The sequence below is a fragment of the Olsenella profusa DSM 13989 genome, from assembly GCF_030811115.1.
GTDB classification, from domain to species: Bacteria; Actinomycetota; Coriobacteriia; order Coriobacteriales; family Atopobiaceae; genus Olsenella_F; species Olsenella_F profusa.
In genome coordinates, this window is record NZ_JAUSQK010000001.1 from 917399 (window position 1) to 974694 (window position 57296).

At 72.0% G+C, this 57296-nt stretch carries 57 protein-coding genes (2 of these 57 running past the window's edge); 55 read left to right on the forward strand and 2 right to left on the reverse strand.

The window, feature by feature from the left end; translation table 11 throughout:
• The 21 genes from J2S71_RS04185 to J2S71_RS04285 form a co-directional block, all read left to right on the forward strand.
• Positions 1 to 2843, forward strand: the 3' portion of a protein-coding gene (locus J2S71_RS04185; protein WP_307388963.1) for a hypothetical protein. The gene continues 1000 nt to the left of window position 1, outside the view; the window shows 2843 of its 3843 coding nt (coding positions 1001-3843); its start codon lies off the left edge, out of view; it ends in the stop codon at positions 2841 to 2843.
• Positions 2844 to 2921: 78 nt separating this feature from the next.
• The gene (locus tag J2S71_RS04190; RefSeq protein WP_021725634.1) at positions 2922 to 3215 is read left to right on the forward strand and encodes a WXG100 family type VII secretion target; all 294 of its coding nucleotides are present in this window, start codon (positions 2922 to 2924) and stop codon (positions 3213 to 3215) included.
• Positions 3216 to 3312: 97 nt separating this feature from the next.
• Positions 3313 to 3756 carry a hypothetical protein gene (locus J2S71_RS04195; protein WP_307388965.1) on the forward strand — a complete coding sequence of 148 codons (444 nt, stop codon included), beginning with the start codon at positions 3313 to 3315 and terminating at the stop codon, positions 3754 to 3756.
• Between the two features lie 13 nt (positions 3757 to 3769).
• Positions 3770 to 4048, forward strand: coding sequence for a hypothetical protein (locus J2S71_RS04200; RefSeq protein WP_307388966.1), 279 nt, complete (start codon positions 3770 to 3772; stop codon positions 4046 to 4048).
• An 11-nt stretch (positions 4049 to 4059) separates the two neighbouring features.
• Positions 4060 to 4437, forward strand: coding sequence for a hypothetical protein (locus J2S71_RS04205; RefSeq protein ID WP_307388968.1), 378 nt, complete (start codon positions 4060 to 4062; stop codon positions 4435 to 4437).
• Entirely contained in the window at positions 4424 to 5314 is an 891-nt protein-coding gene (locus tag J2S71_RS04210; protein WP_307388969.1) for a hypothetical protein, read from the forward strand. Before J2S71_RS04205 ends, J2S71_RS04210 begins: the two co-directional genes overlap by 14 nt.
• Before the next feature lie 63 nt (positions 5315 to 5377).
• Positions 5378 to 7039 (forward strand): Mbeg1-like protein, encoded by a 1662-nt coding sequence (locus J2S71_RS04215; RefSeq protein WP_307388970.1) that lies wholly within the window; start codon positions 5378 to 5380, stop codon positions 7037 to 7039.
• Between the two features lie 2 nt (positions 7040 to 7041).
• On the forward strand, positions 7042 to 11589 hold the full coding sequence (locus tag J2S71_RS04220) for a type VII secretion EssC family protein (RefSeq protein ID WP_307388971.1): 4548 nt from the start codon (positions 7042 to 7044) through the stop codon (positions 11587 to 11589).
• Between the two features lie 79 nt (positions 11590 to 11668).
• Positions 11669 to 11926 carry a hypothetical protein gene (locus J2S71_RS04225; protein ID WP_021725369.1) on the forward strand — a complete coding sequence of 86 codons (258 nt, stop codon included), beginning with the start codon at positions 11669 to 11671 and terminating at the stop codon, positions 11924 to 11926.
• The gene (locus tag J2S71_RS04230) at positions 11926 to 12297 is read left to right on the forward strand and encodes a hypothetical protein (RefSeq protein WP_307388974.1); all 372 of its coding nucleotides are present in this window, start codon (positions 11926 to 11928) and stop codon (positions 12295 to 12297) included. Before J2S71_RS04225 ends, J2S71_RS04230 begins: the two co-directional genes overlap by 1 nt.
• A 10-nt stretch (positions 12298 to 12307) precedes the next feature.
• Positions 12308 to 17164, forward strand: coding sequence for an RHS repeat-associated core domain-containing protein (locus tag J2S71_RS04235; RefSeq protein ID WP_307388976.1), 4857 nt, complete (start codon positions 12308 to 12310; stop codon positions 17162 to 17164).
• A gap of 1 nt (position 17165) precedes the next feature.
• Entirely contained in the window at positions 17166 to 17891 is a 726-nt protein-coding gene (locus tag J2S71_RS04240) for a hypothetical protein (RefSeq protein ID WP_307388978.1), read from the forward strand.
• Between the two features lie 129 nt (positions 17892 to 18020).
• A complete protein-coding gene (locus tag J2S71_RS04245; protein WP_307388980.1) occupies positions 18021 to 18380 on the forward strand; it encodes a hypothetical protein in 360 nt (119 codons plus the stop codon).
• A 42-nt stretch (positions 18381 to 18422) separates the two neighbouring features.
• Positions 18423 to 18722 (forward strand): WXG100 family type VII secretion target, encoded by a 300-nt coding sequence (locus J2S71_RS04250; RefSeq protein ID WP_307388982.1) that lies wholly within the window; start codon positions 18423 to 18425, stop codon positions 18720 to 18722.
• Between the two features lie 90 nt (positions 18723 to 18812).
• Positions 18813 to 23543: a DUF6531 domain-containing protein gene (locus J2S71_RS04255; protein ID WP_307388984.1), complete on the forward strand. Its 4731-nt coding sequence runs from the start codon at positions 18813 to 18815 to the stop codon at positions 23541 to 23543.
• An 87-nt stretch (positions 23544 to 23630) separates the two neighbouring features.
• Positions 23631 to 24416, forward strand: coding sequence for a hypothetical protein (locus J2S71_RS04260; protein WP_307388986.1), 786 nt, complete (start codon positions 23631 to 23633; stop codon positions 24414 to 24416).
• Positions 24417 to 24647: 231 nt separating this feature from the next.
• Entirely contained in the window at positions 24648 to 26012 is a 1365-nt protein-coding gene (locus tag J2S71_RS04265) for a WG repeat-containing protein (RefSeq protein ID WP_307388988.1), read from the forward strand.
• A 43-nt stretch (positions 26013 to 26055) separates the two neighbouring features.
• Entirely contained in the window at positions 26056 to 26232 is a 177-nt protein-coding gene (locus J2S71_RS04270) for a hypothetical protein (protein WP_307388990.1), read from the forward strand.
• A gap of 64 nt (positions 26233 to 26296) precedes the next feature.
• A complete protein-coding gene (locus J2S71_RS04275) occupies positions 26297 to 27463 on the forward strand; it encodes a hypothetical protein (protein WP_307388992.1) in 1167 nt (388 codons plus the stop codon).
• Positions 27460 to 28116, forward strand: coding sequence for a hypothetical protein (locus J2S71_RS04280; RefSeq protein WP_307388994.1), 657 nt, complete (start codon positions 27460 to 27462; stop codon positions 28114 to 28116). Before J2S71_RS04275 ends, J2S71_RS04280 begins: the two co-directional genes overlap by 4 nt.
• A gap of 113 nt (positions 28117 to 28229) precedes the next feature.
• Positions 28230 to 28667 (forward strand): FtsK/SpoIIIE domain-containing protein, encoded by a 438-nt coding sequence (locus J2S71_RS04285; RefSeq protein WP_307388996.1) that lies wholly within the window; start codon positions 28230 to 28232, stop codon positions 28665 to 28667.
• A gap of 109 nt (positions 28668 to 28776) precedes the next feature.
• Here the strand turns inward: J2S71_RS04285 and J2S71_RS04290 are convergent, their stop codons facing one another.
• Positions 28777 to 29316: a DDE-type integrase/transposase/recombinase gene (locus J2S71_RS04290; RefSeq protein WP_307388998.1), complete on the reverse strand. Its 540-nt coding sequence runs from the start codon at positions 29314 to 29316 to the stop codon at positions 28777 to 28779.
• Between the two features lie 412 nt (positions 29317 to 29728).
• On the opposite strand from J2S71_RS04290, the gene J2S71_RS04295 reads away from it, so the two are divergent.
• The 23 genes from J2S71_RS04295 (at position 29729) to J2S71_RS04400 (ending at position 48213) form a co-directional block, all read left to right on the forward strand.
• Positions 29729 to 31465, forward strand: a complete 1737-nt coding sequence (locus tag J2S71_RS04295; RefSeq protein ID WP_307389000.1) for an endonuclease toxin domain-containing protein — start codon at positions 29729 to 29731, stop codon at positions 31463 to 31465.
• A 9-nt stretch (positions 31466 to 31474) separates the two neighbouring features.
• Positions 31475 to 32395 (forward strand): hypothetical protein, encoded by a 921-nt coding sequence (locus J2S71_RS04300; RefSeq protein ID WP_307389002.1) that lies wholly within the window; start codon positions 31475 to 31477, stop codon positions 32393 to 32395.
• Positions 32392 to 32748 carry an endonuclease toxin domain-containing protein gene (locus tag J2S71_RS04305; protein WP_307389004.1) on the forward strand — a complete coding sequence of 119 codons (357 nt, stop codon included), beginning with the start codon at positions 32392 to 32394 and terminating at the stop codon, positions 32746 to 32748. The genes J2S71_RS04300 and J2S71_RS04305 overlap by 4 nt, the downstream gene beginning before the upstream one ends.
• Positions 32741 to 33091 (forward strand): hypothetical protein, encoded by a 351-nt coding sequence (locus J2S71_RS04310; protein ID WP_307389006.1) that lies wholly within the window; start codon positions 32741 to 32743, stop codon positions 33089 to 33091. The genes J2S71_RS04305 and J2S71_RS04310 overlap by 8 nt, the downstream gene beginning before the upstream one ends.
• Positions 33078 to 33413, forward strand: a complete 336-nt coding sequence (locus J2S71_RS04315) for a DUF6572 domain-containing protein (RefSeq protein ID WP_307389008.1) — start codon at positions 33078 to 33080, stop codon at positions 33411 to 33413. The genes J2S71_RS04310 and J2S71_RS04315 overlap by 14 nt, the downstream gene beginning before the upstream one ends.
• Before the next feature lie 29 nt (positions 33414 to 33442).
• On the forward strand, positions 33443 to 33634 hold the full coding sequence (locus tag J2S71_RS04320; protein ID WP_307389010.1) for a hypothetical protein: 192 nt from the start codon (positions 33443 to 33445) through the stop codon (positions 33632 to 33634).
• Between the two features lie 18 nt (positions 33635 to 33652).
• Positions 33653 to 34348, forward strand: a complete 696-nt coding sequence (locus J2S71_RS04325) for a PoNe immunity protein domain-containing protein (protein ID WP_307389012.1) — start codon at positions 33653 to 33655, stop codon at positions 34346 to 34348.
• Between the two features lie 2 nt (positions 34349 to 34350).
• Positions 34351 to 35100 (forward strand): hypothetical protein, encoded by a 750-nt coding sequence (locus J2S71_RS04330; RefSeq protein WP_307389014.1) that lies wholly within the window; start codon positions 34351 to 34353, stop codon positions 35098 to 35100.
• 22 nt (positions 35101 to 35122) lie between these two features.
• Positions 35123 to 35557 carry a hypothetical protein gene (locus J2S71_RS04335; RefSeq protein WP_307389016.1) on the forward strand — a complete coding sequence of 145 codons (435 nt, stop codon included), beginning with the start codon at positions 35123 to 35125 and terminating at the stop codon, positions 35555 to 35557.
• Positions 35558 to 35656: 99 nt separating this feature from the next.
• The gene (locus J2S71_RS04340) at positions 35657 to 36082 is read left to right on the forward strand and encodes a hypothetical protein (RefSeq protein WP_307389018.1); all 426 of its coding nucleotides are present in this window, start codon (positions 35657 to 35659) and stop codon (positions 36080 to 36082) included.
• 33 nt (positions 36083 to 36115) lie between these two features.
• The gene (locus tag J2S71_RS04345) at positions 36116 to 37336 is read left to right on the forward strand and encodes a hypothetical protein (RefSeq protein WP_307389020.1); all 1221 of its coding nucleotides are present in this window, start codon (positions 36116 to 36118) and stop codon (positions 37334 to 37336) included.
• A gap of 1 nt (position 37337) precedes the next feature.
• Positions 37338 to 38177 (forward strand): hypothetical protein, encoded by an 840-nt coding sequence (locus J2S71_RS04350; RefSeq protein ID WP_307389022.1) that lies wholly within the window; start codon positions 37338 to 37340, stop codon positions 38175 to 38177.
• 6 nt (positions 38178 to 38183) lie between these two features.
• Entirely contained in the window at positions 38184 to 38492 is a 309-nt protein-coding gene (locus J2S71_RS04355; RefSeq protein WP_307389024.1) for a DUF4176 domain-containing protein, read from the forward strand.
• A complete protein-coding gene (locus tag J2S71_RS04360; RefSeq protein ID WP_307389026.1) occupies positions 38483 to 39454 on the forward strand; it encodes a hypothetical protein in 972 nt (323 codons plus the stop codon). Before J2S71_RS04355 ends, J2S71_RS04360 begins: the two co-directional genes overlap by 10 nt.
• Positions 39455 to 39676: 222 nt before the next feature.
• Complete coding sequence (locus tag J2S71_RS04365; protein WP_307389028.1) at positions 39677 to 41065, forward strand: WG repeat-containing protein; 1389 nt, start codon at positions 39677 to 39679, stop codon at positions 41063 to 41065.
• Positions 41066 to 41282: 217 nt separating this feature from the next.
• Entirely contained in the window at positions 41283 to 42422 is a 1140-nt protein-coding gene (locus J2S71_RS04370; RefSeq protein ID WP_307389031.1) for a WG repeat-containing protein, read from the forward strand.
• Positions 42419 to 43501 (forward strand): WG repeat-containing protein, encoded by a 1083-nt coding sequence (locus J2S71_RS04375; protein WP_307389032.1) that lies wholly within the window; start codon positions 42419 to 42421, stop codon positions 43499 to 43501. The genes J2S71_RS04370 and J2S71_RS04375 overlap by 4 nt, the downstream gene beginning before the upstream one ends.
• Before the next feature lie 971 nt (positions 43502 to 44472).
• Complete coding sequence (locus J2S71_RS04380) at positions 44473 to 44748, forward strand: hypothetical protein (protein ID WP_307389034.1); 276 nt, start codon at positions 44473 to 44475, stop codon at positions 44746 to 44748.
• A gap of 134 nt (positions 44749 to 44882) precedes the next feature.
• On the forward strand, positions 44883 to 45347 hold the full coding sequence (locus J2S71_RS04385) for a hypothetical protein (RefSeq protein ID WP_307389036.1): 465 nt from the start codon (positions 44883 to 44885) through the stop codon (positions 45345 to 45347).
• A gap of 331 nt (positions 45348 to 45678) precedes the next feature.
• Positions 45679 to 45876 (forward strand): hypothetical protein, encoded by a 198-nt coding sequence (locus J2S71_RS04390; RefSeq protein ID WP_307389039.1) that lies wholly within the window; start codon positions 45679 to 45681, stop codon positions 45874 to 45876.
• Positions 45877 to 46249: 373 nt separating this feature from the next.
• Complete coding sequence (locus J2S71_RS04395) at positions 46250 to 46945, forward strand: Abi family protein (RefSeq protein ID WP_307389040.1); 696 nt, start codon at positions 46250 to 46252, stop codon at positions 46943 to 46945.
• Positions 46946 to 47710, forward strand: a complete 765-nt coding sequence (locus tag J2S71_RS12250; RefSeq protein WP_370873204.1) for a tyrosine-type recombinase/integrase — start codon at positions 46946 to 46948, stop codon at positions 47708 to 47710.
• Positions 47656 to 48213, forward strand: a complete 558-nt coding sequence (locus J2S71_RS04400) for a nucleotidyl transferase AbiEii/AbiGii toxin family protein (protein WP_307389042.1) — start codon at positions 47656 to 47658, stop codon at positions 48211 to 48213. The genes J2S71_RS12250 and J2S71_RS04400 overlap by 55 nt, the downstream gene beginning before the upstream one ends.
• A gap of 49 nt (positions 48214 to 48262) precedes the next feature.
• On the opposite strand, the gene J2S71_RS04405 is transcribed toward J2S71_RS04400, so the two are convergent.
• On the reverse strand, positions 48263 to 48592 hold the full coding sequence (locus tag J2S71_RS04405) for a sortase family protein (protein ID WP_370873205.1): 330 nt from the start codon (positions 48590 to 48592) through the stop codon (positions 48263 to 48265).
• Between the two features lie 200 nt (positions 48593 to 48792).
• On the opposite strand from J2S71_RS04405, the gene J2S71_RS04410 reads away from it, so the two are divergent.
• The 11 genes from J2S71_RS04410 to J2S71_RS04455 all read left to right on the forward strand — a co-directional run.
• Positions 48793 to 49656: an ORF6N domain-containing protein gene (locus tag J2S71_RS04410; protein WP_307392426.1), complete on the forward strand. Its 864-nt coding sequence runs from the start codon at positions 48793 to 48795 to the stop codon at positions 49654 to 49656.
• Between the two features lie 213 nt (positions 49657 to 49869).
• On the forward strand, positions 49870 to 51159 hold the full coding sequence (locus tag J2S71_RS04415) for a CocE/NonD family hydrolase (RefSeq protein ID WP_307389044.1): 1290 nt from the start codon (positions 49870 to 49872) through the stop codon (positions 51157 to 51159).
• Positions 51156 to 52379: a hypothetical protein gene (locus J2S71_RS04420; RefSeq protein ID WP_307389046.1), complete on the forward strand. Its 1224-nt coding sequence runs from the start codon at positions 51156 to 51158 to the stop codon at positions 52377 to 52379. Before J2S71_RS04415 ends, J2S71_RS04420 begins: the two co-directional genes overlap by 4 nt.
• A gap of 66 nt (positions 52380 to 52445) precedes the next feature.
• Positions 52446 to 52754, forward strand: coding sequence for a hypothetical protein (locus tag J2S71_RS04425; protein WP_307389047.1), 309 nt, complete (start codon positions 52446 to 52448; stop codon positions 52752 to 52754).
• Positions 52754 to 53230: a hypothetical protein gene (locus J2S71_RS04430; protein WP_307389049.1), complete on the forward strand. Its 477-nt coding sequence runs from the start codon at positions 52754 to 52756 to the stop codon at positions 53228 to 53230. The genes J2S71_RS04425 and J2S71_RS04430 overlap by 1 nt, the downstream gene beginning before the upstream one ends.
• 389 nt (positions 53231 to 53619) lie before the next feature.
• The gene (locus J2S71_RS04435; protein WP_307389050.1) at positions 53620 to 53757 is read left to right on the forward strand and encodes a hypothetical protein; all 138 of its coding nucleotides are present in this window, start codon (positions 53620 to 53622) and stop codon (positions 53755 to 53757) included.
• Between the two features lie 15 nt (positions 53758 to 53772).
• Positions 53773 to 54105, forward strand: a complete 333-nt coding sequence (locus J2S71_RS12255) for a DDE-type integrase/transposase/recombinase (RefSeq protein WP_370873230.1) — start codon at positions 53773 to 53775, stop codon at positions 54103 to 54105.
• 235 nt (positions 54106 to 54340) lie between these two features.
• Entirely contained in the window at positions 54341 to 55180 is an 840-nt protein-coding gene (locus J2S71_RS04440) for an RHS repeat-associated core domain-containing protein (RefSeq protein WP_307389052.1), read from the forward strand.
• 1 nt (position 55181) lies between these two features.
• Positions 55182 to 55901, forward strand: a complete 720-nt coding sequence (locus J2S71_RS04445; RefSeq protein ID WP_307389053.1) for a hypothetical protein — start codon at positions 55182 to 55184, stop codon at positions 55899 to 55901.
• 395 nt (positions 55902 to 56296) lie between these two features.
• Entirely contained in the window at positions 56297 to 57043 is a 747-nt protein-coding gene (locus J2S71_RS04450; protein WP_307389055.1) for a hypothetical protein, read from the forward strand.
• A gap of 177 nt (positions 57044 to 57220) precedes the next feature.
• Positions 57221 to 57296: the start of an RHS repeat-associated core domain-containing protein gene (locus J2S71_RS04455; RefSeq protein ID WP_307389057.1), read on the forward strand. Its footprint extends 779 nt past the window's final position; only the first 76 of its 855 coding nucleotides appear in the window; its start codon is at positions 57221 to 57223; its stop codon lies beyond the right edge, outside the window.

The following is a 57296-nucleotide window of genomic DNA, read 5'->3' on the forward strand; positions in this document are numbered from 1 at the left end:
GGTACGAGGTGCGCCTCAAGGTGACCGATACAGGTGACGCTCCCTCGGGCGTCGTTGCGTCCACTGTGAAGATGACGGTCAAGCGAACTGATGACAACAGCGAGTACAAGCCTGGGGTGCGAGTAGATCACGACGTGTACGTGTTTACCTTCTCGGACACGGGTGTGTACGACATCCTGAAGGCCGAGGTGTCCGCTTATGACCGTGCAGGCAATCCAGCGACTCCGGTGCATCTGGGCGACCTCCTCAAGAATCAGCCGAACCCACCATCTGATGGTCTACAGCTGCTGGTAATGAGCGAGGACTACCATCCAAGTGATGGTGAATCGCTCACGATACGTGATGCGAGTGGTGCTGACACGAACTATCATCGCGGCAATGTGACGGCGACGGCGAAGGTACATGCGCCCTTTGCCCACTATGCAAACATATCCGAGCTGCACGGCACGCTCATGGCTACGGTTGTCTATGCGGATGGTACTCGGAAAGACAATGTGGCGTTGCAAGAGGATGTGACGCTGAAGCCGTCGAAATCGGATAACCGGTGGTTTGACTTCGACACTGCTCTCACTCTTGAAGAGGGCCACTACACCAACGTCCGGCTCGAGTACAAGGATGGGTTCTTCAACACAACGCGTACGCTGCGCGCAGACGACTTCTATGTGGACCGCACCGCGCCGACCGTGGGCAACGTGCAGGTCAGCCCCCAGCCTACCGTGATGTGGGGTCATGCCTTCACGCCGGGCGCGACCACCATCCACATGGAGGCCACGGACGCCGTCTCGGGCGTCGACTGGGACAGCCTTGCGCTGACGGCGTCCGACGGCACCCCCATCGAGGGTGTGCAGGTGGAGCGTGACGCGGGAGGCTCCGGCTTCACCATCACGCTGGCAAGCGACGGTCAGACCCTCGACCTCACCTCCACGCGCCTGCATCTGAGGGACCTGGCGGGCAACCCCCTCGTGGACCCCGACGACCCGAACACCGAGGGCCTGCTGCTCTCGGGGCTCATGACGGGCGACGGCAAGCCCCTCGCCAAGGACACCACGGACATCGTGGTGGACACCACGGCACCTGTGGTCTCCGTCTTGTATGACAACAACGACGCCCGTGGGAGCTACTACAACAAGGCGCGCACGGTCACCATCACGGTCGTGGAGGGGAGCTTCTCCTACATCCGCGACAATGACGCGGAGCGCGCGATCGCCACCATCGGCGTGGACGGCACCACGCACGACGTGACGGCCAGGCAGTTCGAGAACCCCTCGGGCGACGGCGTCACCTGGGTGTACACGGAGGAGCTCTCGCAGGACGGCGACTGGACGGTGGACGTCTCGCTCACCGACCCCGTGGGCTACGCCTCCAACGAGGTGCACGACGCCTTCACCATCGACACCCTCGCCCCCATGATCACGGTGGAGTTCGACAACAACGACGCCCGCAGCGGCATGTACTTCAACCGTCCGCGCACGGCCACGGTCACGGTGCGCGAGCGCAACTTCGACCCCTCGCTCATGGGCGTCTCCGCCTCGGCCAAGGACGCCTCCGGCAACGCCGCGGACGCCCCGGAGGCCAGCGGCTGGAGCGCCACGGGCGAGGAGGACACCTGGTCGTGCACGGTTCACTTTGGGGGCGAGCTCCACTACGGCCTGTCCGTCTCGGCGGCGGACCCCGCGGGCAACCAGGCGGAGGCCTACGAGGTGCCAGAGTTCGTGATCGACATGACGCCGCCCCAGGCCTCCATCGAGCACGTCGAGAACAAGACCGCCTATGCCGGCGAGATCGCCCCATCCCTGAGCATGAGCGACACCAACCTCTCCATCGGGAACTCCAAGTACAGCCTCACGGGTGCCCACTCCGGCAAGGTGGACTACATGCGCGGCATGGAGACCTCCTACTCCGACACCAGCGAGTCGGTGACCTATGCGGACTTCGAGCACAAGGTCGAGCGGGACGACGTCTACACGCTCGCCGTCCACGCGGAGGACCTCGCGGGCAACGCCTCGGACGTGACGCGCGTGTTCTCGGTCAACCGCTACGGCTCCAACTACCTCTACTCCGATGCCACGGCGGGCATCCTGGGCGCGTACCTCAGGATTCCCCAGGATGTGGTGATCACCGAGATCAACGTGTCGGGCCTCGACGACGATGGGACGCACGTGGAGCTGGCGCACGACAGCGAGGTCACGGACCTCATGGAGGGCGCATCCTACACCACCGAGACGGCGGATGACAGCGGCTGGAGCAAGACCACCTACACCATCCCCGCCTCCAACTTCTCGCAGGACGGCTACTACCGCGTGATGATGACGTCGCATGACAAGGCCGGCAACCTGGCCCAGAACACCATGGGCAACAAGGACGCCACCCGCGAGCATGCGGCCGAGGTCAACTTCGCGGTGGACACCACGGCACCAACCGTGGGCTTTGCCGGCGCCAAGACCGGGGGCGTCTACTTTGGGGCCAGCCACGACGCGCTCCCCCTGGCGGGCGACAACCTGGCGCTCGACCGCGTGACGCTGCAGGTGGACGATGGCGAGCCCGAGGAGCTCTCGCCCGACGAGTTCGCCGGGGGACCCGCCTCGCTCCCGATCCCCGCCGACGCGAAGCTCCACACCCTCACGATCGCGGCCTACGACAAGGCGGGCAACGTGCACTCCACCACCCTCGGCTCCGTTGCCGTCGCGCCCAACTGGGTGGAGTACCTCAAGGCGAACCCCAACCTGCTGTTCGCGTTCGTCGCGTTCGTCGTCATGGCCCTGGGCCTTGCGGCCATGGGCATCGTGCTGGGTGTGAGGCATCACCGGGCCACGGAGGGGCTGCGCAACCCCTTTGGCCACTAAACTTGGTCGTCCCCCGCGCGAGCGGGTGTCGATATACCGTCAAGCGTGCCTGCGGGCACACGAGAGAAAGGAACGGCAATGGCAGGACAGATTAGGATCACGCCAGATCAGATGCGCGACCGTGCGACCCAGTATCGCACCGAGGCCAGCAACGTGGGCGATGTGATCCAGCACATGGACTCGCTCCTGCAGGCCCTGCAGGAGGAGTGGGAAGGCAGCGCCGCCCAGGCTTACTCCAGCCGCTTCCAGGAGCTGCGTCCCGGCTTCGTGAAGGCCCAGGACCTCATCACGGAGATCGCGCAGTCGCTCGACGCGACCGCGCAGTCGCTGGAGGAGACCGACTCCAACATCGCCGCGCAGTTCCGCGGCTAGGTTCAGACCGGGGTCTGGATAGCGTGATCCCGGTGCCGGGGGCGGCGCCCGCCCCCGGCACGTCGCACGTCGCTTCACAGCGAGGAAGGTTTGCCCCATGTCGACACTTGCAGAGCTTGAGGCACGTGAGGCAGCTTGCAGGGACGAGATCGACCGTCTCACGAAGCGGCTCGAAGACCTCTATGAGGGGCGGGAGGACGTCTCGGTCCTCTCCCGCCGGTTCCAGGAGGAGATGCAGCGCAGGTACCGGGTTGCCAGCAGCGCGGCCAGCCTCTCGGGCCTCCGGATGGGAGCGCGCTACGCGGAGATGGCCACCGGCCTGCTCACGCACGAGCTTGGGCCCGCAGGGGATGACGCGCTTGCCAGCCTGGACGACAAGATCGCACGTCAGGCAGACCGCACGGAGGAGGATCTGCGGCGAGCGCGCGCCCTTCTGAGGGGCATTCGGGCGGACATGGAGCAGGAGCGGCTGCGGCTGCGTCGCGAGGAGGCCGAGCGGCGAGCCCAAGAGGTCCGTACGCAGGGCACGTCGCTGTGGTGAGAGGATGATGACCGTGGGATTTCAGGTGTATGACCAAGAGCTTGCGGATGTGGTGTCCAGCCTCACGAAGCGTGCTCACACCCTGTGCGAGGCGGCGGAGACGTACATCGAGACGTTGGACATCCTCGTGGCGACGGGCATCCAGTCCGCAAACTTCTCGGATGCCATCGCGGATGTGCCTCCACAGGTCATTGCCGCGGTCGCCTCCATGAAGGAGGCGCTGGGCGGCTTGCCCTCGCAGGTGAACTCGTTCATAGAGGGCCTCGATGCGGCCGATGCCGACTTCGACTGAGGAGGGCAGACATGGCAGCCAGCGGACAGATTACCGTCACCTACCAGAACGTGGATGAGGTCATTGCCAGGCTTGCGATCCTCGAGAGCGACTGCAAGCAGGGGACGGGCGTGCCGGAGGTCTCGAGCACGGGCGAGGGTGCGGCCGCGCTTGTGGCGCTCGGCGGCAGCCTCGATGCCTGTGCCAAGGCGCTGGGCAGCGTCATCTCCCGCACGCGCTCGAGGCTCCAGGAGGCCAAGGCCGACTACCAGGATGCCGACTTCGCTGCGGCAAGCCGGATGGAGGCAATCGCACGCGGGCAGGATCCCGACGCCCCTTCGAACGTGCCCAAACCGGAGGATGCGATATCGCCTCGCATACGGGAAGGTGGGGCCAATGGGAACCAGTAGGGGACGCATGGGCAGGGCCGCCGCGGCCTGCCTGGTGGCGGCGGCGTGCGCGGCCGGGACGACGGCGTGCTCGAGCCCCGAGCAGGGTAACCCGGCCGAGCAGCCCACACGTGTCGCGGACCTCAGGCCCGACCTCTCGAGCGACGAGGTCACGGATCGCGACCTCGCCATGGCGGAACAGCTCGGGGCGCCCGACGACATCATCTCGTCCCTCAAGGAGGGGACGTGGCCCTCGTCCATCTCGCGGAAGAACGTCCGCTATGCCGAGGCGGCGGAGGACTACCTCCGCCTGCGCTATGGCACCTCCTTCGCGGCCTACGATTGCTTCATCTCCACCTGGATCATCCAGGACTACAACGTCATCAACCTCCGGGCGACGGAGGGGGAGCACGAGGGGGAGAGCTGCCGCGTGGAGATCTGGGACGCGGATGACCCCCGCTGGCGGGACGACTGGCTGCCCAGGATCGTCGGGCCGGAATGGGAGTCCATGGTCGCCGCTGCCGCCCAGCCCGTCCTGGAGGGGCTACCCGAGGGGACGTGGACGAGCTCGGTGCACATCTCGACGGCGACGACGGTATCGTCTCGAGTCGAGGGGACGACGGTTGCCGAGGTGGGCAATGGGGTGTACGGGTCCATCTCCGTCTCGGTCGTAGAGTCCTGCCCGTTGAGTGACGAGCAGCTTGAGCAGCTCCTGAACGACTTGACTTCCGTTGAGGAGGAAACGGGACTTAACGTGGGCATCTACGTTGATCGGGTGGTGAACCCACCCGAGGGCCAGGCGTTTGACGAGGCGTACGTCTCTGGTCTCTCTGGGGAGGGAGGCTTCCTTTGGTCTCGGCATAAGGAAGTGAACAAGAATGAGCATCCCTATCCATAGGGGCATCCGTGTCCGCTTGGACGACTTGCATGTGCCAGGAATTGATTGGGGGAAGTGAGAAGCATGTCGCTGCGTCCAGATGAGCTTGCCCAGCTCAGTACCCTGATATACCAGTCTGAGTTCCAGAATGCATGCGCACGTGCGCTCGATGGGGCCGGCAATAGACCGGTGACCCTTGGCGACGTCGTCGCGTCCATGCCTGCGGACGGTGGGGACGAGTGGACGACCCCTGACGGCTACGATGCCCTGAGGCAGGCCGTCTCCTCTGACTCGCGTCTGTCCGACCTCACGGTGTGCGACTTCACGTCGCCCGGTGTTCCCGTGGAAGGCAGGACCACGCAGACGAGCCACTGCATGGCCCTCACCGATGGCGACGGGACGCTCTACGTGGTCTATAGGGGTACGGATGGCGAGCACGGGGAGTGGCGCGACGACTTCGAGGGCCTCAACGAGGCGGACACGGATTCCCAGCGACGTGCCGAGGCCTACCTTGACGAGATGCTGGCGCTGTATGGTGGCCAGCATGTCGTTGTGACGGGACATTCCAAGGGCGGCAACAAGGCGCAGTACGTTACCGTGGTGGACGGCCGCGTGGACGAGTGCTACTCCTTTGACGGCCAGGGCTTTGGCAACCCGTTCCTCAGGAAGTACGAGGAGCGCATCGCTGCCGTACGGGGCAGGATCCATGCCTACAACCAGGAGGGCGACTATGTGAGTGCCCTCATGGCGCCCATTGCTGGGGACACGCACTACACCAACGGCGGCTCCCAGGCCCAGGGCATCACGGGACTCCTCCAGACGCTGCTGCGCGGGGACGGCAACTTCCAGCTATCCAACCATGCGCCCCTCAACCTCTTCTCCTCGGACACAGACCTGTCGCTCGACCTCACGGGCACGCGGACCGACTACTCCCGCACCATCAACGACTTCACGACATGGGTGTCCGAGAACGTCCCTGCCGACATGCAGGCCCTGGTCATCGAGTTCCTGAGCGACTGCGCCGAGGGCAGGCAGTCCGAGGCGCTGGACGATCCCGAGAAGGTTGCCGCGCTCATGGCGGTCCTCACGAGGTACCCAGGAACGCAGCGCCTGCTTGAGCAGCTGGCTGGAACCGACGGCGCCAATGACGGGGCGCTTGCCTCGAGCGGCGTCGGCACGGGCGTCAACGCCGCTGCCGCCGTGCTGGTTCGACTGGGATGCGACTCTGGCATCATCGCGACAATTGTGTCTGCCAGCAATGGTGCGGGCGCGTCGCCGGCGGGCGCCACGGGTGGCGGCGGGGAGTGGGCCCGCGCGTACGCCTCGGCCTACGCAACGGACTGCGCGAGGATAGATGCCCACGTTGCCGCGGGGGAGCAGGCGACCACCATCCAGGTGAGGCAGTCGCTCGTGCGCGACTGGAGCGACGAGTACAAGGAGAAGCTGCTCTCCATCGTCCAGGAGGTCGATGAGGAGGAGGTCTGGGACCCAACCCACTGGGACGTCTGGTACCGGATCGAGTCGCTGGGCGGTGGCCTCACAGCGGAGAACTGCCAGAGCGACATCGACGGCTACCTTCGCAAGCAGATCGACATGAACGGCGTGAACGCCCAGAAGATCGAGGAGGCGTTCCAGAAGGCCGCGGAGCTGGATGGTACCATGGGGACGAACGCATCTGCCATCGCCGAGGACCTGGATGGTGCCACCGAGGCGCTTGGCCAGATCCTCGGGGAAGGAGCCCAGTGAGCGTGGCAGCGACCCTGGCGGATCCCTGGTGGACCGTCGTCATGGTGGCGGGCGGCAGGCGCTTCGCCTGCACGCTCGACGCATCGGACAAGGCGGAGCGCTACCTCTCGGCCACGGGCGAGACCGTGCGCGAGAGTGCCCTCGCGCGCCTCTCGGCGGCGGAGGGCGGCGTGCGGCTGACCCCGCTGGGCTCGTCGACGCTGCTTCTGGAGGACGGCTCCGAGGCGGAGGAGCTGCTGCTTTCGGCGGGCAGCGCCACGGCCACGGCCACGCTCACGGACGCCCGCACGGGCGAGGCGTGCATCGTCTACCTGCGCTCGTGCGACCCGGGTGCGCGCCGCTTCCACAAGATGGCGCTCACGGGGGACTGCGAGCTGCTCATAGGCGGCGACGAGGGGTGCCAGCTGCGCTACGCCTCCCGCTGGGTCTCGCAACGCCACGCGGAGCTCAGGTGCCGCTCGGGCGTCTTTACCGTGCGCGACCTGGGCAGCACCAACGGCACCTTCGTGAACGGCGCGCTGCTGGCCGGCGGCGCCTCGCGGCAGCTGGCGCCGGGCGACGTGGTCCAGGTGCTCGACCTGTGCGTGCAGGTGGGGCGGGGCTTCCTCTCGCTCAACGCGCCCCAGGGGCTCACGGAGGCCCTGGAGGGGCTGGCCGTCCCCATACGCCACGCGGAGCTGGTGCGGCGCGCTCCGGAGGCGACCCCCGCCGACCGCATCCCCGCGCAGCGGGAGTTCTGGCCCGCGCCACGCGTGGTGCGCTCTGTGCAGCGGCGCGCCTACAACGTGGAGGAGCCCCCGGCCGTGCACAAGCCGGACGACTCCCCGGCCATCATGAAGATGGGCCCCTCCTTCCTGATGGGCCTGGCGTCCATCTTCATGGCGGCCAGCGCCGTGTCGCGCATCATGGGCGGCGCGGACGTGCTCTCATCGGCACCCTCCATCGCCATGTGCGTCTCCATGATGGGCGGCATGGTGCTGTGGCCCCTCATCGCCCGCCGCTACGAGCGGCGCAAGGCGGTGCGCGAGGAGGCGCACCGGCGCTCGGCCTACTCCGACTACCTCGCCGCGCTGGAGCGCACCTTCATCAAGGACGGGCGGGAGCAGTCCGCGATCCTGCGGGAGAATCGCGTGGACGCGCGCACGTGCCTGGGCTGGGTCCACGGCCGCGATGAGCGCCTCATGGGCCGCGGCTCGCGCGACGCGGACTTCATGCAGCTGCGCGTGGGCACGGGCACCCTGCCCCTGGAGGCGGACTTCCGCTGGCCCGAGATGCGCTTCTCGCTGGACGCGGATGACCTGGTGGAGATGGCGCGCCGGCTCTCCGACCGCCCGCCGATGCTGGAGGACGTGCCCGTGGCGGTGGACCTCCTGGAGGATCGCACGCTGGGCGTGGCGGGCGACCCCGCCAGCCGCTGGGCGCTCGCGCGCTCGCTCGTGCTGCAGGCCGCGGCGCTCTACGCCCCCACGGACGTGCGCATCGCCGCCATCGTGGGCGAGGGCGAGCGCGACGAGTGGGGCTTCCTCGCGCAGCTGCCGCACACCCTCTCCGCCGACGGCCGCATGCGCCTGGTGGCCACGGACGCCGCTGGCGTGCGCGAGCTGGGCGCGCTGCTCGCCCGCGAGGCCGCCGGCAGGCGCGGCGGTGCCGAGGGCGGCCGCTGCCTGCTCCTGTGCTCCGACCGCGGCCTCTGGGAGGCCTCCGACGTGGTGGCGGACCTGCTTGAGGCCGAGAAGGACCTCGGCGTCTCCCTGGTGTTCCTGGCGCCGGACGTGGCGGGGCTGCCCTCCGAGACCGTGCGCGTGGCGGAGGTGGGGCCCCGGGAGGGCAGGCTCTACGCGCGCGAGGACGCCTCCTCCACGCTCGTGGACCTCGCCATGGACGCGCCGGTCACGCCCGCCGAGGCGGCGCGGGCCGCCTCGGCGCTGGCCCGCGTGGGCCTGGGCGCCGGCGACGCCGCCTTCGCCCTGCCGTCCTCCCTGGGCTTCCTGGAGATGCTCGGCGTGCGCGACGCGGCCGACCTCTCCGTGGGGGCCCGCTGGGAGCGGGCCGACGCCTCGAGGAGCCTGGCCGCCCCCTTCGGCGTGGACGCGCGCGGCATGCCCGCGGTGCTGGACCCCCACGAGGCCTTCGACGGCCCCCACGGGCTGGTGGCCGGCACCACCGGCTCGGGCAAGAGCGAGCTGCTCGTGAGCTGGATCCTCTCCACCTGCGTGGCCTTCCCGCCCGAGCAGGCCTCCTTCGTGCTGGTGGACTACAAGGGCGGCGGCCTGGCCGACGCCTTCTCGCGGGAGGGCGCGGGGCTGCCGCACCTGGCGGGCACCGTCACCAACCTGGACGGGGCGTCGGTGGCCAGGAGCCTGGCCTCCATCCGCGCCGAGCTCGTGCGCCGCCAGCGGATGCTCGCCGGGGCCAAGCGCGCGACGGGCGACGCCGCCATGGACGTCTCCTCCTACCAGCGCCACTGGGCGGCCGGCGACGTGGCCGAGCCCATGCCCCACCTCTTCGTGGTGGCCGACGAGTTCGCCGAGCTCAGGCAGCAGGAGCCCGAGTTCCTGGACGCCCTGGTGTCGGCCGCGCGCATCGGGCGCTCGCTGGGCGTGCACCTGGTGCTGGCCACGCAGCGCCCCACGGGCGTGGTCACCGACCAGATCCAGGCCAACTCCCGCTTCCGCGCGTGCCTGCGGGTGGCCGACGCCGCCGACTCCAAGGAGATGGTGAGGCGCCCGGACGCCGCGGCGCTGGAGGGCGCCGGCAGGCTCATCCTGCTCGTGGGCTACGACGAGCGGCTGCTCCAGGCCCAGGCCGCCTGGGCGGGCGGCCCCTACGACCCCGCCGGCGCCGGCGGCGACCGCGCCGTGGAGGCCGCCGGCTCCCCGGGAGCCCCGGTGGCCGCGCTCCAGCCGCCGGCCCCCGCCGGCGCGCGGGCCGCCGCCGGCCTGACCGAGCTCGACGCCGTGCTGGGCGAGCTGCGCCGCGCCGCGGGCGGCAGGGCCGCCCGCAGGCTCTGGCTCGACCCCCTGGAGCCGCACCCCACGGTGGAGGCCCTCAGGTCCCGCTACCCGAACGCCCGCTCCGGCGACGCCCCCTGGGAGCTCGACCCCCTCGTGGGCGAGCTCGACGACCCGGCCCGCCAGGAGAAGCGTGCCCTCACGCTGCCGCTCTCCCGGGAGGGCAACGTGGCCATCTATGGCCACGCCTCGTCAGGCAAGGAGGACCTTGCCGTCTCCCTGCTGTGGAACATGTTGGACGTCGATCCGGACGAGGCGTGTGCGTACGTCGTTGACGCGGGTGCCGGCGCGCTGCTCGCGTTCGGCGGCGCCCCGCAGGTGCCCGACGCCATGCCCGCCAATGATGCGGAAAGGGTCTCCAACCTCTTCAAGTACCTGCGAAAGACCATGTCGGACCGGCGCGCCGCGCTCGGGAGGGGCTATGCGGGGCTGGACGACTACAATGCGCAGCACGAAGGCGCCGATCGGATGTACTCCATCGCGGTCGTGCTCAACGGGGTTGCGGAGCTCTTCGAGCTCGTCCCGAGCGTCGAGGACCGGCTCGACTCGCTCATGCGCGAGGGGCCACGCTACGGGATACATTTCGTACTGCTCGCGGACACCCAGCGCGACGTGCGTTTCCGCATGCGGGCAAACGTGGGCCAGTCCCTCGTGATGGCGCTTGCCGATGAGTCCGACTACCTTGCGATACTCGGCAGCATCCGTGGCGCTGCCCTTCCGGAGGGCAATGGCCGGGGACTCGTGCGGCAGGGTGACGACCTCTACATGTTCCAGTGTGCCTATGCCTGTGGGGAGGGCGTGCCCGTTCAGGCGGCGATCTCCGAACGCGTTGCGGATGAGATTGACAGGTGGGGCTCCACTGCGACAAGGCGGGTTCCCACCCTTCCCGAAGTGCTCACGCCGTCCCTCCTCCCACGGGGCGACTATGGCAGCGGACTGCCGGTGGGCATCATGGGTGATGACTTCATGCCCGTAGTCCTTGGGAGAAGCAGAGAGCATGCCAACCTCGTGTGTGCGACTCAGGCGTTTCAGTGCATCCCGTTCATGCAGGCGTGCGCGGCGGTTGCCCACGAGCGCGGGTGGGATGTCGTCATCGTCGACCCGGCCGGCATCTTGGGCGCCGTTCCATGGTGGGCGGTTTCCAGTCCCGCCGCCATGACGCTCGGCTCGCATGAGGGAGATGGCGGGAAGCGCCTCGTGCTGGTACCGGATGCCCGTAGTGCCTTTGATGGGCCGGCCGAGGCCCAGCTGGCCTCGGCCGTGTGCGATGGCGGGCGCGGGGACATGCTGCTGCTTGCGGCAGCATCCGCCTCTGACCTGAATGCTATACAGGCGCATCAGTGGGGTCAGCGCCTGATGTTCCGCAATGGCGTGATATGGCTTGGGACGGGGCTGGCAAGCGCCTATGCGCTTCAGGTGGTCACACCGGCCTCTCAGCTGAGGGAGAACATGGGCGAGGGTGGGGGTTGCTACATACGCGACGCCCAGGCGAGGCCGTCGAAGTTCGTGGCCGTCTCCGATGATGATTGGGGCCCATAGGAGGGGACATACCGGCGAGAACGCCACACGGGGCAGGGGCGTGAGGCGATAGAGGGAAACGAGTGGAATGGAGACTTGTATGGCGGATGGAACGATCGCCCAAAATGGGCAGGCACAGCAGCACGCGCAGGCAATGAAGTCATCCTGGTCGGCGCCCACGGTGGATAGCGTGGGCGATGACAACACGCAGGCCGAGGCGGGGGTCACCTCCACGGCGCAGCAGGTCTTCTCCATTGCCGGCAAGGCGTTCGAGGGGCTCTCGGCGGATGCGGACAATCTGGAGGCCGCCGGCAACGCGATCAGCCAAGCCGACCAGAACAGTGCGGAGAACTTCTGATGGAAGGGAGCTACGAGAGGGAGGTGGACGCGCTGCGCGGCGATCTGCGTCGCATCGATGCAGAGATGGATGCCGCGCATGCCGGGATTGTTGCGATGCGGGCGAGGCATGAGGACGAGGACGCATCGATCGCCCGGCGTGGCTTGCTCATAGAGGAGATGGGTGCGAGGATACCCTGCGACCCATGGTTCAGGATGTCGCACGCCTGCCTTGAGGAGCTGCACCGCGATGCGTGCGTGAAGCTCGAGCGAGCCCATGAGGCGGAAGCCGAGAGGGGGCGCGCAAGGATCTCCCTACTTGACGCCCGCTACGACGGGATAGCCGCTCGCATGAGAGCGCTTGTGAACGATACCACCCATACGCAAGACTGAGGAGACTGACGTGGGAATCGAGATTAGGCCGAACGCCGTCATGGGACAGATAGACGGCAAGGACAAGGGCATAGGCGACCTGTGCGAGGAGGCCAAGTCGCGTGTCGAGGCCATTAACGGACTCGTTGGGGACGACGGACTCTCGGGGGCCGGGTATGCGGCGGCCAAGAAGCGCTTTGCGGCATACGCGTCGGTGCTGACGGCGCTGAGCACGGCCGCCGCACGAGTCTCGCAGATCGACACGCAGGTCTCCGGGGCGCTCTCGGGCTTCTTCGGGGGCGTGGACAAGGTGAGCGAGGACGAGTGGAAGCAGAAGCAGGACGCCGCGAACTCCGCCATCGAAAAGCTCGACTCCGACCACAGCCAGGCCGCGAGCTCCGACGAGGGATGCTCTGACGAGCAGGAGGCCTCCTACAAGTCGGACAGGGCCGAGCAGGAGCAGGCCGCCAGCGAGGCGGGCGCGATGCTCTCGCGCATCTACCAGTACTGCGAGCAGACGAACGGCATCTATGGGGACGTCGACCTCTCCGACCTCATCGACACGGCCCAGAAAGCCATGGGAGCGATCTCGGCCGCAGGCTGGAACTCCGAGACCAACAGCTGGGGCGAGCTCGATGACAGTACGTTTGCCGACCTTGACAAGAAGACGGCCAAGGTTGCCGAGACCATCGCCAACAGCGCGTCCGATGGGCAGCAGGGCAGCGACGAGAACACGGAGTATGGCGGCGACCCCGTGAGCCTTGTCAACGGGAACTTCACGTGGGCGAGAGGGTACTTCCTCTACGGTGGCAGGCCCGCGCTTACGCTCACCTACAACTCCCTTAGACGCGAGGCAGGCGCGCTGGGGCCCGGCTGGCGCCACAGCCTGGAGGCGTCACTCGAGGATGGGCCGGACGGCATCACCGTCACCTGGGGGGATGGCTCGACCGAGAGGTTCGTCGCCATCTCCGAGGGGGTCTGGTCCGAGTCGCGCGGCCGGGACGAGTACATGTCCCGCTTCGGCAAGGGGTGGAGGCTCGAGGACCGTCGTGGGGAGCAGTGGTACTTCGACGAGCATGGTGGGCTCGGTTCCATCGTCGACGCGTTCGGGAGGGCGACGACGCTCGAGCGAGATCCTGAGGGGAGGGTCCGTCGGGCCATCGTGCGCGAGCTGACCCTGTCGTTCTCGTATGGTGACGAAGGCAGGCTCGAGTCCGTCTCCGATGACACGGGACGCTCCGTCTCCCTCTCCTACGACGCGGGCGGCATGCTTGCGGGCATCGTGGACGAGACCGGAGCAGCGATCGCCTTCTCCAACGAGGGGGATCTGCTGGCGGAGCTCCGCGACGAGGAGGGACGCCTCATCTGCTCGAACGCCTATGACCAGGACGGGCGGGTGCTCTCCCAGCTGCTGCCGGGGGGCGAGGTCTCCTACCGCTGGGACGGGGACACCGTCGAGGTCACCGAGCGCGACGGCTCGGTGACGCTCCATCGCAGCGACTCCGCGGGACGCAGTACGCTCAGCGTCAACGAGCTCGGCCTCGCAAGGGCGCGCTCCTACGACGCGCGCGACTACCTGACGGGGCTGAGGGCGCCCAGCGGGGCGTCCTGGTCGTGGTCGCGCGACCGCTCCGGCAGGGCGACCTCCCTGCGCGACCCCACCGGCCGCGAGGCCCGTACGATGTGGGACGACGGCATGCTTCCGAGGAGCGTCGAGGTGGACGGGAACGTGACCCTCCGCTCCACGTCCGATGAACGGGGACTGCCCGTGCAGGTCTCCGATGGCTCGGGATCGACGATGGGGCTGCGGTGGGACGCCATGCGCAGGCTCGTGCGCGTCACGTTCGCCGACGGCTCGTCGCAGTCGTGGGACTACGCCGGCTCCTCGAGGCTGCCCGCGCGCTTCGTGGACGAAGGGGGGCACGTCACCCGATACGAGTGGGATGCCTGGGGCAACCTGGCGTCCGTGACGAGACCCAATGGTTCGACGGAGCGCTGGCGGTGGGACGCCCGCTGCCGTCTCATGGCGCACGAACCTCTGGGCGGGGGGACCGAGACGTGGGAGCGCGACGCCTCCGGCAGGGCGGTCGCGCACACGGACGCCCTCGGGCAGAGGACGTGCGCGCGACGCGACGCCGCGGGCAGGGTCAGTTCCGAGACGGAACCGGACGGCTCCGAGGTGCGGTGGGAGTACGGCCCCCGCGGGGAGCTCCTCTCCCTCACCTGGCCGGACGGGGGTAAGACGAGCTTCGGCTACGACGCGGCGATGCGCCTCGCCGCCCTCACGCTGCCAAGTGGCGAGAGGACGGGGCTGAGCCTCGATGCTGACGACAACATCGTCGGCATCGAGGGGCCTGCCGGCACGAACGCCTACACATGGGACGCGGCGGGACGACTCACCTCGGCCCAGGGGCCCCGCGATGGGGAGGAGCGCTCGTATGACGCGCAGGGCAGGCTCTCCGAGAGGAGGTTCGCGGACGGCTCGAGCGTCCGGTACGAGTACGACGCGGCAGGGCGCCAGGCGCGCCTCATCGTGAATGATGACTACACTATCGACTTTGCGTACGACGGGCGCGGCAGGCTCGTCTCCCGGGAGGACTCGCTCGGGCGCGGGTACCGCTGGCGGCTGGACGCGGCGGGCAACAGGGTGTCCGAGGACGGCATCGACGGCGAGCTGCGCTTCTCCTATGGGACGGACGGCACGTTCTCGGCCGTCACGGACGCGGCGGGCAACAGGACGGCGAGCGTCCTGGACCCCGCGGGCGAGGCCGCCGAGGTGCTGAGGCCCGGCAATGCGGGCCCCGCCAGGTACGTGCGCGACTCCCTCGGGCGCATCACGTCGATCGAGGACCCCACGGGGCGCGTGTCCCGCTTCGAGTACGACGCGGCGGGCAACGTCTGTCGCAGGGACGACGGCGGCGTCGTGCACGAGTGGGCGTACGACGCCATGGGGCGCGCGGTGGCCGACCGTGGCCCCGCCGGGGAGCACCGCTACGCCTACGATGGGGCGGGCAACCTCGTGGAGGCCGCCGACGGGAGCGGCACCTCGCGCATCGAGGTCGATGCCGCCGGGCGGCCCACGGCCGTGAGGCACCCGGACGGTGTGCACCTCGGGTGGGCGTACGATGAGCGCGGCAACAGGGCCTTGCTCGACGTGGATGGCACGGAGATTCGCTACCACCACGACGGCCTCGGTCGCCTCGCGCGCGTGGAGGCCGGCGGCGGCTGGGTGGAGCTCGACTACGACGAGCGCGGCAACCTGTCGCGCCGCCGCTGGTCGGACGGCTCGTCGCAGTCCATCGCGCTCGACCCGGCGGGCCGCCTGGCGTCGATGGAGCTGGTGGATGCCGCCGGGCACCGCGACTCCCTGTCGTACGAGTGGGACGGCCGCGACGACCTGGTGGCGCTCGTCGCCGAGCGTTGGGGTGCCCCCGGGCAGTCCGGCCGCTTCGAGCTCTCCTACGACGCCGCAGGTCGTCTCACGTCCGTCTCGCGCGACGGCGAGGAGCTGGAGCGCTACGCCTACGACGGCCGCGGCAACAGGGTCTCCTCGCCCGGCGCCTCGTATGTCTACGACGCCGCCGACAGGCTCGTGGAGCTGCGCGGCGAGGGCGGGACGACGTGCTACGCCTACGACGGGGCGGGCTGCCTCGCGTCCGTCGAGGGGCCGGCCGGCGCGTCCCTGCTCTCGCTGGATGATGCGGGCGCGCCGCTCTCGACGGAGTGGGCCGGCGGCGGCCGCCGCCGGCACCTGCGCGACCCGCTCGGCCGCCCGCGCGGCGTCGAAGGGCTCTCGGCGGACCTGCACGACCCGTCGGTGCCCCTCCACTCGCTCGTGCGCAGGCGCACGGGGGCGGGGGAGCGCGTCTACCTGCAGACGCCGGCCGGCTGCGTCGGCGCCGTCGACCCCGCCGGCGGCGCCCTCGAGCCGGTCATGTGCGACCTGCTCGGCCAGGCGCTGCGCGTCTGCCGCGGCGGGGAGTTCGGCGCCGCGCTGGGCTCGATGCCCTTCGGCGTGCCGTTGGCGTCCGACCCGCTCGTGCCCTTCGGCGCGTTCGGCTACGTGGCCGACCCGGCCACGGGCCTGCTCGCCTCGCCCACGCGCCTCTACGACCCCGGCCTCGGGCGCTTCCTGTCGCCCGACCCCGTGGGAGGAGCGCCCGACAGGCCCCACACGCTCAACCGCTACGCCTACTCCGCGTCCAACCCCACGCGCTACTTTGACCCAACGGGAGGGTTCATAAACCTGGCGGCTGGTGCTGCCTTTGCTGTAGGTGGAGCCTTGGTGAACGGAGCAATCGAGCTTGGTAGAGAAACGCTGATCGAGCATAAGTCCCCGGACTGGGGGAAGGTGGGAGGAAAGGCGCTGGAGGGAGTTGCCATTGGTGGTGTCGCCGGCCTCACCTGCGGGGCGTCCCTCGGCGTGAGTGTCGCCGCAAACTTTGGGGCAGGGGTCTTGACCGATGTTGCTGACCAGGCCTTGGTCGAGGGCACCGCGCAGGGGCGCTCACCTTACGAGATTACTGCACATGCCTTAATAGCAGGTGGTACGAATGCCCTTTCTAACGGGCCGGCTCTTCCTGTTGACAAGTGGCTCTCGGCTCCTGTGAGTGAGACGTTGACTAACAAGATTGTAGGCGAGGAAGTCTTCAAGGATATCGACAAGGATCTTGTGATGAGCGCGACGACACGGGGGCAGTGGCGCGACCTCCTTGGCTATGGCACCCTAGAAGAGGCCCTCTCATTCATCTCGTCTGGGGGGATGTCATTAGCGGCAGACCAGACTGGCATGACGTCCAAACTTGCCAATGGGCTAGCCGTCCTCTCCAATTGGCTTGAGCGCTATTCGAGGTACGCAGTAGTGGCGTGCGCCCAAGGGGGTCGGTAGCGTGGACTACCCAATCCTCTCGCGCGTCGTTGGAGCGCTGGTTACCGTTGCGCTAATGGTTCTGCTCTTTCGTCGCATGGGGAAGCAGTCCCAGGAGAGGCGCGCCGCTTTGCCGGTGGAGGGTGCCGTTTCCTGCGGCCTTCCTCCTGCGCTCTGGAGGTTCTTCCTCGTGGCCGCCCTCATCCTGCTTGCCCTCGTCGGCATGCTCGGCTTCATCGGGCCCGCGCTCACAGGTGGTGACCCCCTTGACCAGCTGCCCGCCAAGCTCGGCTTCCTCGCGGCGGCCGCCCTCTCCGCCCTCGCGAGCGCGCACTACCGCACGTGGCGCCTCACGGCCGACGGGGAGGGCCTGCACCTCAGGCGCCTGCTGCTGCCGAGCCTCGACGTCCCCTGGGGAAGGCTCGACTCGTTCGCGTTCTCGAACGACGGCCAGGGGGCCTACATCGTCTCTGACGGGAGAAAACGTGCCTCGTTCCCCGTGGTGTACCTGGCGTATGGAGATGGCTCGGCTCGACTTGGCGAGGTGGTGCGCTCTCATGGGGTCCCTACGGAATTGGAGCGCGACCTGCCGGAGGGGGTGCCGGGCCCGCACGGGCTCGAGCGTCGGCAGTCCTTCGACGACCGGATGAGGGCGCTTCCCGTGTGGGAGCAGCTCCTCCTCGCGCTGGCGTTCATCCTCGTGTTCTCTGTTGTATTCTTTCTGATCGTCGTGCTGCTCATGGGGTAGGCGCTATCGGCGAGGACATCTCCGTGGTCTCCGGGACGGAGCGAGGATGGGCGCCCTGGGGCGGCTCCGGGGGTTGCCGAGTGGCAAAGGCGAGGCGGCTCGCCTCATGACCAAGGAAGGACGGACGACATGGCATGCAGATGCTCTGACATCGGGAACGTCAACGCGGACCTTAACACGCTCGCGCGGGCCGAGGGGAGGCTCGCCGGGCTCGACACCGCCGCCTCGGGCATAGAGGGGGCGACGAGGAGCCTCGCGAGCGCGGTCGGCACGGCCGTGGAGGTCTCCGTGGCGAGCGTCACGAGCGACCTCTACTCCAAGGGCGTGCGCGACGCGCGGAGCAAGATCGCGTCCGACATCCGCGCCAAGCGGGCGGACCTGCAGTCCACGCTCAAGGCGTACCAGGAGGAGGACAGGGCCTACCACGCCGAGCAGGACAGGAAGGAAGCGGAGGAGCGGCAGAGGGAGCAGGAAGCGAGCAGCAAGTAGCTTGTCCTGCATCCCGGCAGTCGGGGAAGCGGAGGATCGGATATGGCGGGAAAGACGATAGTGGTCGACCACGGGGCCCTGAGCGCGGCCTCGCACAAGCTGGGCACGCTGGCGGATGGCATGGACGGCCAGGCCACGTCCCTGAGCGACGCCTCGAGCGCGCTGCTCGGCGCGTGGGAGGGGGACGGCCGCGGCGTCTTCTCGGCCGCCTCGGGAACCCTCGTGAGGTTCACGCAGGCGGCCGCGCGGATCCTCAGGGCGGAGTCGGGGTCGATCGCAAAGTCGAACGAGACGTACAAAGAGGCGGACGACAAGGCGGCAAGCTCCATGGAGTCCGAGTAGCCGCGCAGCTCGGGCGGAGGCGAGAGGCCCACGCCGGCGGAGCAGGAACCAGCCCAGGGAACGGTCACCACGAAGCGCAAGGAGACGTGCATGAGCATCAAGCTGACCATAGGCGAGTGCGAGAGCGCCGCGAGCAAGTACCACAGCGTCGCCCGGGAGGTCGGCAACCAGAAGGCCGGCCTCACCAGCACGAGCGGTAGCGTCAAGGACGCGTGGAGGGGTGGCGCCGCGGAGGAGTGGGCACACCGCATCGACATCGTCGCCAACCAGGTCGAGCAGGGCGTGGCCGACGATATCTCCTCGGTGGGGGACCTGCTCGACGACGTCGCGCAGGACGCCAGGACGCTGCGCGGCAAGGCCGAGGCGCTCCCCGCCTCCCTGGGTGGCTCGGGGGACTCCGGCGGCGCCAGGCTCGTGCTCGACGACGGTGCCGCCGGCGGCGTGAGGGGCGACGTGACGGCCCTTGGGGAGGCGCTGGACAGGGTGGAGCCAGCGATCGCGGACATACGCGGCATCCTCTCTCAGCTCAGGACCTGCTCCCTCGGCGTGGACGACGCCGCGGAGGCCGCGGTCAAGGACGCCAAGGGAAAGCTCGAGACGTTCTCGGGGGACTGGGACGCCTACCTCAGCGGCGTGTCTTCCCTCGTGGACAAGATCACCTCGGGCATGGCCAAGCTCGACCCGAACGAGCCGGCGATGAGGGAGAACGCCACGGCCAAGGCCGTCGCGAACTACGCCAAGTCCGCGGGGGCGGCAGCGGCCCTGCGCGGCCTCGCCACTAACAGCTGCGCCTACGGCGGCGACCCCGTCAACATGGTCACGGGCAACTTCATCTACCCGGAGCTCGACCTCAGGTTGGGTGGGACGCCGGGCGCCTCGGTGGAGAGGATGTACAACTCGGACTCCCCCGAGGTGGGCCTCTTCGGCCTCGGCTGGTCGAGCACGCTCGACGAGCGCCTGGCGTTCGACGGCGCCCTCGTCACCCACCTGCGCCCTGACGGCAGGCGGCGCGCCTTCGCGCCCGCCGGTGACGGCGACGTGTGGAAGACGGTCGACGAGGCGGAGGAGACCATCACGCGGGAGGGCGACTCCTACGTCCTCGAGCGCCCGGACGGCACGAGCCGGGCCTTCGACGGGGACGGCAGGCTCGTCGAGGTGCGCGACCCCTTGGGCGTCACCGCCGTCGTGCGTCGCGACGGGGCCGGGCTCCCCGTCCGCCTCGAGACCGGTGGCGGCGGCAGGCACGTCGACGTCACCTACGCCGGGACGCGCGTCGCGCTCGTCCGCGACCACGCCGGTCGCGAGGTGAGCTATGCCTACGAGGGCGACCTCCTGGCGTCCGTCACCAAGCCGGATGGTGCCACCTGGGGCTATGCCTACGACGGGAAGGGCCGCCTGTGCGGCGTCGTCGACCCGGCGGGCAGGTGGAGGCTCAGGCAGTCCTACGACGCCCACGGCCGCGTCTCGCGCCAGCGGATGGCGGGGGAGGGCGAGGACGTCTTCTCGTACGCCACCGGCAGCACGGCGCACGAGTCGGCACGCTCCGGGCGCGAGGCGTTCGTCCAGGACGAGCAGGGCAGGACCACGGAGGTCAGGAGGGGTACCGTCTCCGAGCGCTACACCTACACGGAGCGGAACCTCTGGGAGGGCCGCCTGGACGGCGCGGGCGCCCGCACGCGCTGGGGCTACGACGCCGCGGGCGACGTGAGCAGGATGGAGCTCCCGAGCGGGGCCGGCGTGGACATCGAGAGGGACGGCCGCAGGGTCAGCGGGGTGACGGTCGCCGGAAGGCGCTTCCTCTCGGTCTCATACGAGGACGGGCTCCCCACCTCGGTGACGGACGGGGAGGGCAACGCGTTTGCGGTCTCCTGGGACGAGGATGGGGGCGGCCTCTCCGTGGTCGACCCGGATGGCACCCGGACGTCCATCGCCCTCAACGCCTCGCGCGAGCCCGTGTCGCTCCAGGTGCCCGGCGAGGGGGAGACGAGGGTCGAGCGCGACCCCCTCGGGAGGCCCACCCGCGTCGTCACGCCGTCCGGGACGGTCCGCTATGGCTGGGACGCGGAGGGCAGGCTCACGTCCGAGCAGGCCGAGGGCGAGGACCCGCGGACCTATGCCTACGACGCCCGGGGCGACCTCGCCCGTGTGACCGAGGGGGAGCATCGGCTGAGCGTCGAGCGGGACGAGGCCGGGCGCGTCGTCAGGGCGGAGCTCGACGACGGGCAGTGGATGAGCGCCGCCTACGACGAGGCGGGGCGCATGACGTCCTGCGAGGACTCCCACGGCCGCACGCTGGCGTGCGAGTACGACGAGGCGGGGCGCCTGCGCCGCGCCACCGACGCGGCGGGCTCCTGGGTCGAATGGTCCTACGACAAGGCGGGCAGGCCGGTGCGCTCGCGTGCTTCCTCTGGTGCGGAGTCGACGGTCGCGTACGGCTTCGATGGCCGCGTGAGGTCCGTCTCTGACAATCGTACGGGCGGATTTAGCATTGCCCGCGACGCGCTCGGGAGGGCCATCGCCTCCTTCGACGGGGAGGGCCTCCTGTTCGAGGCCAGGCGCGATACCCGAGGTGCCATTACCTCCACCAAGAACGCCGTGGGAGAGACGGCGCACTTCGAGCGGGACTGGGCGGGCAGGATCGTGCGCGTGGCGGCCGACGGCGTGAGCGCCTCCGTCTCGCGTGACGCCGCGGGGCGCACGAGCGCCGTCTCCGTCTCGGAGGGAGGGGGAGGGCCCGCCCTCCTCGAGGAGCGCCGCACGTACACCAAGGGTGGCCGGCTGAGCCGCATCGAGGGGCCCCTCGGGACGGAGTCCTTCACGTGGGCACGGGACGGGAGCCTGCGCTCGCACGAGGACGCCCTGGGCACCACCACGTCGCAGGTGGGCACGGACGGCCGGAGCATGCGCGTCACCAGGCCGGACGGAAGCGTCTGGGAGGGCTCGCTCTCCCACGACATGCGACGCGCCACGGTGAGCGACGGCGGCGCGTCGGTGGCGGTCAGCTTCGACGGGCTGGGGCACCCCGTCCGTGCCGACATGGGCGACGGCACGGCCGTCGACTACGAGTACGACGGGGCGGGGAGGCTGCTCTCGGTGGCCCACTCGCGGGCACCCAAGGTCACCTACGCCTACGACAGGGCCGACAGGGTCTCGGGTATCACGCAGGGCGATATGGGCGTCCGCTATGCCTACGACGACGCCGGGAGGATCGCGCGCAGGGAGTTCTCGGATGGCACGAGCGTCTCCTACGCCTATGACGGGCGGGGCAACCTGGCCTCGCTCGTGGCGAGGGACGCCGACGGGTACGATGCCCTGTCCGAGGGCTACTCCTACGACCGCCTCGGCAGGAGGGTGGCGCGGACGGTCACCCGCGACGGCGCGACGAGCGAGTTCGCCTACTCGTACGCCTACTCGTACGACGGGGCGGGCAGGCTCCTTTCCGTGTCGGAGGACGGCAGGGAGCGGGACGCCTGGGACTACGACGCCCTGGGCAACGTGCTCCGCGCGAGCACGCCGCGCGGTACCACCACCTACGCCTACGACGCGGCCGGCAGGATGGCGAGCTCCGAGGGGCCGGAGGGCACCAGGCGCTACGAGTGGGACGCGCGCTCGCGCCTCTCGCGCGTGACCGACGGCGAGGGCGCCCCCGTCCTCGAGCTCTCGTGGGACGCGGCCGACAGGCTCGTCTCCTCCACGAACGAGCGAGGCACCACCACCTACGGCTACGACGCGCTCGGCAACCGCGTCTGCCAGGAGGGGCCCGACGGCAGCTTCGGCTGGGCGATAGACCCCCTCCGCGCGACGCGCAACACCCTGGGCTGGGGACGCGAGGGCGACCTGCGGCCCGCCCTCGCGGACGGGGCGATGCCCCTGTGGTCGAGCGGCACCTGCCTCGTGAGCGACGCCAACGGCACGCCGCTGGCGACCACGTCGGACCTCGCCACGACGCTCCTGGAGGACCCCTTCGGGCAGGGCGGCTGGGACGGCCTCGCATTCGGCTATGCGGGGTACACGCCCGACCCGGCGACGGGGCTGCTCCACGCGCGCCTGCGCGACTACGACCCCTCCGCCCGGAGGTTCTGCTCGCCCGACCCGAGGCGGGGCTACATGGCCTCCCCCCGCACCCTCAACCGCTGGGCGTGCTGCTTCGGCGACCCCGTGAACCTCGTGGACGTCGACGGCGGCTGGCCGGACGTGGGCAAGTGGTTCAGCGACCGGGCGCACGACGCGCAGGAGTTCTGGGACAAGCAGGTTTATGGCATCGATCGGACGCTCAAGAAAGAGGAAGTGGATATTGACGGCGTCAAGGTCGGTGGGGAGACCTATCGGCACACAGGGGGCGGAATAATTGTAGTGCAGCGGAATGCAGACAATGAGACCACTGGAGTGAACCTGAACCTCCCATCAATCTCTATACCAGGTACAAAGATCAAGGTCTCGACGAGTGCGTCATTGCGCTGGGGGGAGAAGTGGGGAATTTCAGATTCCGTTAACTATACAAATGGTGATGGCCCCACGTCTTCATATGGATGGGAAGTTTCCCACTCCGGCGTAGGGGTAAAGCACTCGGTTTCCTCCAAGCTTCCGAATATCATTGGCACGACGATTGGGACGAGGGCTAGCGTTGGCAAGGGTTTCAGCTGGCCGCAGATCGGCTACGCGGCCGCTCTGGTCGGCATGACGGTCCTGGTCATCGTGGCGGTTGCCGACAATGCAGTGGGCGTCGAGGGGGTCGACGAGGCTCCTGCGGCAGCCGGTTGGGCCTACGTCCTACGGCAGCTCCTGTCGGCGCCGGCCTTCGCTGCCGCATGCGCGGGGTAGGCTGTGCCCTGCCATCGTGTTGGAATGCCGGACGGCCTCAGGACGTATCCTCTGTGTCGTGTGCGCCGTGCCTGAGAGGAGGATCCCATGAGGGGACGTATGCAGATGAGTGGCAGAGAGAGGCAGGGGTCCGCGACGGTCACGCGGCGCCGGCTGCGCAAGGCCCTCGTCGCCGCGGCCGTGGTCGCCGCCGCCGTCCCCGCCCTGGTGGTGGGCGGCTGCGCGTACTCGTGCGCCTTCGTCCCGTCCTCCCCGGCCGACCTGCCCCAGTCCGTGGGGGAGAGGTCCGAGGCGGCGGCCGGGGCGGCCGCGGCCGCGCCGGACGGCGCGGGGTGGCGCGACACGATAGGCGAGGCGGCCTCCGCCGACGCGGGGGGTGGCAAGGCCGTCGAGGTGGTCGAGGACTTCCCCGACGCGGGCGAGGCGCTCGTGGTCCAGCCCTCGGGGTCGCCCGGCTGCCCGGCCGTCCGCATGGTCACGTACGCCCGCGAGGGCGGGCGCTACGCCGCCACCGGCCTCTGGGGCGCGAGCGTGGCGAGGCCCGGCGAGAGGTCGACCCCATTTGACCCCCTGTACGGCTACACCACGGCCGAGGTCGTCGCCGACGCCCTTGCGGCCTGCCTCACGTCGGGCCGCCCCGTCGCGTTCGGCGTGTCCGTCGACCCGGCCGTGCGCGAGCTCACCGTCGGGGGCGCCGCCCCCACGTGGGTGCGGGAGGTGCCCTGCGACGGGGGGGCCTGCTACGTCTGGTGCTACGAGGGCGTGGACGTGCGGTCCCTGTTCTCCGCCGCCGGCGTGGACCCCTCCGACTTCACCCTCCGGCAGGTGATAGACGGCCTGGGCGTGCGCGTGGGCGGCGAGGCGCCGTACTAGGGGCGGCCCCGGGGCGCGTGCGGTGGCGGGCGGGGTGCGCATCTGATTGCACCCGAGGGGGCGAGGGCGGCGCGGAAGGCCACCGGGTGTACACTTCGCGCGGCACCCCCGGGCTATACCGGGGCGGCCAGCTCGGCCGCCCTCGCGACGTGGGAGGCGTGTCGCCGGTGGCGCTAGACTGGTGACGTGATGGTGGGATGGGCCTGCCGATTACGGCAGGGGAGGGGCCATATGCGCGCACTGACGAGGAGGAGGCTCCTGGGGGCGGCGGCGCTGGCCGGCGCGGCGGCGCTCGCCGGCTGCGGGCTGCCCGGGGGCGCCGCCCGGCGCCCCTGGGAGGGGGAGCCCGAGTCCACGGAGGGGCTCTGGGGCTTCGTGGACGCCTCGGGAGAGTGGGCCCTGCCCCCGCGCTGGCACGAGGCGCGCGGGTTCGAGGGCGGCCTCGCGACGGTCCAGTACGGCGACGAGGGCTCCGCCACCAGGGACGACCCGCCCCTGGTGGGACTCATCACGGAGGACGGGGAGATGGCGTTCGACCCCATCGTCGGCGACTTCGGCTGCGAGCTCTCCCAGGGCGCCTTCGCGGTCGACACGAACTGGGAGAGGGGCACGCTGGAGCTCGCCTTCTACGGGACGGACGGGCACAGGGTGGCCCCCGCGGAGGGGGGCTTCAATAACGCGGGCCCCTTCCGCCCGGCCGACGCCCTGTTCGGGGAGCCCTACGCCCTCGCCCGCCTGTCGGCCGGCGGCTGGGGCGCGCTCTCGCTGGACGGCTCGTGGCTCATGGACCCGAGGTTCGGGGGTGAGGTCATGGACCGGTTCTACGACGCGCCGAACGAGGCGGGCCTCCTGGTCGCCTCCGCCTCCAGCGGCCCCGGGTCCTGGGGCGTCGCCGACGCGTCCGGCTCGTGGGTCGTGGGGCCCCGCTACGACGACATGACGACCTTCAGGCCGGGCCTCGGCGGGCGGTTCGCTGGCTTCGAGGAGGGCGGGCTCTGGGGCCTGCTCGCGCAGGACTGCTCGGTGGTGGTCCCGGCGGCCTACGAGGGCACGGTGGTCCTCGGGGGCGTGGTCCGCCTCGCCGACGCCGACCTCTACCTCGCCGAGGAACCCGGCACCGGCCTGTGGGGCACACTCCGGGGCGACCTCTCCGGCTGGGAGGCGGGTCCGAGGTGGTCGTGGCTCGTCCCCCCCTCCGCGCCCTCCCCCATCCCCTCCGCCGGCCCCCTGTTCGCCCGGGACGGCGGCACGGGCCTCTGGGGGGCCGCGTCGCCGGGGGACGGCTCGTGGCTGGTGGCGCCCCGGTGGGGCGACTCGCCCAAGGCCCTCGCCGGCCTCGGCCCCGGCCTGGTCGCCGCCTCCGACCCCGAGGGCGGCCTGTGGGGCGTGGCCGACGCCGCGACGGGGGAGTGGGCGGCCGAGCCCGCCTTCGGCGCGCTGTGGGACCTCGGCCCGGGCCTCGCCGCTGCCCAGGGGCCGGGCGGCGGCCCCTGGGGCCTCGTGGACGCCTCCGGCTCGTGGGCCGTGGGGCCCGCGTTCGGGGAGCTCCGCTCCCCGGGCGACGACGGGCTCGTGCCCGCGCGCAGCGCGGGCTGAGCGGCGCCTTGGCGCTCGTGACGTCGCCGTGCGTGTTGCGAGAATGGACGACCGTAGGGATCAAAGGGGCCCCACGGAGATCAGCGAGGGGGACGCGGAGCAGATGGTGGCCTACGTGAAGCGGTACGGGACGAACGTCGGGAACGGCCCGGACGTGCCGGAGCGCCTGAGGGAGGAGCTGGAGGCGTACCTGAGGATAGAGCATGACGCAAGGCCCTAGCGGGGGCGGGGCCGATGTCGCCCTGTCCCTCGGGCACGTCTTCCTCGAGGGGGTTTCTTGTCATATGTTGCCTAGAAGGTCCATGGGCCGCCGCGCCTTCGTCGGCGCCTGCGCAGCCGGCGCCGGGGCGCTCGCCCTCGAGGCGTGGCTCACGGCGCCCGGCGGCGCCTCGTCCCCGTCGGTCGCCGCCGCGCGCGTCCGCGTGGCCCCCTACCGGGGGAGGCTCTCCGCATGGGGCGACAGCGTCGCCGCCGTCGCGGACGGCGGCACGGTCCTCGCCGCGGGCAACGAGTGGGCCGGGCAGGCGTGCGGGTGGGGCCCCGCGCGCTCGGTGACGTTCGGCGGCAACGACGAGGTCCCCCACCCCGCGGTGGTCATGGCGGACGGCACGGTCCGCTGCCCGGGCAGGGACGAGGAGGTTGCCGGCTGGTCGGGCGTGGGCGCGGTGTTCCCCTCCGTCGACACGCGCGCGAGGGGCCTGGTGGCCGTGGACGCCGCGGGGAGGGTCCTCCTTCCCCCCTCCCCGTCGTCCGGGGAGCGTGGCGGCCTCTACGACTTCGACGTCTCCTCCTGGCCCCCGTGCGAGCGGGCGTACTCGTGCGGCGTCTTCGCCGTCGGCCTCACGGGGGAAGGGCGCGTGGTCGCCTCCGTGGACGACCACTACCTCTCGGGAGGGCCCTCCGACACCCCGGCGGGCAGGAGGCTCGTCGACGCCGTCTCCTCCTGGGAGGGCGTGGACGACCTGGTCGCGATGGGCTTCACGCCCGACCGGGCATCGGTCGTCGCCGTCTCCGGCGGGAGGCTGCGGGCCTTCCCGGACCCGCCGTCCGGGGAGCTGGGCGCCCCGGTGGTCGCCCTGGGGACCGACGAGCGCTGGCACGAGCCGGCCCCGTGGGCGCTGCTGGGGGACGGGTCCGTCCTCGCCAGGGACGGGGCGCTCCCCGCGGGGCTGTGGGGCGACTCCGCCGCCGGCGCCCTCGGGCTCTCCCCCGGGCTCGGCCCTGCCGCCCTGTGCCGGGGCGTCGTGGACTTCGACGGCGTGCGCTCGGACGGCACGTGGGCGGCCCTGCGCTCGGACGGCTCCGTGTGGCTCTCGGGGGAGCGCCTGTGGGGCTGGGACGGCGCGGTGGCCGTGGCCGCGGGCTCGGGGTTCTGCTCAGCCCTCTACGGGGACGGCACCGTGCGCACGAGCCCGGGCGGCCCGGACACGTCGGGATGGGGGCTGTGGTGAGCGCGTCGGGTAGGAGGCGGGCCGGCGCCCGCCTCGCGGCGTGGGCGGCGTCCCTGGGCTGGCGCCATCTCGCGGCGGGCTGCCTGCTGTGGGCGGCGTGGTCGGAGCTCTACCTGTGGCTCGGCCTGCCCACGCGCGAGCCGGCCGCCGCGGCGCTCCTGTGGGCGGCGACGACCCTCCTGCTCGCCCGCGGGGCGGCGGCGCGCGCGGGGGCGGAGCCGCGGGCGCACGGCCGCCTCCTCGCCGTGGCGGCGTCCCTGGCCTGCGGGGCCGCAGTGGTCGCGGCCTCCCATGCGCTCCTCGCCGCGGCGCCGCGCTGGCTCGAGCCCTCCTACGGCGTGACGCCCTGGCGGGACGGCGCCGCCTGCCTGGCGCTCGCCGCCGCCGGGCAGGCGATGGCGCTCCGGGTGGGGTGGCGCGCGCGGGTGCGTGCGAGGGGCCTGCTCCTCTCCCTGCTCGCCTGCCTCGTGGCGCCCGGTCCCTTCCTGTGGTGGGCCGTGCCCCTCTGCGGGCTCGTCCCCCCGGCCTGCTCCCCCTCGGCCGCCTCGTCGCTCGCGTTCGCCATGGTGTGGGCCGTCTCGCAGCCCATCCGCCTGCACGCGGGCCCACCGGGGCCCAGGAGGGACCCGGAGGAGCGGTGGGGGCCGTTCTAGGCCAGCGCCCGGTCATGGGCCCCGGGCCCTGCGAGAGGGCTGGGGTCGATGGCCTTCGGCGTGTGCCGCTGGCGTCCGGTCCGCCCTCGTCCTGCGGCGCGTCGCATTCGCTAATGTGGGAGGCGTCAGGGCTCCTGGCAGGTCCATGGCGCTCTCCTCTGTGGGGGCTCGGTGCGGCGGGCTTCTTCCAGGATGTCATAGGGTGGGCTGGGGCCCGCTGGGAGCGGGCCGACGCCTCCAGGAGCCTGGCGGCCCCCTTCGGCGTGGACTCGCGCGGCATGCCCGCGGTGCTGGACCCCCACGAGGCCTTCGACGGCCCCCACGGGCTGGTGGCCGGCACCACCGGCTCGGGCAAGAGCGAGCTGCTCGTGAGCTGGATCCTCTCCACCTGCGTGGCCTTCCCGCCCGAGCAGGCCTCCTTCGTGCTGGTGGACTACAAGTGTGTTTTGTCAAGCCAGGCTTTCGGCCTGGGACTGCGGTGGGAATCCTGGACCGTTTTGGTCTGGGCCGCCAGGCCCAGATCCCTCCGATACTGCATCGGGCTCCTGTAGCCCGGATCGCTCCTCAGCCTGACGTCGCGGTGCCATCTCAGGTACGCGTCGAGCATCTCCGCGAGCTCCCCCGGCGTGGCCCCGTTCCAGCCCCCTCCGTAGAGGGGCTCTATCTTGAGCCCCCCGAAGAGCCCTCCGCCCTTGCGTTGTCCGGGCCGCACCCCTCCCCCGGCATCGACCTCACGATGCCGTAGTCGTTGCGGGCCTCGATCCACCCCGGCCAGCGGTAGTGGCACCCGCGGTCGGCGTGCCCCTTGGGACGCCCGCCCCCCTTGAGCTGGGCGCATGCGCCCAGAAGCGACGTGTTCGCCATCCCGGCGTCCGGCGAGGCGGACATCGCCCAGCTCATCAGCATGCCGCCGAAGCAGTCGATTATCGGCGAGGGGTACGCCTTTCCGGCAGGGATGCGGAGCTCCGTGACGTCGGCGATCCAGGGCCCGTTCGGCCTCCCGGCCCTGAGGTGGCGCCTGCCGCGCCCGTCGCGCAGTAGGTTGTCCGGGGCCTCGGATGCCTCCCCCTGGTAGGAGCTGTGGCCGGCGCTCCCTCCTCGCCGCGCCCCGCGCTTTCCGGGCGCTCCAAGGCGGCTGACGCGTACCCATGGCCGCTCTTCGCCATCCCCATCGGCGCCAGCAGCCCAACGAGCCTCCATTTCGGCCGCAGCGACGAGACTATCGCCGCCCCCCCGCGTTCGTCAGCCGGTTCGGGTCGGTGCCCGGGTCTCTTCCTATGATCCCGGGCGTCGCCTGGCGCGCCTCGACCTCGATCTGCAGCTTCCTGAACTGCGCCTTCGGGCCGGATTCCATCTCCCCCGGCCCTTCGATATCGTCCGGCGGCCCGTCGTGGGGCTCGCTCGCGGGAGCCCCCCTCTCTTCGGGGCCCCCGCATTGTGGCCCAAGGCCCCGCGCCTCCACGCGTAGGGGGCGACGCGGGGCGCGCCGTGCCCGTCGGCGACCTCTGCGGCGCCGCGGGTCCGCGCCTCGAGCTCCGCCACGGCCCGCGCCTTCGTCTCCATCGGCGGCACGCTCTTCTCGGGGTTGGGGCCACGGTGCCTCCGCTGGCCCGTGGCGAGCGTGTCGTCGCGGCTCGGCGAGCAGCTCGGCAGGCTGTCCGAGGCCGCCACCGCGCTCTCCAACCTCGGGGACTTCGAGGGGGCGACCGCCGACAGCGTCAAGTCCTACTGGGGCGAGGCGCACGTCAGCGCCATCGCCGCCATCTGCCAGGCCGCGGACGACCTGGCGACGAGGTACGCCTCGTACATGGAGGGCTACGACGGCGACTCCATAGACGGGGCGCGCGACGCCAGGCTCTGCCAGGACACGATCGAGGCGTCGGCCGGCGACATGGAGGGCACCGACCCGGACGTGCGGGAGAACGCCGTGGGGGTGGCGCAGGCCATCTCGGACGTCGCGGACATCATCTCGCTCACGGTGCCCTCCACCGACGCGCTGGTTGACGCCCTCTCCGCCGCGGCGAAGGGCGCGCGCGGCCTCTCGGAGACGGTCGCCCAGTTCGAGTCGGACCACGCGCGGGACGCCCTCGGCGCCGACGACATGATCGGGGCCGCCTCCGGGCTCGTGTCCGACCTCCGGGCCAGCTACGGTGCCGGCGGGGTCAGCTACTCGAGCGCGAGGCTCGCCGGCAGCCAGGCGTTCGCGGACGCCGCCAGGGCATACGACGCGTCCCAGGACTACACGTCGGCCAACGCCCAGGCGACGGACGACGCCTACCGGCGCCTCTCGGAGCGCCAGCGGCAGCGCCACGAGGAGGCCGTGCGGGCGGCGGCCGCGGAGGCGCGGAGGAAGAGGGCCGAGATCGACCGCAACAACGGCCTCAGCCTCGCGCTGCTCGGGGCGGCCGCGGTGGTCGCCACCGTCGCCACGGGCGGGGTCGCGGCCTTCGCGGTCGCCGGCGCGGCGTGCGTGGCGTTCGGCGCCTCGGACATGGCCGAGGGCATGGAGGAGGAGAGGCTCGCGGCGGAGGGCGACCCTTGGGGCACGGCGGCCAACCCCCTGCGCGACCTGTTCGGCGACAGGTACCGCGACGTCTACGACGCCCTGAAGGGCGCGAGCGCGCTCGTCGCCGGGGTGGGCCTCCTCGCCGCCGGAGGGGGCCTCACCGCCGGCGGCGTCGCCTCCATGCTCGGCGGCCAGGCGGTGGTGGGCGGCGCCGTCGTCCCGGCGGTCCGGCAGGGATTCGGCGGCGGCCTCGACGGCGAGGTGGCCGTCTCCAGGATGAACCTCGCCCTGTCCGCCCTCGCCCTGCTCGGCACCGCCGTCGGCGTCGCCCGCGGCGTAGAGGTCAAGGGCGGGGCTGGGAGCGCCGAGGGGAGTCTGCCCGAAGGCTTCGATCAGGTCGATGTGGAGGTCAAGATTATGGATCTTCCAGAAGGGACCTGGAATAAGGAGGTGCACTCTGCACTTGAGCGCGGGAATATTGTTGACAGGGCGAAGGGGAACAACACGGGGCACAACTTCCCGGTGATCGACTACTTCGACAAGGATACTGGCAACGTGGTTAGTTTCAAGAGCCTTGACACGGGAGCGAAGTCATACCAGGGATACGGCGGCCTGTACTCGAAGCTCAAGGCATACATAGACAAGGTCGCGTTGTATGATGGTGACAACAAACATGTATTGCCGGATGGTGGACAGATTACTCCCGACATGGTGAAGGGTCGTGAACTGGATGTCGTCCTGCCGGACAGGCCGCTGAGCCAGGACCAGGTCCGCGCCCTGAACGACGCGAAGCTCTATGCCGACGAGCATGACGTGAGGCTCACCCTGACGGTCGGGAGGTAGGAGGAGACGATGGGGACGCTCTACACGCACCTTTACTACAGCGAGAAGAGGGGCTACGTGGTCGAGCCCTGCGGGACGTTGGCGAGCTGGGGGGCTCCCGCGCCGCTGGAGCCCCCGCACACCTTCAGGCTGCCGCCCGGCGCGGGGGCGGGGGAGCTGGGCGCGGCGCTCGACCGCGCGCACGCCAGCTCGTTGGCGAACCGGCAGATGGCCAGGGGGGAGTTCGGGCTGGGGAAGCTCGTGAGGTTCGCGGGCGTGCGCAGCGAGCGGCAGCTCGCCCGGGAGTACCGTGGCCTGACCGTGTCCTACGGCGACGACGAGGTTGTGGTCTACGAGGTGCTCACGGACGCCGACGGCTACTCCCCCTGGCCGACCAAGGAGACGGCGCGGTTCGTGGCGCTGCCCGCGGGCGCTCCGGGCGGGGATGTGGCCGCGGCCGCGCTCTCCCTGCTGGGGCGGGCCGCCCCAGCCCCTCCCGCCGCCCGCCGCGTCGAGGCGCTCGGCGGCGGCGCCGTCGAGTACGACGAGCCCGCCGACTGCCTGGAGTTCCTGGGCGACGGCCACACGGACGCCTACGAGGTGTGGGGCGCCCCCCCGGGCCCCGGCTCCGGCTCGCGGGCCGGCATCATGGTGGACTCCGGCTACGACCGGGAGGGCAGCGGCTTCGACACCGTTGACGCCGGGAGCGTGCGCGCCGCCTGGGAGGGCTGGTTCGGCGGCCTGGCGTCCTTCTCGCACGGCGAGGGGCCGGACGGGCGCATCGCCTCGGCGTCGGCCTCGTGCGCGGACGGCACGCTCGTGGAGGCCCGCTTCCTGCCGGGCGCCGACGGGCGGCCGGTCGAGGCCATCGCCGTGGTGGAACCCGACGCCCCCGTCGACGTGCGCGAGGCGCTGCTGTCCGTCGTGCGCTCCGCCAGGGTGGCGCCGTGACGGGCGCCCCGGCCGCGCGCGTGGGCGGCCCCCTGGTGAGCCGCTTCGAGCCGGGCGGCGGGGTGGCCGTGCGCGTGACCAGCAGGGACACGCGCCTGCGCTCCTACCGCCCGGGGCCGCGCTTCGAGGGCATGCTGCGGCGCGACGCGGACGCGCTCGCGTCCTTCCGCGGCACCGCCCGCCCTGGTGGTGATGGGTTCGCGGTGCCCGCGCCGTCGGTCAGGGCGCGCAGGCTCGAGGTCGTCGTGCCCCCCGCCGGCCTCACGGACGGCGAGGTGGCTGCCATCAACTCCGCCACGCGCTACGCGGCCTCGCTCGGCGTGAGGCTCGTCCTCGTGGTGGGCTATGACTGAGCGTGCCCGGGCCTTCGCCTCGACCCCTTGTGAGGCCGTGGCGAAGGCCTTCCGAGTCGCCGCCGGGATGGTCGACCCGTTCGCGGCGGCGCATGCGCTGCTGGACTCCTGTGGCCGCGACGAGGGGCGCTTCTGCGGCCACCTGCTCGAGGGGCTCCCCGACGGTTTCTCCCGCAGCATCATCCTCGCCTCGGCGGGCAGGCTTGGGGAGGCCCGTCGCTCTGCGGCAAAGCAGTCGGCCCGGTGGAGGCCGAAGAATCCGTGGGACGAGGACAACTGCGCCCGAGTAGTGGCGTGGATCGACAGGCACGAGGGGAAGGCGGCGCGCGATGGCGCTCTCTGACGCGAACGTGGTGGACGGGCTCGCCGTGGACGGCGACGGCACGCTCGTCATGCTCATCTCCGACGGCATGGGCTGGGGGGACGAGGGGGAGCACCTCAGGCTGCTGGGGGAGAAGATCAGCGGCTACGCCGTCCTCGTGTCGTCCGGCCGGTGGCGCGGGGCGGTCGGGGCCGACGCGGCCCGCGTGACGTCCTTCCGCATAGAGCTCAGGATGGAGGAGCCGTTCGGGCCGAGGTGCGACGAGCTGCTCGACTCCGCCGCGCGCCAGATCGGCGCGCTCGAGCCCCCGGTCTCCCTCTCGGTCTCGGCCCCGGGGCTGTAGCCGTTTTTAGGGACAGGCTTGAGGACGCCGTGGGCGAGGCGAAGGCCAGGGAGATCCGGGAGGCCGGCTACCAGCGCGAGCTCTACCGCGTGAAGCCCAACAGCAAGGGCGGCTACGCGACCGGGTCCCAGCGGATCGCGTCCAAGGTCACGGAGACCCAGCCAGTTGAGGAATCGAGCGCGAGCATAACGCGCGGGCAGGCAAACCGGGGGACGGTATAGAGAGGACGGGGACGGGCGATGGTCAGGGACTGGAACAGGGACGAGGCGTACTTCGACCACTTCATCGAGGGCAGGGAGGGGCTCGCGCGGGAGGTGGAGGGCAAGCTCGAGCGCGGCGAGGTCCGCGAGGACCGCGTCGCGTCGGTGAGCGGAGGGCTCGTGAAGAACCTCCTCGAGCTGGCGCTCGCCAGCTACTCGCGGGGCGACCCCATGCCCGAGGTGGCCCGCCGCGGCCGCCTCGCGCTCGACGAGTTCTCGCGCTGGGGGCTCGCCCTCAGCCTCGCCGACCTCTGGCTGGTCTCCCTGGCCGCCCTCGTCCACGACGGGCCGGCCGAGATGGCCCGCCTGAGGGGCGCCCTCCGGGACCGGGACGCGCACGACTGGGCGTTCGACCTCCTGCTGGGCGACGACCCCGCCTCCATAGCCGGCGAGCCCGAGAGGCACTACCACCGCCTTCGCGCCGTCTTCGACGCCCCGGAGGCCGAGCGGCCCGCCGAGATGGCCAGGCGCCTCTCGCGCTGGTACAGCTCCAAGAGGAGCTACTACTGGTGGGGCTTCCACAGGAAGGTGGACCGCTGCCTCTACTTCGGCTACTGGGCGCTGGAGTACGCCGCGCTGGCACGGCGCCTGCGCGTCGACGACTCGGCGCTCGAGGGGAGGAGGTACTACCCCTACGAGCTGGCGCACTGGCTGGACGGCGGAGGGGGGGAGTAGCCATGGGCATGGACGTGACGTACCACCCCATCGACACGGGGTGGGCCGAGGCGGCCTTCCTCGCGCCGCTGGCCGCCGCGGGGCCGGCGCGGGCCAGGGCCGCGCGGGCGGCCGCCCGCAGGGCGGGCCTCGGGAGGGGCGCGACGGACCTCTACCTGCGCGTGCTCTCCGCTGCGGCCTCCCGGGGCGACCCGTCGGAGCCCTTCGAGGCGCGCCTGGGGCCCGCCCTCTGCGCGGCCCAGAGCTGCTTCGGCCCCTACTGGTACGCGAGGGGCTCCTCGCTCACGGGCCTCCTCGCCCGCCCCGGCGCCCCCGCCGGCCTGGCGGCGGACCTCGGCGGCGAGCCGGCGCTGCGCCACCTGCCCCCCAACCCCAGGGACGGCCGCATCACGCAGAGCTACCGCTCCGGCGCGTGGCTGCCCGCCGCGTCCGTCGCCCGCCTGCTCGCGGCGCTCGACGGCGACCCCGCCGCCGCGGCCGCGTTCGCGGCGGAGTTCCCCGGCGGCCTGGCCGACGTCGCGCGGGCCGCCCTGGCGTGGGCGCGCGACCGCGGGTGCGGCGTCATGGAGGCCGCGGACCTCGTCGTGCCCGACCCCGTGGACCCCCGGCGCACGGAGGCGGCCTGCTGGCTCGCCAACCTGGACCTCGCGGGCGTGAGGCTCTACGCCGCGGAGGCGGAGCGCCAGCTGCGCGAGGCGGGCGCCCCCTACGACGCGATGCGCGCCGGGGCGCCCCGCTGGGAGGACCTGTAGGGCCACCCGGGGGATGGCCGCGATGGCGAGAGGGGGCCGGGGGGCGCCCCTCCCGTCGGGCGGGCTGCCGGGCGTCGGCCCGGGCTGCGGGGCGATCCGGCGCGGCGGCGTGGCGTTCGTCATCATCGGCGCCGCGCTCCTGGGCGTCGTGGCCCACACGCTGCCGGAGGCGGCCCACGACCCGACGCTCGACGCCCCCCGGGTCGGCCTCATCGTCTCCTGCGTGGTCATCGGGGCCAGCCTCGCCGCGGGCGGCGCCCTCATGTTCCTGGTGCCGTCGCGCCCGGCGATGGCGCGCGCCGCCCACCGCGCGACCCTGGCGATGGGGGCCGTCGCCGTCGCGCTCCTGGTCGCCGCCGCCGTGGCCACGCGCTCCCACTACCCGCTCTTCGTGCTCCTCGTGCAGGTGCCGGCCACGGTCGGCATGGCCCTCAGGGAGCTCAGGAGGCTCATGTAGGCGCGTCGGGCGCCTCTTTGCCCCTCCCCTCCGCCGGCGGCGCTAGACTGGCGGTGGCGCCAGGGGGATGGCCCCCGGCGGAGGGAGGGGGTGCTTCCCATGCGGCACGGGGATGGGTGGGGCGACGGCCCCGGCGGGTGGAGGGCGAGGAGGAGCCTCACCCTCGCGGGGGTAACGTTCGCCATCCCGGGGCTGGTCTTCGCCGGGATGGGGGTGTACATAGGGTGCCTGACGCTCGCGGGCCGGGCGGCGGGCGACCCGGCGTCGGAGGCGGGCATATGCGCCACCCTCCTCGCGTTCGGCGCGCCGCTCGCGGCGAGCGGCGCCCTGCTGCTGGCGCTCCCGCGCCGCCCCGGGCTCGCCCGGGCGGCGGACCGGGCGCTCGTCGCCCTCGCCGCCGCCACCGCCGCGGCGTGCGTCGTGGTCACCGCGGCGACCGGCAGGCCCATGGTCATCGCGGCCGTGGGCGGGCTCGGCGCGGCGGGCTTCTTCCGGAGTATCGTCAGGCAGTGCGGGATGCGGTAGCGGCCCGCGCGCGGGGGGAGGAGCGTACTGCCCATGGGGTACGACATCAGGATCCAGGACGTGGCGTCCCTCGCCGAGTGGGCGAGCGGCGCGTCGTCGTCCGTCGGCAGGCAGCTCGAGGCGGTGGGCGTCGCGGCGGGGGGCGTCGCCGCGCTCGACGACTTCCGCGGGCAGGCCGCCTCGAACGCCAGGGCGTACTGGGGCGACGCCGTCGCGCCGGTGGCCAAGGCCCTCGGCGTGGCGTTCCAGGACCTCGCGACGCGCTGCGCGCTCTACGCGGAGCCCTACACGGGCGGCGAGATCGACTCCAGCCTGGACGCCCACCTCGAGCAGGGGTCCATACAGGACGCCGCGCGGCAGCTCGGGGACATGCGCTCCGACCTCTCCCGGGACGCCTCCGACCTCTCGTCCACGCTGGAGCCCGCCCTCGGCATGCTGGGGTGCGACGCCCCCGACGGGGGCCCGGCGGACGGGGCGCTCTCCGACGCGGCCACGGTGGCCGACGACCTCGACAAGCGCGTCTCCGAGCACGAGTCGTGGCACTCCGGGGACTGCGGGCGGGACTTCGAGGCGGCGCTCTCCGGCCTGCGGGGCTCCCTCTCGAGGCTCGGCTCCTACGCGGGCGGCGCCTCCTACGCCCCGGGCGACTTCCCCCAGAGCCCCCAGGGGCAGGACCTCGCCCGGTCCGCGGCCGCCTCGGGCGCCTACGTGGGCGAGCACAGGGCCGCCGCCCAGGCCGCCATGCGGAGGACGGCCCAGAGGGAGCAGGAGGCCGCGGAGGAGCGCAGAAAGGAAGAGGAAGCGAGTATCATCGAATACTTTAAGAGTGTTCTCTCAAATACCAACGGATTATTTACGGGATGTAACTATGGTCTGTCCTTCCTCGGCGGCCTGAATGATGGTTTGGGAGATGCTGGCAACGCAGCAACTCTAGAGTTGCTTGCCCAGCGTGCAAAGTATGGTGGCGACATCATGGCGTTTGCGGCGGGCATGGTGGATGCGGTTACGGCACGTGATAATTACTACGCGACACACCCCGAGCTACCCGAGGATGTCAGGGAGAGTAACTCGCTTGCCGAGTTTGACATCAATGCGGTTGATGCGGTGCTTTACGACAAGTTTCCGTTCATGACCTCGGATGTGGCCAAAGAGGGCTATAACGTTGTGCTCGATACAGATTTCAACGGGGATGGGAATACTCTTAGAGATGACATTTATTACGGCCGCAACTGGCTGTACCAGAGGGGGCTGTGACATGGGGGAGGGGGCCGTCTGGTCCGAGTCCTTCGACTACGACGAGGCGACGTTCTACCGCTACTTCGCCGTGCACATGGGGCCGCATGAGGCCTCCCTGGCGTCTGACCTGCTCGGGCAGGCGGTCGTCTACCTCCTTCTCACAGCGGTGCTCTACGTCGGCCCCATCGTGGGGCTTGCGGCGGGCAGGAGCATCCAGGCGGTCATGGGTGACATGGTGGGGGCCTTGGGGGTCCCGCTGCTCCTTTTCTTCGTCGTCGTCCTGGTGGACGGGGTCGCCTGCCTGGTGCTCGGCGTCCGGGCGCTCAGGGGCTGCCGCCCGGACCCCTCATCGCCCGACTGGCGCGAGCGCGCCCGGCTCTCTCTCGCGTGGGTGGCCGCCGGGCGGGGCGGCTCGCCCTACGACCCGGCCATCGAGAAGGTGTTCGACTTCCGCTACAGGCTCCTCTTGGTGCGCGGGTTCGGTGACGACTGGTACGACGATTACCGCTTCCTCCGAGGCCTGCCCTCTGGCGACGGTGGCCGGGAGCGCCCCCGGCCCGTCCCCCTCTCGGCGGCCGTGTGCGCCGACGGCGTCCGGCGGGGCCCGTCGGGGGAGCTCGTGCCCTGGTCGGAGGTCCACGACCTGCTGGAGGACGGGGACCCCGGCGGCGTGGCCGTCCTGCGCAGCGAGCGGCTGGGGGAGACCCTGCTCCTGAAGGGCGGCTTCGGCGCCCCGTGGGGGGAGGTCAGGGCCTACATCGAGGGCGCCATCAGGCGCAGCCGCCCCAGGCGGAGGATCGGAGGCGCCATCCGCAGGGCCGGCGAGGTCCTGTCCGGCAAGAGGTCGATAGGGGAGTGATTCACAATGAGTATGGTAAGGATCGGCTGGCTTCCGCTGGGCCCCATTGTGATGCTCAGGGGTGAGCGGCTCCCGCGGATGGTGGTGGCCAGGATGGTCGGGGACGCACGGGAGGGCGTCCCCCATGAGTACGCGGGCTGCCTCTACCCGCTGGGTGACGTGGACGACGAGCACCGCCGGTGCTTCGACGGGGACGACGTGGAGTCGGTCGCCTTCCTGGGCTACAAGGGCGCCGCGGAGGTTGACTTCGAGAGGCGCATGGACGCCGCCATGGCCGACCGCAAGGGGAGAGGGCCGGAAGAGGGGTGCCGCTAATCGAACACGGCGCACCTGGCGCAGCGCGCCCCGTCTTCGACCTGCCCGTCGACCCCGGCAGGGACCCGCGGCGGGCGGCGGCCAGGGTCACGGCCGCGGAGCTCACCTACCCGGCCGGCGAGCTGGCGCTCGCCCTGCTGTCGCTCGTCCTGCTCGAGGCCGCCCTCGCGCCGATGGCGGCGGGCGGCGCGGGCGCGTCCCCGCTCGAGGTCGCCGCCGTGGCGCTGGTCCTGTGGGCGACGGCGCACGCCGCCTGCATGCTGCTCCTCGGCGAGCGCCTCGTCGCCTGGCGGCGGGGCGTCCTGCGCCGCGTGACCGGGGGCCGCGGGACCGGGGGCCCGCTGGTCCCCATGCGCCTCTACGAGGACCGCCTCGAGTGGGGGAGGGGCCGGTCGGCGCCCTACTCGGAGGTGTCCCGCGCCCTTGTCTGCGGGGACGTCCTGCTCGTGTGGGTCGGCCCCGGGCGGGCGCTGGTGCCGTCCGCGACCGCGGCCGCCGACGCCTCCTCCCTCGGCCCCGGCGGGCGGGAGGCCCTCGCGCGCTTCCTCGAGGGGGCGGTCAGCCTCGCCAGGAGGGGACCCGGCGGCGGCAGGAGGATCGGCACCCCCTCCGGGCGCCTCGTCCGCCGCCTGTGGTCCTGGACGCTCCGTGCGCTCGCCGTCGTGCTGGCCGCCCTCGGGGTGGTGATGGCCCGGCAGGCCGCCGTGGGCCGCGGCGACGCGGCGCAGGAGGCCCTCCTCGCCGCCTCCCTCGTGGCGGTGGGCGCCGCCATGGCGGCCATGCTGCGCGGGAGGTCGCTCTTCCACCTGCGCACGCGCATGCCCCGGTCGCGGCTCAGGGTCGGCCGCATGCGCGCCGCGGGCCTGCTCTGCGACCTGTGGGCCCGCATGGGGGAGGCGGGGCGCCCTGCGGATGGGGGGACGGGCGGAACGGGTGGGGGGCGCGATGGTGGTGAGCCTTGATAGGGGGACGCCTCCCCTCGGCTCGGTGGTGGCGTTGGGGAGAGGCAGCGTGCCCCTGATGACCCATGGGAGGCTGCGGAGGCGCGGCAAGGTCACCAACCGGCAGCACGTCGAGTCTGTCGTCCCCGCGCCCGCCGACCGGTACGCTATCATCTCCATTGTAGATGGGGGGTCCTGTCGTCCCCGCGCCCACCGACCGGTAGCCGCAGGGGAGGGCATGCCATGGACACGCAGGCAACGACACGCCGCGCCCCCCTCGGGGGCCGCCCCCTCACCCGCCGGGGCCTCCTGCTCGGCTCGGCCGCGGCCGCGCTCGCCCTGGCGGGCTGCGGCGGGGGGCCGGACCCGGACAGGCCCTGGGAGGCGGAGCCAAGGGACACCGCCGGGCTCTGGGGCTACGTGGACGCCTCGGGCGGGTGGGCCATCGCACCGCGCTGGGGGCGCGCGGGCGGGTTCCAGGACGGCGCCGCCCTCGTCGCCTGGGTGGGCGACGATCTCCTGGACAGGTACGTGGGCGTCACTGACGCGTCGGGGCGGCTGGCGTTCGAGCCCCTGCGCGCCCACGACGTCGGCGGGGAGGGCGGGGGGATGTTCTTCAGCTGCGGGCTGGTGTCCGTGGCGCACAGCAGCTGGCGCTACATGGACCGGCACGGCTCCTTCCTCGGCGACGGCGACGGCCGCGGCGACGGGAGGTTCTACTACGCGGGGCCCTTCAACCCCCCGGACGCCTTCATGGGCCGTCCCTACGCCCTGGCGTCCGCCGACGGGGACCGCTGGGGCGTCCTCGGGGCGGACGGCGGGTGGCTGCTGCGGCCGGCGTACGAGGGCCGCCGCCTGCAAGGGGCCGGGGCCGACGCCCGCGCGGCGCTGCTGCCCGCCGGCAGCGGCCCCTCGATGGACTCCGGCGACGTCCTGTGGGGCTACATCGCCCCGGACGGCTCCTGGGCCGTCGAGCCCGCCCTCGCCGCCGCCCGGCCCTTCGTCGGGCTGCTCGCCCCCGCGCGCGACGCGTCGGGCGGCCTGTGGGGCGCGCTGGCGCCGGACGGCTCCTGGGCGGTGGCCCCCGCGTACGCCGCCGCGCACGCCCATGGGCCGGACGCGGGGACGCTGCTGGCCCAGGACCCCTCCTCGGGCCTCTGGGGCCTCGCGGGCGCCGGCGGCTGGGCGGCCGCCCCCTCGTGGTCGGAGGCCAGGCGCCTCGCCGGGGGCGGGCTCCTGGCCCGGGACGCGTCGGGCGGCCTGTGGGGCGTCGCCGCCGACGACGGGTCGTGGGCCGTCTCGCCCCGATGGCAGGACGTCGGGGGCCGCTCGGAGGGCGAGTACGCCGGCACCGCGGCCGAGGAGGAGGGCGGGCGCACCCCCGCGCGGGACCCCTCCTCGGGCCTCTGGGGCCTCGCGGACGCCGCCACGGGCGAGTGGGCGCTCGCGCCGACGTTCCGGTCGGCCCCCTGGTTCGTGGGCCCGGACAGCCTGGGCGCCCAGGAGGGCGGCCCCGACTCGCCCTGCGGCGTCGCGGACGCCTCCACGGGGGAGTGGTCCGTCACGCCGGGGTTCCGGTCCATCGGGCGCTTCGCGGACAACGGCCTCGCCCCGGCGCAGAGCGACGGGTAGCCCGCGGGCGGCGGGCGCCCGCCGCCGGCCCGGGCGGGGCGTCGGCGGCCAGGGGCCCGGCCCCCGTCCGCGCCGGGCTCGCGCGCCGCCAGGGGGTGCCGGCCGACGCCCCCTGGCGGTGCCGCTATGATGAGGGGGAGGCGCCCGGGCACCTCGTTCGGCGATTGGGAGATGCAGGATGAGGATGGGGACGGGAAGACCAACAAGCAGGAATGCGATGGACAGGCGGACTAGCTCCGGCCGGCGGGCCGGCTTCTGTGCCGGGGACCTCTGGGGGGTGACGGGAGTGGCACGGGACACGTTGTGGCGGGGGGCGATGGGCGGGTCCCCCGTGGCCGCCGGTGCGGCGGGCCCCTCCGCCTGCTCGCGGGACGAGGGGGCCGACCCGGGCGCCCTGCCGAAGGGCTACTGGGGCCTCGTCGACTCCTCCGGGGGGTGGGCGCTCGGCCCCCGGTTCGGGGACCTCTCCTCCCCGCGCGGCGGGCTCTGCCTCGCCTCGCGCACGTTCGTCGGCAGGCCGGTGGGCCTCGAGGCCTACGGCGTCGCCGAGGCCGCGTCGGGCGCGTGGGTGGTGCCGCCGAGGTGGCAGGACGTCCGCACCGCCGGCCTCGCGGGCGACGCGTTCGCCGCCAGGGACGCCCGCTCGGGGCTCTGGGGCGTCGCCGGCTGGGACGGGGGGTGGCTGGCCGAGCCGTTCCTGCCCGACGGGCCGAACGAGGGGGACGGCCTGCCCATCCGCCCGTTCGACACCGCCTCCGGCCTGGCCGGCGCCCACGACGCGGCGACGGGCCTCTGGGGCCTCATCGACGCGTCGGGCGCATGGGTCGTGGGGCCGCGCTTCGCCCACGCCTCCACGGGGGGCTCCTCCGGCCTGGCCGCCGCCCACGACGCCGGGAGCGGCCTCTGGGGCCTCGTGGACGCGTCGGGCTCCTGGGTCGCGCCCCCGGCGTTCTCCCAGCTCGAGCCCCCCGGCGCCTCCGGCCTGGCCGCCGCGCAGGACCCCTCGACGGGCGCGTGGGGCTACGCGGGCCCCTCCGGCGGCTGGGCGATGGCCCCCTCCTTCCACCTGGTGGAGGCCAGCCCCGCCTCGGGGCTGGTCGCCGTGCAGCGGGACGGCGACAGCCGGTGGGGGGGCTGGGGGTTCGTCCGCCCCGACGGCTCCTGGGCGGTCGAGCCGCGCTTCACCGACGCGCGCGGCTTCGACGCCGAGGGGACGCGCGGCGTCGCGAGCGAGGGGGGCGGCTACGGGCTCGTCGACCCGTCGGGGGAGTGGGTCTCGGAAGCGAGGCTCTTCTCCGTCCGCCCGTGCGGGGACGGCGGCCTCGCGGCGGCGCGGACCGACCCGGAGTTGCCATGACGGGGGGCCCACGCGGGCGTCGCCGCCTGACCCGCAGGGCGGCGCTCGGCGCCGCGGCGGGCGTCGCCGCGGCCGCCCTGCCCGCGCTCGCGGGGTGCCCCGCCCTCCCCGGCGCCATGCCCGAGGGCTCCGTCCCCGGGCGCTGGGGGCTCGTGGACTCCTCGGGCTCGTGGGCGGTCGCCCCGATGTTCCGCGGGCTCGGCTCGCCCTGGGGCGGGCGCTGCTTCGTGAGCGTCTCGCTGGGTGGTTATTATCACGTCGCCTCCACGGACGCGATGGCCGACGAGGGGGACGCCTACGTGGTCTGGCACACCTGGGGGCAGATCCCCGCCGGCGCGCGGCCGTCCGACGTGGCCTTCGCCGCGGGGTCCGGCCTCGCCTGGGGCATCGTCTCCCCCGACGGCACGTGGGCCACCGACGAGAGGGCCTTCAGGGCCCCCTCCCCCTTCGAGTCGCCCGTGGGCCCCTTCGACTCGTCCTCCGGCCTGGCCGCCGCCCGCGACGCCGCCACGGGCCTCTGGGGCCTCGTGGACGCCTCCGGCTCCTGGGCCGTGGCGCCCGGCCTCTCCCGCGCCCTGTCCGGGGGCTCCTCCGGCCTGGCCGCCGCCCGCGACGCCGCGAGCGGGCTCTGGGGCCTCGTCGCGGCCGACGGGTCCTGGTCGGCCGCCCCGGCGTTCCTCGCGCTCGACCCCCCGGCGGCCTCCGGCCTGGCCGGCGCCCTCGACCCCGCCACGCGCCTCTGGGGCCTCGTGGACGCCTCCGGCTCCTGGGCCGTGCCCCCGTCCTTCGCCGCCCTCGGCAGGGAGCCCGCCTCCCCGCTCTGCCCGGCCCTCGACCCCGCCACGGGGCTCTGGGGCCACGTCGCTGCCGACGGCTCCTGGGCCGTCGCCCCCGCCTTCCCGGAGGTCACGGGCTTCGACCCCTCGGGCTCGCGCGCCCTCGCCGCCGACGGCGACGCCGGCCTCGGCGTCATCGACGCGTCCGGCTCGTGGGTCTCCGCCGCCCGCTTCCCGGACGCGTGCCCCTTCGGCGACGGCGGCCTCGCCGCCGCGAGGTGGGACGGTGGCGGCCGTGCGTGAGGCGGGGGCGAGGGGGGCCTTTGGGATGAGAGGCGGCGACATCCTGCTCAGGAGGCGCGTCCCGCGCCGCGCGTTCCTCACAGCGGCGGGGGCGGCCGCGGCGGCGGTCGCGCTGGCGCCGTGGGGGCCGGCCCTCGCCGGCGCCGGGCTCGGCGCCGCGCGCTGGCGCATGGCGGGCTTCCGCGGCAGGCTCCTCGCCGGGCGCGACCTCGTCGTCGGCCTCGCCGAGGGCGGGGAGCTCCTCTGCGCCGGCGACCCGGGGGTGTGCGCCGCGGCGTCGGGGTGGGGCCCGGTCTCGTCCCCGGTGCTCGCCTGGGTCGACGAGGGGGCCGGCCCCCCGCGCTCCCACGTGGCGGCCGTCCTGCGGGACGGCACCGTGGGGTGCACCTACGGGGAGTGGGCCGCCGCCGTCTCCGGCTGGTCGGGCGTGGCCTCCCTGTTCTGCGACGGCTTCCTCTCGGCCGTCGGCGCCGACGGCAGGCCGCTCCTGCAGGACCCGGCCACCTTCTACGACGTCCCCTACGACCTGTCGGCCTGGCCCGCCTGCGCGAAGGTGGTCGACGGGGGCCGCGGCTTCGTCGCCGGCCTCACGGGGGGCGGCGGGGTGGTCGCCGCGGCGCCGCGCGCGCACGGCGGGGAGGGCTCCGCGGCGGGCCTCGGGAGGTTCTCGGGCGGGGGCGGCCCGCGGGCGGTCGACATCGCATGCGGGCGGGACCCGGGCGGCACGTGGCTCCTCGTGCTGTGCGCCGACGGGACGCTCTGGTACAACCCGTTCGACCGGACGTTCGGCTTCGGGGGGCCCATCCTCAGGGCGTCAGGCGTCGTCGCGGAGCCCGGCGCGGGCCTGGGGCGGGCGGGCGCCGACGAGGCCGCCTGGGAGTTCGGCTGGCAGTGGGGGGGTCCCCAGCGACGCCTCCGCGCACGCGTACTGGGCGCTGCTCGAGGACGGCCGCGTGCACAGGGACCGGATAATGAGCAGGAGCGGCGCGCTCGATCTGGGCTCCGCCGAGCCCGGCGGCGCAATCGCCTGCCGCGGGGCGGCCTCCTTCGACGGCGTGCTCTCGGACGGGTCGTGGGCGGCGGTGCGCGCCGACGGGTCCGTGTGGTGGTCGGGCTCGCGCCTGTGGGGCTGGGACGGCGCCGTGGCCGCGGCCGCGGGCGTGGGCTTCTGCGCCGCGCTCCTCGCCGACGGGACCGTGAGGACCACCCCCGGCGGGCCGGACACGTCCGGCTGGAGGCTCTGGTGAGCCCGCGGCGCGCCGCGGGCGCGCCGGGGCGGGCGGGCTGGCCCTCCCTCGCGGGGGGCTGCCTCCTGTGGGCGGCCTGGTCGGAGGCCGCCGTCGGCGCCGGGCTGCCCACCCGCACCGGGGCGGGGTCGGCGGTGCTCCTCGCCGTGACCGCGCTCGCCCTCGCGCGCGAGGCCGCGCTGCGCGACGGCGCCGCCCCCCGGCGGCGGGGCGGCGCCCTGGCCGCCCTGGCGTCCCTGGCGGCCGGCGCGCTCGTCTCCCTCGCGGGAGGGGCCGCGCTGCCGGCGGCCGAGTCGGCGCAGGTGGTGCCCTGGTGGGACGCCGCGGTGCTCGCCTCGCTCGCCGCGTGCGCCGCCGCCGTCGCGGCGGCCGGGTGGCGCGCGAGGCCGCGCGTCGGTCACCTCGCCCTGTCCCTGGCCCTCGCCGTCCCGGCCGGCGGCCTGTGCGAGGCGCTGCTCCGGGCGGTGCGGCAGGCCCTCCCCGGCGACCTCGCCGCCACGGCGGGCATGGCCGCCACCTTCGCGGCCCTGTGGCTGGTCGTGCGGCCCATGCGCGTGCTGCCCCTTGGGGGCGAGGGGGAGCGCCGGGGCTCGTCCTAGGCCAGCGCCCGGCGGCCGCCCGCGGGCGGGGCCCGTGCGGGCCCGTGTGGGAGCCGGTTTATCCGTGTGGGTGCCTTTCTCCCAGGACGGCCTCTCGCGACCTGCGGCTTCGTGGGCCGGCGCCGGGAGAAAGGCACCCACAGCCAGCGAAAGGCGCCCACACGGGTGGGGAAAGGCTCCCACACGGGGCGGCAGGTGCCCACGACACCCGACGGGCGCCCCTGAAGTGCGCGCTCGACGCGCCCGCAGAATCCTTCCTGGGCAAACGCGGGCCGGACCGCACCGAACGCGCACTTCGGCACGCGCCCGCGAGGGCTGCTGCCGCAACCTGATGCGCGCGAAGCACCTGCTCTCGAAATTCCCGCTCGGGAAGGGGGTCGTCTATCCGGGGAGGAGCGCATGGACGAAGGCCCACAGGGAGTGGCTCGGGAGGCTCGAGTTCGCGGACCACTCCGGGAGGCTCGTCTTCGAGGGGTGCCTCGAGGGCGTGAGGTCGCTCGAGCTCAGGCGCGGCGGGCGGGACAAATAAAGTTCATGCGCTTACGAGCGGGATGACGGTTGCGTGTGAGGTATGCTTCCAACCCTGTTTGCCTGCGATTGCCGCGTTGACGGCGAAATGACGGAGCTGGCAAGGCGTTGATTGCCTCGGGCGCTGACCCCCCGTGTATACTTCAAGGAGATGGGCCCGGGATGACCGCTGATTCAAGTCACCGGGCCTAAATTCGTATCTACGGGAGGTCCGCCTGGCAGACGAGGCTGCACAGAGCATTTCGGCTGAAACCGAACAGGCGGCACCCGCACCCGATGAAAGCATCGCATCGGCTGACTGCACTACCGTTCCTCCCTCCGAGCTCGATGCCAGCGCTGATGGCGACAGCGCCGAGGCGCAAGGCTCCGACACATTGGATTGGCCCGAGCGTTGGCTGTCCGCCAAACGTCTCGCGCCATACCTCGCCGCCTGTGGGGACGACATCGAGACGGCGCTTGACTTGCACGAGTGGGACCTGCGGTTGGGCCAGGTGCTCTTGGGCGACGTTGCGCATTTCGAGGTCGCGCTGCGCAACGCCTACGCTCGTGTGCTCCGAAATGACGTGGGCGACGGGTGGCTTTTCGACGCCACGTCCCCGGTGCGAAGGCCCATCGTGCGCAACAGCAAGGCCAAGAAACCGAGGGACGTAAACCTCGTCAATCGCCGCGCGATTGACGACGCCATCGGAAGGGCACACGACGGGACGAGCCCCGACCAAGTGATCACGGGCCTCACATTAGGTTTCTGGGTTCATCTGACGGACAGGAGCCGCGAGCGCGACCTGTGGATTCCCCACCTGTACAAGGCCTGGCCCGCCGGTGTCGACCGCAGCGCGCTCAACAACGCCCTCCTGGCCATCAACAAGGTCCGCAACCGCGTGGCGCACAGCGAGAGGCTCTTCGACCCGAAGCGACCGGAGCTCTCGCCCCTTTCGGCGGATGCGGATGCCGTGCGGCTGCTGCGGCAGCTGTACCCCGAGGCTGCCGAACGGCTCTATGGCAGCGGTGGGGAGACGCCCGTCGAGCTTTTCGTCAGCGAGTACCCGGCTCCTGCCGCCGTGTCGCTGTGATTGTCCCGCCACGCTTTCGCGCGACAATCCAGCCGACCAGCGCCCATATCCCCATTCCACCAATCCGGCGCCGACATCCTGGCCGACGGTGGCTGCACCTTCCACGACCTCAGGCACAGCTTCGCCACCATGATGATTGCGGGCGGCTGCGACGTGAGGACCGTGGCGAGCTACCTGGGGCACGCGAGCGTGTCCATGACCCTGGACATCTACGCCGACGTTGACCCCGAGGCGAAGCGTGCGGCTGTGGACAAGGTGGCGGACTCGTTCGACGTGGGCCTCGACTCGCTCTATGACCTCCCGAAATACGTTGCAGCGCCGAGCGCAGGTGCGGGCGCACTCACATTCTCGGTGGACCAGCTCAAGGCGATGCTCGCGGCAGCAGAGGAGAGGGGGGCTGTGCATGGTACCGGGGTTGCCGCCCGCTGTCCGCGTCGCAAGCATCTGGCTGGCAGCGGTCGCAACGGCAACCTACCTCTGGAGCCTACCCGAAGATGTCGACCTCATACTCGACTGGCGGCTCATAGGCTACAGTATCGACGAGCCCTGGGAGGAGCGCAGCAACACCAAACAGGACAGGTTCAAGCTCGACACCATCGAGCGCACGAACCGCTACCTCGCCGAAACGTTCGCGCCGTCGCTCAGGGCGTCCATCTCCGAAGAGCTCGGCATCGACGCCGACGTCCGCCCTGCAGAAGAGGAGGAGACGGGTGGTATTCGCGTACCCGCGGATGTTCGCCTCCTCGGCGACGCTCGACGCGATAAGGCTCGAGATCGGGCCGCTCGCGTTATGGACCCCGTCGACGATGGCGGAGGTGATGCCGTACGTCGCCGAACGGCATCCCGAGGTGTTCGACGCGCCGTCTACCTCGGTGAGGACCGCGATACCCGAGCGCACGCTCTGGGAGAAGGCGACCATCCTCCACCAGGAAGCCAACCGCCCCGAGGCGAAGGCGATGCCGCGGCGCTACTCGCGCCACTACTACGACATGTACCGGCTCGGCCGTTCCGACATCGCGGACAGGGCTATCGCCCGCCCGGAGCTGCTCGCCAAGGTCGTCGCGTTCAAGGAGAAGTTCTACCGGACGCCCTGGTCCAGGCTTGCCGATGCGAGACCCGGCACGATCAAGCTGGTGCCTCCGGGCTACCGGGTACCGGAACTTCAACGCGACTACAGCTCCATGCGGTCCATGATCTTCGGCGAAGTCCCGCCATTCGAAGACGTGCTCGCCTTCATGGGGCAATTGGAGGACAAGATCAACGGCTGACGGGCTTGCGCCCTCATGGTGAAATGGCCCACGCCCCAAAGGGCTGTGGCTAACTACCGATAGCGTACACGACCGTGCGCGAGTTCCAGGTCTCGTAGGAGCAAGTGGAGAAAGCGTAAAGGTGCTCGACTTCTACTGGCTCCTCGTGAACCACCTCGCTCTCGCCGAAGCATCCCTTGGCGTACTCGGTGAAGGCCGCATCATCCTCGAATTCGGTCCGCAGCTGCTCGTAGCTCGCGTCGACCACGTTGGCGGCGACGGCTTCGAGCTCGTGCCGTTGGTTGTCGGAGCGCGTGTAGAGGTGAATCGTGCGATGGCCCTCCGCGTAATCGGTATCGCTGAAGCTGGCGAAGTCGGCGAACACGCTGCCGTCGTCCATGTGGTGTCCGTAGACGACCGTGAATGGTCCGTCCAGGGCGCAGTCGCGGGTTATGGGCTTAGACTCATAACGGTGGACGTGAGCGCGCTTGGTAAAATTGCATCAACGGTTCGAGGAGAAAGACTACGGCCATGCCCGACAAGGAACCCACCAGGAATGAATCGGCGATTGCCCTCTCAAGCGATGCGCAGATCAGGGACATGATCTACACCGTGCGGGGCCAGCAGGTCATGCTCGACAGTGACCTAGCCGAGCTGTATGGCGCTGAGACGAAGGTGCTCAACCAGGCCGTGAGCAGAAACTCTAAACGCTTTCCCGACCGATTCTGCTTCCGAGTCACGCGAGAAGAAGCTGAAAGTCTAAGGTCACAAATTGTGACCTTACGCCCTGAACTGGGCAAACAGGACACATGGTGGCGCTACATGCCGCGCGTCTTCACCGAGCAGGGCGTGTCGATGCTCTCCGCCGTGCTGCGCAGCGACACGGCCATCGATGTGAGCGTGCGCATCATGGATGCCTTCGTCGAGATGCGCCACTTCATTGCAGACAACGCCCACATGTTCGAGCAAATCAGGAGCATCGACCATAGGCTGGACGGTCTCGAGCGCTCGACCGACGAGCGCTTCGAGCGCGTCTTCGACTACATGGAGACCCACGAGGCATCGAGCCAGAAGGTCTTCTTCGAGGGTCAGGTCTACGACGCGTTCGAGCTGCTGGTCTCGCTCGTGCAGAGGGCAAAGCGCGAGATCGTCCTGATCGACGGCTACGTGGACACGGGGACGCTCAACATCCTCGCCAAGAAGGGGCCTAGCGTCACTGTCACCGTGTGGACGCATCCCAAGGCCAGCCTCACCAAACGCGACGTCGAGACCTTCAACGCACAATACCCGACGCTTGAAGTGCGCCATACAGCCTCATTCCACGACCGCTTCCTCATCCTGGACGGCACCGAGGGCTACCTGGTGGGAGCGTCCCTGAAGGATGCCGGTAAGAAGAGCTTTGCCCTTGCCAGACTTGAGGATTCCTCCGTCATCAGCTCGATTGTCGCCGCGCTTGGCGAGTAGGTGAATAGAACGTTCAGCAGCTTTGAGATCACAAACTGTGACCTCAAAGTGCTTGGACACCGAAGTTGAGCCTGCGCTCGCTAAAGGCCGCACGGGGGGCGAGGCCCGCCATGCAGGAATGGCGCCACGGGACCGCCCGCCATCCTCGAGACCCTGTGACAGACTTACTGCATCCTTTTCTGCGTTATCCTTGGCAATCAACCTCTTTCGAACATGGATGCCAAGAACACTGATAACACAGCTGGCGCCAGCGGGGCCATCTGCCCAGGCGGGAAGGGATGGCAGCCTGGAGAGGCGCAGTACGGGTACGAGCTTGCCCACGATCTTTTCATCGACGTCGTCGATGACGGCATCCGCTTGGAGGCGGGGGTGACCTGGCCCACGGACACGGTGACGGGCAAGCGCAGTTCTGGGACGTTCCCCGTATTGGTGGAGTTCACGCCCTACCAGCGGCAGGGCTACGAGGGCCTGCGGCACACGTATCTCGTGGAGCACGGCTACATCGTGGCGCAGGTGCATCCGCGCGGGTCGGGCAAGTCGACTGGCGTGCTGGAGCAGTTCACGAGCCGCGACGGGCTTGATGGTGTGAAGGTCGTCGAGTGGGCGGCAAAGCTCGACGGCAGCAACGGCAAGGTGGGCTTCTTCGGCTCGTCCTACCCCGGCGCATTGGCGCTGGCCACGGCCGCGAGGGTGGGCAAGGGCTCTGCGCTGAAAGCCGTGCTCGCCGCTAGCATCGGCACTGGCGCTCAGTACCGGCAGGCGTGGACGAACAACGGCCTGCCCATAATTCTCACGCCCGGCTCCATGCATACCTTCGAGATGGCGCTCAAGCCCATCCAGTACGGCCTCAGGCCCGGACACCGCCTGCGCCTCGTGCTCTCCGCGCAGGGCCTCGGCCCCACAACCGAGGGGCGCATGCCCGCCGAGGGCGGCATGGGCTTCCTCATCGCCGACCCCGCCGAGCTGACAGCGCCGCAAGAGGCGACCGTGCACGGCGGCGTGTATACCATCGGCTCGGCGGCCCTCGGCATCCCCAGCTGCCCCTCGAGGGCGCTGCCCACGGCGAAGTCCGCCCACACGGGTGGGGAAAGGTACCCACACGCAGCGATGAGTGCCCCGAAGTGCGCGCTCGACGCGTTCCGAAGAATCTTTCCTGGGCAAACGCGGGCCGGATCGCATCGAACGCGCACTTTGGCGCGGCCGTCGTCGTGGCCCCCGTCGCGGGGCCTGCGTCTAGAATGTGCATGGGGCGGCAGGTCGCGTGCGAGGGGCCGTGGCGGCCGCAGAGACGAGGGATGGGGGGCTTCCGATGGGTCATGTCCTGACGAGGAGGGGGCTCCTGGGGGCGGCGCTGGCCGGCGCGGCAGCGCTCCCGGCGTGCTCCGGCGCCGGGGAGGCGCCCGGCGGCTACGGCGTCGGCGAGGTCGCGCCCGCCGCCGACCGGGGCAGCTAGCTGGCCCGGGCTCACGGGCATCGCCGACGCGTCCGGGGAGTGGGTCGTGACCCCGCGCTGGGCGGGGGACCCCTCCTCGGGCGGCCCCGTCGTCTCCGCCGCGGGCGACACCGCCGCCGTGCGCGCCGTGGACGGGCGCGGCCGGCCGACGGACTACGGCTACGTCGGCTGCGACGGCTCCTGGGCGGTGGCCCCCTCCCTCAACGAGGCCCGCGGGTTCTCGGTGTGCGGCCTGGCCGCGGCGCAGGCGGAGGAGGACGACAGCGGCTGCGGGAACGACTGGGGCTACCTCGCCCCGGACGGCTCCTGGGCGCTCGGCCCCGGATTCTCCATGAGCACCGGGGACTTCGGCGCGGACGGCACCGCCCTCGCCGAGTCGAGCGAGGACCCCCAGACGGAGTCCGTGCGCTGGATCGGCGCGGACGGCTCCGACGCGGACCCGTCCCTGCCGTGGGCGGTGGAGCGGTGGCCGTCCGCGGCGTCGGACGGCCTCTGGGGCCTCAGGGACCAGGGCGGCTCCTGGGTGCTCGAGCCCTCCCTCGCCCGCCTGCGCCCCCTCCTCGCCGAGCGGGCCTACCTCGCCCGGGACCCGTCCTCGGGCCTCTGGGGCGTCCTCGCCCCGGACGGCTCCTGGCTGGTCGCCCCGTCCTTCCAGGATGCGTGGTGCCAGGGGGGCTCCCTCCTCGCCCGGGACCCGTCCTCGGGCCTCTGGGGCGTCCTCGCCCCGGAGGGCTCCTGGCTGGTCGCCCCGTCCTTCCAGGATGCGTGGTGCCAGGGGGGCTCCCTCCTCGCCCGGGACCCGTCCTCGGGCCTCTGGGGCGTCCTCGCCCCGGAGGGCTCCTGGCTGGTCGCCCCGTCCTTCCAGGATGCGTGGTGCCAGGGGGGCTCCCTCCTCGCCCGGGACCCGTCCTCGGGCCTCTGGGGCGTGGCCTCCCTCGGCGACGGCTCCTGGGAGGTGGCCCCCGCATGGGGGAAGGTCAGCTCCGGGTACTACAACGCCCGTCCCCACCTGGGCGACGGGTTCTGCGCCCAGGACCCCTCCTCGGGCCTGTGGGGCGTGGCCTCCCCGGACGGCTCCTGGGAGGTGGGGCCGTCCTTCCGCGCGGTCTGCGACTACGCGGGAGGCAGGGTGGTCGCGGGCGCCACGAAGGACGGGCCGTGGGGCATCGCCTCCCCCGACGGCACCTGGCTCACGGAGCCCGCCTACTCCTTCGCCCTCTGGATGCCCGCCGCCGACGTCTTCCTGGCGACGGTGCCGGAGGAGGGGTAGGGGGGCCGGGGCGGCCGTGGCTGGGGCGTGCAGGGGAGATGACCCACGGATGGGAGGGTGTGACGGATGACGGACAAGATGGTGACGGTAGGCACGGACGACGGCCTGAACGCGGGCGCGTCGTCCAGCGTCTCCGGCGCCGCACGTGCGGTGCTCGGAACCAGGGGCGCGCTCTCGGACGCGATCTCTGGGGTGCGGGGGAGCTGCGAGGGGGTGGCCGCGCGGGCCTGCCTGGGCTTCGCCAGCTCGGCGTATGCCGAGCTGGACAGGCCGGGCGGCAGCGCCTCGTCGCTGTCGGGTGCCGTGGCGGGCGCGAACGCCACGCTGCACGAGGCGGACGACGCCTCCGCGTCGGGCTGGAGGGGAGTGGACTAGTGGCCTACTACTACGAGGGGCTCGCCTCATGCGAGAGCGACATGAGGATCCTCAGCACCTTGCTGGATGACTGTGCCCATGCGGAGGGCATGGCGGATGACCTGGGCGGCGATCTGACGAGCCTGGCGTCGGCGACGAACGGCGCGATCCTCTTGGGCGGCCCCGACAGCCTGACCTCGGCGGCGAGCACGCTCGGCGGAGGGCTGTGCGATGCCGTCCGCGCGATCCGCCAGGCCTGCGAGTCCGCGCTCTCGGCCGTGAGCTCTGAGCTGTATCGTTTCCTCGGACACGGATCGCCGCCCCCCCGTGCGGGATGCGAGGTCCGAGAGAGACGAGGAGGCAGCATGGCGAACGCGGGCACCTGCACCGACGAATGCAGGTCGGAGCGCGCCGACCACGTCATGTCGTCCGGCGAGACGGCGACGGGAGCGGCGAGGGGCTGGGGCTCCACCACGAGACGCCGCAGCGCCGGGTGAAGGCGCGGCGCGTCCGGCCCGACGGCAAAGCTCCCGGCAAGCAGGAGCCCGACGGGGTCCGCGAGCTGTGCAGGCGCGTGCGCGAGCCCGGGCGGGGGAACGGGTCCCTGAGAAAGGCGAGCGCCCTCTTCGCCGCCAGCCAGGCAAGGTGACAAGCGCCGCCCGATGGGGGCGGGGAGGGCGAATCATCCCGTGACGACGACGGCCCGCGTGCCGGAGGCGTCTCGCTCGGGCTCCTGCAGCTGGCCCGCGGAGGGCGGGCCGGACGGCCCGTGGGCCGATCTGAGGGAGGCCGCCGGGCGCGTCTGGCTGGAGTCGGGCCGCACCCTCGGCGCCGGATCCGTGCTGGCGCTTCTGCCCGGGGGCTCGCCGGCGCCACGCCCTGCCGCGTGCGCAAGTGCGTGAGGGGGCCGGGCATACGCGGCATGGCCCCCAGCTCGGAGAAGAGGGCCGCCATTCCCGACGAGGGCGCCCCGGCCGGGCCGGGCCTGGCCAAGCGCGACCTCACGGGCCCGGTCCCCGCCTGAAAGCTCGTCGGCGGCATCACCTACCCCAGGGCGCGGGAGGGGCGGCTTCGTCTCGCCGCCGCGGCCGGCCTGTGCACGCGCATGGTCGCCGGCTGGGCGATCTCGGGGCGCATGGCCGCGGGCATCGTCGTCGGGGCGCTCGAGCGTGCCCGGCGGCGCGGCCGCGCCGCCGGCAGCGCCATACTCCATTCCGACCGCGGCTCGCAGCACGCCTCCGGGCTGTTGGCCCGCCGGGCCGACGAGCACGAGGCCAGGCTCTCCGTCGGGCGCACCGGCGGCTGCCGCGACGGCGCGGCGGCGGAGCCCCCTCTCCGGCACGCTCAAGGACGAGATGCACGGCCTGCGTAGATGGGCCGCCCGAGACGGGGCGCGCGACACGGCCATCGGCTGCATCGAGCGCCTCCACGACCGAAGCCGCCCGCACTCGACGATCGGCTACGGGGTTCCCGCCGAAGCGGTGGGGGCGCTCTTCGAGCGGACGAGGCAAACATCCGGAAGCGCCGTCTCGGAGCCGGCGTGCATGGGGAGGATGGCCGCCTGGCGAGGGAGCGGCGTTTTGTGTCCGAAATCTTGGCACAGCTCAATGTGCGACCTGCTGGGCCAGGCGCTGCGCGTCTGCCGCGGGGGCGCGTTCGGCGCGGCGCTGGGATCGACGCCCTTCGGCGCGCCGCTGGCGTCCGACCCGCTCGTGCCCCTCGGCGCGTTCGGCTACGTGGCCGACCCGGCCACGGGCCTGCTCGCCTCGCCGACGAGGCTCTACGACCCCGCTCTCGGGCGCTTCCTCTCCCCGGACCCCGTGGGGGGCGCGCCCGACAGGCCCCACACCCTCAACCGCTACGCCTACGCCGCCTCCAACCCCACGCGCTACTGCGACCCCACGGGCGGGTTTATAAACCTGCTGGCTGGTGGGGTTGGCGCTGTCGTTAGTGGATTTTTTGGGGCTGGCATCGAAATGGGCAAGGAGATGTTGATCGAGGGGAAGTCCTTCGACCAGCTGGACGGCAAGAAGATTGCCGCAAAGGGCGTGGAGAACGCTGTCATCGGAGGGGTCGCCGGCCTCACCTGCGGGGCGTCCCTCGGTGCGAGTATTGCCGCAAACGCTGGGGTGGGGGTCTTGACCGACCTTGCTGACCAGACCTTGGTCGAGGGAACCGCGCGGTACAACCCTCCAGAGGCGGTGGTCGGGCACGCGCTGGTCTATGGCGCGTGGAACGGCCTCTCCGGGGCGACGCAGTACACGACGATTGGCGCGCTGGCCAACCATGTCATCGCGAAGGAGGGGGTCGGGCTTGGCCTGGCGAAGCAGCTCGGGCTGTTCTCCCTGTACCAGCTGAACTCGCAGCCGCTGATCGGCGGTATGATGATGCTCTGGGAAAGGGTCACGGGCTACAGGACGAGCGCCTGCGCCGGGGAGGAGGTCTGACGTGGATCTCGGCATGCTCCTGCGCCTCGTGCCGACACTCGCCGCGGCGGCCGTGGTGTCGCTCCTCGCGCGCCGCGCCGCGCGCGAGCGCGAGGCGGCGGAGGGCCGCCCCGCAGCCCCCGGCGGCGAGCTCTCCTACGGCCTGCCGCCTGTCTTCTGGAGGGTCATGCTGATCGGCCTGGGGTTCCTCGCCTTCCCGCTGATGATCGAGCTGGGGAGCCTCGCCGCCGGGAAGCCGCCCTTCAGGCAGTGGGAGGCCGACCTCATCTTTGTCGTCGCGGCCGCCCTCTCCGTCCTCGCGAGCGCGCACTACCGCACGTGGCGCCTCACGGCCGACGCGGGGGGCCTGCGTCTCAGGCGCCTCGTGCTGCCCAGCCTCGACGTCCCCTGGGAGGAGCTCGACGCGCTCGTCATCTCCAACAATGGCCAGACGCTCTACGTGATGGCGGGCGGAAGGAGGCTCGCCGGCTTCTCGATGGTGTGCGTCTCCCACGGCGACGCCCTGTCGGCGCTCTACGGGGCCGCGCGCTCCCACGGCGCGCTCGTGTCGGCGGAGCGCGACCTGCCCGAGGGGGTGCCGGGCCCCCACGGGGCGCGGCGCCAGACCCTCGACGACCGGGTGGGGGCGCTCCCCGTGTGGGAGCAGCTCCTCCTCGCGCTGGCGTTCATCGCCGCGTTCTCCCTCGCGATGTACCTGCTGCTCGTGCTGCTCATGGGGTAGGGCGCCGTCAACGGCGGGGCCGCCGGCCTCACGGGGGGCTTGGGCCCAGCTACCATGGGGGCAAGTTTCGCTGCTGGTGCGGTTGGGTATGGGTTTGGAGAATGGGGGAGGCCACTGCCGACGGGCGCGCCGTCGACCCTGGGGGGCTCCTCGTGGACTCGGCCGAGCAGGGCGTGGCGAGCTCCGTGGCGTACGCCCCCGGGGGGCTCCATGCGGGAGCGGGCCTCGGAGGTCGCCGGGCCGACGTTCGGCGCCGGGGGGCTGGCGCGGGACGTACCATACGGCATGTCCCAGCTCTGCGACGGCGTCGTGAGGGGGGAGGCGGCCGTCCCGGCGCGCCGCCGGTGGCGCTAGACTGGTGACGGGCGATGGCGCTGGCGCGGGGGAGGGGCGACATGGGGGAGTTCATGAGGAGGCACCGGCGCGACGCGCTGGTCGCCCTGCTCGTTCTCGCCGTGGCGCTCGGGGCCGGGGCCGCGCTCGACCGGGCCGGCACGGCCGGGGGCGGCGACGGCGGGCAGGCCCAGGTGCAGGCCCAGCCCGCCGATGAGGGCACCACCGGCGGCGACCCCGGCCGGGACGCCGCGCCCGGCGCGGGGGGCGAGGAGGCCGCCATCGTCCCGGAGTCGGAGCGCGTCGCACCGGAGGGCACGAGGCGCCTGAGGCTCCCGGGGATGATGACGGGCGGCAGCGTCCCCGATGCCCAGAGGTACGCCCGCGACCTCCTCGACGCCTCGCCGAGGGCCTGCGAGGCGGCCTACGCCAACGAGGACGGCACGGTGGACGTCTGGCAGACTCGGGAGCAGTCGGAGGAGAACGTCCGCAGGGTCTCCGAGGAGCTGGGCTCGACCGAGGAGGAGCTCGCCGGGAAGGGCATCGGCCTGGAGGTGTCGGGCGACCGCCGCTCAATCACCCTCACGGTCGGCGCCGGCGCGAGCAGGGAGGACCTCGCCTACGGGATCTCCCGCGCGGTTCCCGGGGTGGCGTACCTGCAGGTGGAGGAGACCGGCGGCGAGGGCTTCGCGCTCTCCGTGGACGTGGCGGACGGGACCACGGGCGAGGTGATGGGGCACTTCGACCAGGACACGTACCAGGGCTGGAGCATGGGGCCCGCCTGGGTCGGGGGAGGCGGGGCGTCGTGAGCCGGCTGGCCGGCCCGCGCGGCGTGGGGGGCCTCTCGGAGGACCTGCACGACCCGTCGGCGCCCATCCACTCGCTCGTGCGCAGGCGCACGGCGGCGGGGGGAGCGCGTCTACCTGCAGACGCCGGCGGGCTGCGTCGGCGCCGTCGACCCGGCGACGGGGGAGCTCGAGCCCGTCATGTGCGACCAGCTGGGCCAGGCGCTGCGCGTCTGCCGCGGCGGGGAGTTCGGCGCCGCGCTGGGATCGACGCCCT

Coding starts and splice junctions, on each gene's coding strand:
- J2S71_RS04190 (WP_021725634.1), top strand. CDS start 2,922: ATGGCAGGACAGATTAGGATCACGCCAGATCAGATGCGCGACCGTGCG.
- J2S71_RS04195 (WP_307388965.1), top strand. CDS start 3,313: ATGTCGACACTTGCAGAGCTTGAGGCACGTGAGGCAGCTTGCAGGGAC.
- J2S71_RS04205 (WP_307388968.1), top strand. CDS start 4,060: ATGGCAGCCAGCGGACAGATTACCGTCACCTACCAGAACGTGGATGAG.
- J2S71_RS04210 (WP_307388969.1), top strand. CDS start 4,424: ATGGGAACCAGTAGGGGACGCATGGGCAGGGCCGCCGCGGCCTGCCTG.
- J2S71_RS04215 (WP_307388970.1), top strand. CDS start 5,378: ATGTCGCTGCGTCCAGATGAGCTTGCCCAGCTCAGTACCCTGATATAC.
- J2S71_RS04225 (WP_021725369.1), top strand. CDS start 11,669: ATGGCGGATGGAACGATCGCCCAAAATGGGCAGGCACAGCAGCACGCG.
- J2S71_RS04230 (WP_307388974.1), top strand. CDS start 11,926: ATGGAAGGGAGCTACGAGAGGGAGGTGGACGCGCTGCGCGGCGATCTG.
- J2S71_RS04245 (WP_307388980.1), top strand. CDS start 18,021: ATGGCATGCAGATGCTCTGACATCGGGAACGTCAACGCGGACCTTAAC.
- J2S71_RS04250 (WP_307388982.1), top strand. CDS start 18,423: ATGGCGGGAAAGACGATAGTGGTCGACCACGGGGCCCTGAGCGCGGCC.
- J2S71_RS04255 (WP_307388984.1), top strand. CDS start 18,813: ATGAGCATCAAGCTGACCATAGGCGAGTGCGAGAGCGCCGCGAGCAAG.
- J2S71_RS04260 (WP_307388986.1), top strand. CDS start 23,631: ATGAGGGGACGTATGCAGATGAGTGGCAGAGAGAGGCAGGGGTCCGCG.
- J2S71_RS04265 (WP_307388988.1), top strand. CDS start 24,648: ATGCGCGCACTGACGAGGAGGAGGCTCCTGGGGGCGGCGGCGCTGGCC.
- J2S71_RS04270 (WP_307388990.1), top strand. CDS start 26,056: ATGGACGACCGTAGGGATCAAAGGGGCCCCACGGAGATCAGCGAGGGG.
- J2S71_RS04275 (WP_307388992.1), top strand. CDS start 26,297: ATGTTGCCTAGAAGGTCCATGGGCCGCCGCGCCTTCGTCGGCGCCTGC.
- J2S71_RS04285 (WP_307388996.1), top strand. CDS start 28,230: ATGTGGGAGGCGTCAGGGCTCCTGGCAGGTCCATGGCGCTCTCCTCTG.
- J2S71_RS04290 (WP_307388998.1), bottom strand. CDS start 29,316: ATGGAGGCTCGTTGGGCTGCTGGCGCCGATGGGGATGGCGAAGAGCGG.
- J2S71_RS04300 (WP_307389002.1), top strand. CDS start 31,475: ATGGGGACGCTCTACACGCACCTTTACTACAGCGAGAAGAGGGGCTAC.
- J2S71_RS04310 (WP_307389006.1), top strand. CDS start 32,741: ATGACTGAGCGTGCCCGGGCCTTCGCCTCGACCCCTTGTGAGGCCGTG.
- J2S71_RS04315 (WP_307389008.1), top strand. CDS start 33,078: ATGGCGCTCTCTGACGCGAACGTGGTGGACGGGCTCGCCGTGGACGGC.
- J2S71_RS04325 (WP_307389012.1), top strand. CDS start 33,653: ATGGTCAGGGACTGGAACAGGGACGAGGCGTACTTCGACCACTTCATC.
- J2S71_RS04330 (WP_307389014.1), top strand. CDS start 34,351: ATGGGCATGGACGTGACGTACCACCCCATCGACACGGGGTGGGCCGAG.
- J2S71_RS04335 (WP_307389016.1), top strand. CDS start 35,123: ATGGCGAGAGGGGGCCGGGGGGCGCCCCTCCCGTCGGGCGGGCTGCCG.
- J2S71_RS04340 (WP_307389018.1), top strand. CDS start 35,657: ATGCGGCACGGGGATGGGTGGGGCGACGGCCCCGGCGGGTGGAGGGCG.
- J2S71_RS04345 (WP_307389020.1), top strand. CDS start 36,116: ATGGGGTACGACATCAGGATCCAGGACGTGGCGTCCCTCGCCGAGTGG.
- J2S71_RS04350 (WP_307389022.1), top strand. CDS start 37,338: ATGGGGGAGGGGGCCGTCTGGTCCGAGTCCTTCGACTACGACGAGGCG.
- J2S71_RS04355 (WP_307389024.1), top strand. CDS start 38,184: ATGAGTATGGTAAGGATCGGCTGGCTTCCGCTGGGCCCCATTGTGATG.
- J2S71_RS04365 (WP_307389028.1), top strand. CDS start 39,677: ATGGACACGCAGGCAACGACACGCCGCGCCCCCCTCGGGGGCCGCCCC.
- J2S71_RS04370 (WP_307389031.1), top strand. CDS start 41,283: ATGGACAGGCGGACTAGCTCCGGCCGGCGGGCCGGCTTCTGTGCCGGG.
- J2S71_RS04375 (WP_307389032.1), top strand. CDS start 42,419: ATGACGGGGGGCCCACGCGGGCGTCGCCGCCTGACCCGCAGGGCGGCG.
- J2S71_RS04380 (WP_307389034.1), top strand. CDS start 44,473: ATGAGCAGGAGCGGCGCGCTCGATCTGGGCTCCGCCGAGCCCGGCGGC.
- J2S71_RS04390 (WP_307389039.1), top strand. CDS start 45,679: ATGCGCGCGAAGCACCTGCTCTCGAAATTCCCGCTCGGGAAGGGGGTC.
- J2S71_RS04405 (WP_370873205.1), bottom strand. CDS start 48,592: ATGGACGACGGCAGCGTGTTCGCCGACTTCGCCAGCTTCAGCGATACC.
- J2S71_RS04410 (WP_307392426.1), top strand. CDS start 48,793: ATGATCTACACCGTGCGGGGCCAGCAGGTCATGCTCGACAGTGACCTA.
- J2S71_RS04415 (WP_307389044.1), top strand. CDS start 49,870: ATGGATGCCAAGAACACTGATAACACAGCTGGCGCCAGCGGGGCCATC.
- J2S71_RS04425 (WP_307389047.1), top strand. CDS start 52,446: ATGACGGACAAGATGGTGACGGTAGGCACGGACGACGGCCTGAACGCG.
- J2S71_RS04440 (WP_307389052.1), top strand. CDS start 54,341: ATGTGCGACCTGCTGGGCCAGGCGCTGCGCGTCTGCCGCGGGGGCGCG.
- J2S71_RS04450 (WP_307389055.1), top strand. CDS start 56,297: ATGGGGGAGTTCATGAGGAGGCACCGGCGCGACGCGCTGGTCGCCCTG.